At 65.6% G+C, this 56,603-nt stretch carries 58 protein-coding genes (2 of these 58 running past the window's edge); 31 read left to right on the top strand and 27 right to left on the bottom strand.

What is annotated here, in order from left to right; all coding sequences use genetic code 11:
• The 4 genes from L1080_RS29090 to L1080_RS29075 form a co-directional block, all read left to right on the top strand.
• On the top strand, positions 1–199 hold the end of the coding sequence (locus L1080_RS29090; RefSeq protein WP_250767677.1) for a flavin reductase family protein. 374 nt of this gene lie to the left of the window's left edge; only the last 199 of its 573 coding nucleotides appear in the window; its start codon lies off the left edge, out of view; the stop codon is at positions 197–199.
• 20 nt (positions 200–219) lie between these two features.
• Positions 220–1,836, top strand: coding sequence for a 4-hydroxyphenylacetate 3-hydroxylase family protein (locus L1080_RS29085; RefSeq protein WP_250767674.1), 1,617 nt, complete (start codon positions 220–222; stop codon positions 1,834–1,836).
• A gap of 21 nt (positions 1,837–1,857) precedes the next feature.
• Positions 1,858–2,706 carry a catechol 1,2-dioxygenase gene (gene catA / locus L1080_RS29080; RefSeq protein WP_159923322.1) on the top strand — a complete coding sequence of 283 codons (849 nt, stop codon included), beginning with the start codon at positions 1,858–1,860 and terminating at the stop codon, positions 2,704–2,706.
• Positions 2,707–2,784: 78 nt separating this feature from the next.
• Complete coding sequence (locus tag L1080_RS29075; protein ID WP_250767671.1) at positions 2,785–3,567, top strand: alpha/beta fold hydrolase; 783 nt, start codon at positions 2,785–2,787, stop codon at positions 3,565–3,567.
• Between the two features lie 4 nt (positions 3,568–3,571).
• On the opposite strand, the gene L1080_RS29070 is transcribed toward L1080_RS29075, so the two are convergent.
• From L1080_RS29070 to L1080_RS29045, 6 genes are all read right to left on the bottom strand, one after another.
• Positions 3,572–4,807, bottom strand: coding sequence for an acetyl-CoA C-acetyltransferase (locus tag L1080_RS29070; RefSeq protein ID WP_250767668.1), 1,236 nt, complete (start codon positions 4,805–4,807; stop codon positions 3,572–3,574).
• A complete protein-coding gene (locus L1080_RS29065; protein ID WP_250767665.1) occupies positions 4,800–6,506 on the bottom strand; it encodes an AMP-binding protein in 1,707 nt (568 codons plus the stop codon). Before L1080_RS29065 ends, L1080_RS29070 begins: the two co-directional genes overlap by 8 nt.
• Entirely contained in the window at positions 6,503–7,348 is an 846-nt protein-coding gene (locus L1080_RS29060; RefSeq protein WP_250767662.1) for an alpha/beta fold hydrolase, read from the bottom strand. The genes L1080_RS29065 and L1080_RS29060 overlap by 4 nt, the downstream gene beginning before the upstream one ends.
• On the bottom strand, positions 7,345–8,172 hold the full coding sequence (locus tag L1080_RS29055; RefSeq protein WP_250767660.1) for a hypothetical protein: 828 nt from the start codon (positions 8,170–8,172) through the stop codon (positions 7,345–7,347). The genes L1080_RS29060 and L1080_RS29055 overlap by 4 nt, the downstream gene beginning before the upstream one ends.
• Positions 8,169–9,362, bottom strand: coding sequence for an acyl-CoA dehydrogenase family protein (locus L1080_RS29050; RefSeq protein WP_109333985.1), 1,194 nt, complete (start codon positions 9,360–9,362; stop codon positions 8,169–8,171). The genes L1080_RS29055 and L1080_RS29050 overlap by 4 nt, the downstream gene beginning before the upstream one ends.
• 139 nt (positions 9,363–9,501) lie before the next feature.
• Complete coding sequence (locus tag L1080_RS29045; RefSeq protein ID WP_250767657.1) at positions 9,502–10,107, bottom strand: TetR/AcrR family transcriptional regulator; 606 nt, start codon at positions 10,105–10,107, stop codon at positions 9,502–9,504.
• 145 nt (positions 10,108–10,252) lie between these two features.
• On the opposite strand from L1080_RS29045, the gene L1080_RS29040 reads away from it, so the two are divergent.
• The 3 genes from L1080_RS29040 to L1080_RS29030 are packed head-to-tail and all read left to right on the top strand — an operon-like array spanning position 10,253 to position 12,677.
• The gene (locus L1080_RS29040) at positions 10,253–10,732 is read left to right on the top strand and encodes a nuclear transport factor 2 family protein (protein WP_250767653.1); all 480 of its coding nucleotides are present in this window, start codon (positions 10,253–10,255) and stop codon (positions 10,730–10,732) included.
• Positions 10,729–11,082 carry a DUF485 domain-containing protein gene (locus tag L1080_RS29035; protein ID WP_250767650.1) on the top strand — a complete coding sequence of 118 codons (354 nt, stop codon included), beginning with the start codon at positions 10,729–10,731 and terminating at the stop codon, positions 11,080–11,082. The genes L1080_RS29040 and L1080_RS29035 overlap by 4 nt, the downstream gene beginning before the upstream one ends.
• The gene (locus L1080_RS29030; RefSeq protein WP_250767647.1) at positions 11,079–12,677 is read left to right on the top strand and encodes a solute symporter family protein; all 1,599 of its coding nucleotides are present in this window, start codon (positions 11,079–11,081) and stop codon (positions 12,675–12,677) included. Before L1080_RS29035 ends, L1080_RS29030 begins: the two co-directional genes overlap by 4 nt.
• Positions 12,678–12,730: 53 nt before the next feature.
• On the opposite strand, the gene L1080_RS29025 is transcribed toward L1080_RS29030, so the two are convergent.
• From L1080_RS29025 to L1080_RS29000, 6 genes are all read right to left on the bottom strand, one after another.
• Complete coding sequence (locus tag L1080_RS29025) at positions 12,731–13,825, bottom strand: NAD(P)H-dependent amine dehydrogenase family protein (RefSeq protein ID WP_250767644.1); 1,095 nt, start codon at positions 13,823–13,825, stop codon at positions 12,731–12,733.
• Positions 13,822–14,628: an SDR family oxidoreductase gene (locus L1080_RS29020; protein ID WP_250767642.1), complete on the bottom strand. Its 807-nt coding sequence runs from the start codon at positions 14,626–14,628 to the stop codon at positions 13,822–13,824. The genes L1080_RS29025 and L1080_RS29020 overlap by 4 nt, the downstream gene beginning before the upstream one ends.
• A gap of 355 nt (positions 14,629–14,983) precedes the next feature.
• Entirely contained in the window at positions 14,984–15,229 is a 246-nt protein-coding gene (locus L1080_RS29015) for a HepT-like ribonuclease domain-containing protein (protein WP_250767637.1), read from the bottom strand.
• Positions 15,226–15,546 carry a nucleotidyltransferase family protein gene (locus L1080_RS29010; RefSeq protein WP_250767634.1) on the bottom strand — a complete coding sequence of 107 codons (321 nt, stop codon included), beginning with the start codon at positions 15,544–15,546 and terminating at the stop codon, positions 15,226–15,228. The genes L1080_RS29015 and L1080_RS29010 overlap by 4 nt, the downstream gene beginning before the upstream one ends.
• Before the next feature lie 204 nt (positions 15,547–15,750).
• Positions 15,751–16,932, bottom strand: a complete 1,182-nt coding sequence (locus L1080_RS29005; RefSeq protein WP_250767631.1) for a 4-hydroxybenzoate 3-monooxygenase — start codon at positions 16,930–16,932, stop codon at positions 15,751–15,753.
• A gap of 90 nt (positions 16,933–17,022) precedes the next feature.
• A complete protein-coding gene (locus L1080_RS29000) occupies positions 17,023–17,763 on the bottom strand; it encodes an IclR family transcriptional regulator (protein ID WP_159923290.1) in 741 nt (246 codons plus the stop codon).
• A gap of 128 nt (positions 17,764–17,891) precedes the next feature.
• On the opposite strand from L1080_RS29000, the gene L1080_RS28995 reads away from it, so the two are divergent.
• From L1080_RS28995 to L1080_RS28985, 3 genes are all read left to right on the top strand, one after another.
• On the top strand, positions 17,892–19,169 hold the full coding sequence (locus L1080_RS28995) for an MFS transporter (protein ID WP_250767614.1): 1,278 nt from the start codon (positions 17,892–17,894) through the stop codon (positions 19,167–19,169).
• A gap of 88 nt (positions 19,170–19,257) precedes the next feature.
• Positions 19,258–19,734, top strand: coding sequence for a VOC family protein (locus L1080_RS28990; protein WP_109334005.1), 477 nt, complete (start codon positions 19,258–19,260; stop codon positions 19,732–19,734).
• 38 nt (positions 19,735–19,772) lie between these two features.
• Entirely contained in the window at positions 19,773–20,174 is a 402-nt protein-coding gene (locus L1080_RS28985; RefSeq protein WP_250767611.1) for a VOC family protein, read from the top strand.
• A 32-nt stretch (positions 20,175–20,206) separates the two neighbouring features.
• Here L1080_RS28985 and aztA read toward each other — a convergent pair whose 3' ends face one another.
• Positions 20,207–20,872, bottom strand: a complete 666-nt coding sequence (aztA, locus tag L1080_RS28980) for a zinc ABC transporter ATP-binding protein AztA (protein ID WP_159923284.1) — start codon at positions 20,870–20,872, stop codon at positions 20,207–20,209.
• A 19-nt stretch (positions 20,873–20,891) separates the two neighbouring features.
• On the opposite strand from aztA, the gene aztB reads away from it, so the two are divergent.
• From aztB to aztD, 4 genes are all read left to right on the top strand, one after another.
• Positions 20,892–21,746 carry a zinc ABC transporter permease AztB gene (gene aztB / locus L1080_RS28975; RefSeq protein ID WP_250767608.1) on the top strand — a complete coding sequence of 285 codons (855 nt, stop codon included), beginning with the start codon at positions 20,892–20,894 and terminating at the stop codon, positions 21,744–21,746.
• Between the two features lie 42 nt (positions 21,747–21,788).
• Positions 21,789–23,051: an ABC transporter gene (locus tag L1080_RS28970; RefSeq protein WP_250767604.1), complete on the top strand. Its 1,263-nt coding sequence runs from the start codon at positions 21,789–21,791 to the stop codon at positions 23,049–23,051.
• The gene (gene aztC, locus L1080_RS28965) at positions 23,048–23,974 is read left to right on the top strand and encodes a zinc ABC transporter substrate-binding protein AztC (protein ID WP_250767600.1); all 927 of its coding nucleotides are present in this window, start codon (positions 23,048–23,050) and stop codon (positions 23,972–23,974) included. The genes L1080_RS28970 and aztC overlap by 4 nt, the downstream gene beginning before the upstream one ends.
• Positions 23,975–24,037: 63 nt before the next feature.
• On the top strand, positions 24,038–25,246 hold the full coding sequence (aztD, locus tag L1080_RS28960) for a zinc metallochaperone AztD (protein ID WP_250767583.1): 1,209 nt from the start codon (positions 24,038–24,040) through the stop codon (positions 25,244–25,246).
• A 57-nt stretch (positions 25,247–25,303) separates the two neighbouring features.
• Here aztD and L1080_RS28955 read toward each other — a convergent pair whose 3' ends face one another.
• Complete coding sequence (locus L1080_RS28955; RefSeq protein WP_250767580.1) at positions 25,304–25,738, bottom strand: carboxymuconolactone decarboxylase family protein; 435 nt, start codon at positions 25,736–25,738, stop codon at positions 25,304–25,306.
• A gap of 141 nt (positions 25,739–25,879) precedes the next feature.
• Between L1080_RS28955 and L1080_RS28950 the strand changes: the two genes are divergently transcribed.
• The gene (locus tag L1080_RS28950) at positions 25,880–26,248 is read left to right on the top strand and encodes an MmcQ/YjbR family DNA-binding protein (RefSeq protein ID WP_109334021.1); all 369 of its coding nucleotides are present in this window, start codon (positions 25,880–25,882) and stop codon (positions 26,246–26,248) included.
• On the opposite strand, the gene L1080_RS28945 is transcribed toward L1080_RS28950, so the two are convergent.
• Positions 26,232–27,581: a TIGR01777 family oxidoreductase gene (locus L1080_RS28945; protein WP_250767578.1), complete on the bottom strand. Its 1,350-nt coding sequence runs from the start codon at positions 27,579–27,581 to the stop codon at positions 26,232–26,234. The two genes, L1080_RS28950 and L1080_RS28945, sit on opposite strands and share 17 nt — an antisense overlap.
• A gap of 57 nt (positions 27,582–27,638) precedes the next feature.
• Between L1080_RS28945 and L1080_RS28940 the strand changes: the two genes are divergently transcribed.
• On the top strand, positions 27,639–29,126 hold the full coding sequence (locus tag L1080_RS28940) for an SDR family oxidoreductase (protein WP_250767576.1): 1,488 nt from the start codon (positions 27,639–27,641) through the stop codon (positions 29,124–29,126).
• Here L1080_RS28940 and L1080_RS28935 read toward each other — a convergent pair.
• Positions 29,105–29,728 (bottom strand): lipocalin family protein, encoded by a 624-nt coding sequence (locus L1080_RS28935; protein WP_159927318.1) that lies wholly within the window; start codon positions 29,726–29,728, stop codon positions 29,105–29,107. The two genes, L1080_RS28940 and L1080_RS28935, sit on opposite strands and share 22 nt — an antisense overlap.
• Positions 29,729–29,938: 210 nt before the next feature.
• On the opposite strand from L1080_RS28935, the gene L1080_RS28930 reads away from it, so the two are divergent.
• The 5 genes from L1080_RS28930 (at position 29,939) to L1080_RS28910 (ending at position 34,094) form a co-directional block, all read left to right on the top strand.
• Positions 29,939–30,607 carry a fasciclin domain-containing protein gene (locus L1080_RS28930; RefSeq protein ID WP_159923268.1) on the top strand — a complete coding sequence of 223 codons (669 nt, stop codon included), beginning with the start codon at positions 29,939–29,941 and terminating at the stop codon, positions 30,605–30,607.
• Between the two features lie 372 nt (positions 30,608–30,979).
• Positions 30,980–31,558 carry a sigma-70 family RNA polymerase sigma factor gene (locus L1080_RS28925; RefSeq protein WP_159923266.1) on the top strand — a complete coding sequence of 193 codons (579 nt, stop codon included), beginning with the start codon at positions 30,980–30,982 and terminating at the stop codon, positions 31,556–31,558.
• Entirely contained in the window at positions 31,551–32,276 is a 726-nt protein-coding gene (locus L1080_RS28920) for an anti-sigma factor (protein WP_250767574.1), read from the top strand. Before L1080_RS28925 ends, L1080_RS28920 begins: the two co-directional genes overlap by 8 nt.
• Before the next feature lies 1 nt (position 32,277).
• Positions 32,278–32,787: a Clp protease N-terminal domain-containing protein gene (locus L1080_RS28915; RefSeq protein ID WP_250767572.1), complete on the top strand. Its 510-nt coding sequence runs from the start codon at positions 32,278–32,280 to the stop codon at positions 32,785–32,787.
• A gap of 77 nt (positions 32,788–32,864) precedes the next feature.
• Positions 32,865–34,094 carry a helix-turn-helix transcriptional regulator gene (locus L1080_RS28910; protein WP_250767878.1) on the top strand — a complete coding sequence of 410 codons (1,230 nt, stop codon included), beginning with the start codon at positions 32,865–32,867 and terminating at the stop codon, positions 34,092–34,094.
• On the opposite strand, the gene fdhD is transcribed toward L1080_RS28910, so the two are convergent.
• From fdhD to L1080_RS28870, 8 genes are all read right to left on the bottom strand, one after another.
• Entirely contained in the window at positions 34,087–34,908 is an 822-nt protein-coding gene (gene fdhD, locus L1080_RS28905) for a formate dehydrogenase accessory sulfurtransferase FdhD (RefSeq protein ID WP_159923260.1), read from the bottom strand. The genes L1080_RS28910 and fdhD overlap by 8 nt on opposite strands.
• Positions 34,908–37,214, bottom strand: coding sequence for an FdhF/YdeP family oxidoreductase (locus L1080_RS28900; RefSeq protein WP_250767561.1), 2,307 nt, complete (start codon positions 37,212–37,214; stop codon positions 34,908–34,910). Before L1080_RS28900 ends, fdhD begins: the two co-directional genes overlap by 1 nt.
• Before the next feature lie 4 nt (positions 37,215–37,218).
• The gene (locus L1080_RS28895) at positions 37,219–37,851 is read right to left on the bottom strand and encodes an MBL fold metallo-hydrolase (protein ID WP_213576083.1); all 633 of its coding nucleotides are present in this window, start codon (positions 37,849–37,851) and stop codon (positions 37,219–37,221) included.
• Positions 37,848–38,933 (bottom strand): S-(hydroxymethyl)mycothiol dehydrogenase, encoded by a 1,086-nt coding sequence (locus tag L1080_RS28890; RefSeq protein ID WP_159923254.1) that lies wholly within the window; start codon positions 38,931–38,933, stop codon positions 37,848–37,850. Before L1080_RS28890 ends, L1080_RS28895 begins: the two co-directional genes overlap by 4 nt.
• Positions 38,934–39,114: 181 nt before the next feature.
• Positions 39,115–40,254, bottom strand: coding sequence for a serine hydrolase domain-containing protein (locus L1080_RS28885; protein ID WP_250767558.1), 1,140 nt, complete (start codon positions 40,252–40,254; stop codon positions 39,115–39,117).
• A gap of 136 nt (positions 40,255–40,390) precedes the next feature.
• Positions 40,391–41,416, bottom strand: coding sequence for a magnesium transporter CorA family protein (locus L1080_RS28880; protein WP_250767555.1), 1,026 nt, complete (start codon positions 41,414–41,416; stop codon positions 40,391–40,393).
• 20 nt (positions 41,417–41,436) lie between these two features.
• Entirely contained in the window at positions 41,437–41,955 is a 519-nt protein-coding gene (gene msrA / locus L1080_RS28875; protein WP_250767552.1) for a peptide-methionine (S)-S-oxide reductase MsrA, read from the bottom strand.
• A 99-nt stretch (positions 41,956–42,054) separates the two neighbouring features.
• The gene (locus L1080_RS28870) at positions 42,055–42,528 is read right to left on the bottom strand and encodes an NUDIX domain-containing protein (RefSeq protein WP_159923248.1); all 474 of its coding nucleotides are present in this window, start codon (positions 42,526–42,528) and stop codon (positions 42,055–42,057) included.
• Between the two features lie 146 nt (positions 42,529–42,674).
• Here L1080_RS28870 and L1080_RS28865 point away from each other — a divergent pair, with 146 nt between their 5' ends.
• The 5 genes from L1080_RS28865 (at position 42,675) to L1080_RS28845 (ending at position 46,703) form a co-directional block, all read left to right on the top strand.
• On the top strand, positions 42,675–42,914 hold the full coding sequence (locus tag L1080_RS28865; RefSeq protein WP_109335416.1) for a hypothetical protein: 240 nt from the start codon (positions 42,675–42,677) through the stop codon (positions 42,912–42,914).
• Positions 42,915–43,125: 211 nt separating this feature from the next.
• Positions 43,126–44,451 (top strand): lipase family protein, encoded by a 1,326-nt coding sequence (locus tag L1080_RS28860; RefSeq protein ID WP_250767547.1) that lies wholly within the window; start codon positions 43,126–43,128, stop codon positions 44,449–44,451.
• 122 nt (positions 44,452–44,573) lie between these two features.
• The gene (locus tag L1080_RS28855) at positions 44,574–45,260 is read left to right on the top strand and encodes a GAF and ANTAR domain-containing protein (protein ID WP_159923244.1); all 687 of its coding nucleotides are present in this window, start codon (positions 44,574–44,576) and stop codon (positions 45,258–45,260) included.
• Between the two features lie 297 nt (positions 45,261–45,557).
• The gene (locus L1080_RS28850; protein ID WP_250767543.1) at positions 45,558–46,046 is read left to right on the top strand and encodes a hypothetical protein; all 489 of its coding nucleotides are present in this window, start codon (positions 45,558–45,560) and stop codon (positions 46,044–46,046) included.
• A gap of 282 nt (positions 46,047–46,328) precedes the next feature.
• Positions 46,329–46,703, top strand: coding sequence for a hypothetical protein (locus L1080_RS28845; protein ID WP_236603189.1), 375 nt, complete (start codon positions 46,329–46,331; stop codon positions 46,701–46,703).
• Between the two features lie 65 nt (positions 46,704–46,768).
• Here L1080_RS28845 and L1080_RS28840 read toward each other — a convergent pair whose 3' ends face one another.
• Positions 46,769–48,346, bottom strand: a complete 1,578-nt coding sequence (locus L1080_RS28840) for an alkaline phosphatase D family protein (RefSeq protein ID WP_250767540.1) — start codon at positions 48,344–48,346, stop codon at positions 46,769–46,771.
• A gap of 113 nt (positions 48,347–48,459) precedes the next feature.
• On the opposite strand from L1080_RS28840, the gene L1080_RS28835 reads away from it, so the two are divergent.
• Positions 48,460–48,720 (top strand): hypothetical protein, encoded by a 261-nt coding sequence (locus L1080_RS28835; RefSeq protein ID WP_159923238.1) that lies wholly within the window; start codon positions 48,460–48,462, stop codon positions 48,718–48,720.
• 57 nt (positions 48,721–48,777) lie between these two features.
• Here L1080_RS28835 and L1080_RS28830 read toward each other — a convergent pair whose 3' ends face one another.
• Positions 48,778–49,248, bottom strand: coding sequence for a DUF6069 family protein (locus L1080_RS28830; RefSeq protein WP_109334055.1), 471 nt, complete (start codon positions 49,246–49,248; stop codon positions 48,778–48,780).
• A 184-nt stretch (positions 49,249–49,432) separates the two neighbouring features.
• Between L1080_RS28830 and L1080_RS28825 the strand changes: the two genes are divergently transcribed.
• The 4 genes from L1080_RS28825 to L1080_RS28810 all read left to right on the top strand — a co-directional run bounded on the left by L1080_RS28825 (position 49,433) and on the right by L1080_RS28810 (position 55,606).
• On the top strand, positions 49,433–49,945 hold the full coding sequence (locus L1080_RS28825) for a nitroreductase family deazaflavin-dependent oxidoreductase (protein ID WP_159923236.1): 513 nt from the start codon (positions 49,433–49,435) through the stop codon (positions 49,943–49,945).
• Between the two features lie 72 nt (positions 49,946–50,017).
• On the top strand, positions 50,018–50,644 hold the full coding sequence (locus tag L1080_RS28820; RefSeq protein ID WP_250767537.1) for a TetR/AcrR family transcriptional regulator: 627 nt from the start codon (positions 50,018–50,020) through the stop codon (positions 50,642–50,644).
• A gap of 34 nt (positions 50,645–50,678) precedes the next feature.
• Positions 50,679–52,391 carry an AMP-binding protein gene (locus tag L1080_RS28815; protein ID WP_250767534.1) on the top strand — a complete coding sequence of 571 codons (1,713 nt, stop codon included), beginning with the start codon at positions 50,679–50,681 and terminating at the stop codon, positions 52,389–52,391.
• On the top strand, positions 52,388–55,606 hold the full coding sequence (locus L1080_RS28810; protein ID WP_250767518.1) for an acetyl-CoA carboxylase family protein: 3,219 nt from the start codon (positions 52,388–52,390) through the stop codon (positions 55,604–55,606). The genes L1080_RS28815 and L1080_RS28810 overlap by 4 nt, the downstream gene beginning before the upstream one ends.
• A gap of 21 nt (positions 55,607–55,627) precedes the next feature.
• On the opposite strand, the gene L1080_RS28805 is transcribed toward L1080_RS28810, so the two are convergent.
• A protein-coding gene (locus L1080_RS28805; RefSeq protein WP_250767516.1) for an MDR family oxidoreductase crosses the window boundary here: on the bottom strand, positions 55,628–56,603 show its 3' portion. It continues 26 nt past the right edge of the window; only the last 976 of its 1,002 coding nucleotides appear in the window; its start codon lies beyond the right edge, outside the window; its stop codon occupies positions 55,628–55,630.

The following is a 56,603-nucleotide window of genomic DNA, read 5'->3' as shown; positions in this document are numbered from 1 at the left end:
CATCGGTGAGATCGTCGACGCGTCCGTCGACTCGACCAAAGACCCGCTGCTGTTCTACCGCAGCACTTTCCACGACCTGGGCACCACTTCGGGCACCACGGCGTGGAACGGCTGCCTCGACGACCCCCACAGCGGATGGTTCGACGCCGCCGCCTCGTTCACTCCGCTCCACCTGCAACTCGCCCAGGCTGCCTCGTAATTCTGATCGAAGGGAACACCATGACCACCATCGAATCCGCCCCCGAGACCGCCGTCGACCGCACCAAGGTCAACGTGGCTGCCGACAGCGAGGCCAACCGCACGAAGAACTTCGCGTCGCGGCCGATGACCGGCGACGAATACATCGAATCGTTGCGTGATGACCGAGAGATCTGGTTGCACGGGGATCGCGTCAAGGACGTGACCACTCACCCCGCGTTCCGCAACCCGATCCGCATGACTGCGCGACTTTACGACGCGATGCATACCGGCGAGCACGTCGACACGTTGACGACACCCACCGACACCGGAAACGGCGGCGTCACCATGCCGTTCTTCCGGGCGTCGAAGACTTCGGACGACCTGCTGAAGGACCGCGACGCGATCGCCACGTGGGCACGGATGACGTACGGCTGGATGGGCCGGTCCCCCGACTACAAGGCCTCCTTCCTCGGAACCCTGCACGCGAACAAGGAGCTGTACTCACCGTTCGAGGACAACGCCGAACGCTGGTACAAGGAGTCGCAGGAGAAGGTCCTGTATTGGAACCACGCGATCATCAACCCGCCGGTCGACCGGCAGCTGCCGCCGGACGAGGTCGGTGACGTGTTCATGAAGGTGGAGAAGGAAACCGACGCGGGCATCGTCGTCTCCGGCGCCAAGGTCGTGGCCACGGGTTCGGCTATCACCAACTACAACTTCATCGCCCACTACGGCCTGCCGATCAAGAAGAAGGAATTCGCGCTCATCTGCACGGTGCCGATGGACGCCCCGGGCGTGAAGCTGATTTGCCGCACGTCCTACACGCAACAGGCGGCGGTGATGGGAAGTCCGTTCGACTACCCCCTGTCGAGCCGGATGGACGAGAACGACACGATCTTCGTCTTCGACAAGGTCCTCGTGCCGTGGGAGAACGTTTTCATGTACGGCGACGTGGAGAAGATCAACGCTTTCTTCCCGCAGTCGGGCTTCCTGCCCCGCTTCACCCTGCAGGGGTGCACGCGACTCGCCGTGAAGCTCGACTTCATCGCCGGACTTCTGATGAAGGCGCTCGACGCCACCGGAGCGGGCGGCTTCAGAGGCGTGCAGACCCGCGTGGGTGAAGTGATCGGCTGGCGCAACCTGTTCTGGTCCCTCACCGAATCGATGGTCCGCGACCCGGAGCCGTGGGTGGGCGACACGGTCATCCCCAAGCTCGAGTACGGGCTCACCTACCGCATGTTCATGCAGCAGGGTTACCCCCGCATCAAGGAGATCATCGAGCAGGATGTGGCATCCGGGCTCATCTACCTGCCGTCGTCGGCCGCCGACTTCAAGAGTCCCGACGTGCGGCCGTACCTCGACAAGTACGTCCGCGGGTCGGAGGGCATGACCGCGGTCGACCGCGTGAAAATCATGAAGGCGCTGTGGGATTCGATCGGCAGCGAGTTCGGTGGCCGCCACGAACTGTACGAACGCAACTATGCCGGCAACCACGAGGGCGTCAAGGCGGAACTGCTCATGTTCGCGGAGAACCGGGGAACCGTCAGCTCCATGAAGGGTCTGGCCGAGCAGTGCCTGGCCGAGTACGACCTCGACGGCTGGACAGTGCCGGACCTGATCGGCAACGACGACGTGTCCTACTTCGGCCGCAGCTAGCCCCTCAGACCAGGAGTGAATATGACCACCACCGAAAGCCCCACCGCGGTCGGCTCCGGCAACGCCGCGACGGACAAATTCAAGGGCGCCAGATTCACGGCCGATACCTCGCCGGAGCGTCTGTCCGCCATCGCTACCGAGGCGCTCGCCGGATTGAGCGCGCTGATCAAGAAGCATGCCGTCACCTATTCGGAGTACCGCGTCCTCAAGCAGTGGCTCATCGATGTGGGCGAGGGCGGTGAGTGGCCGCTACTTCTCGACGTGTTCGTCGAGCACGACATCGAAGAGGTGAACTCGCGGAACTTCAAGGGCACCAAAGGAAGCATCGAGGGTCCGTACTACGTTCCCGGAGCCCCACAGCTCCCGGCCCGGTGCACGCTTCCGATGCGTGACGAAGATCGGGCGCACCCGGCGCTGGTCCTCCGGGGTCAGGTGACCGACCTGGACGGCGCAGGACTCAGCGGGGCAACCATCGAGTTGTGGCATGCCGACGACGAAGGCTATTACTCCCAGTTCGCCCCGCACCTCCCCGAGTGGAATCTGCGCGGAACCATCGTGACCGACTCGGAGGGAAGATACGAGATCACGACGATCCAGCCTGCGCCGTACCAGATCCCGACCGACGGACCCACCGGCCAGTTCATCGAGGCTGCCGGGTGGCACCCGTGGCGTCCGGCGCACCTCCACCTACGGGTGACCTCTCCCGGCAAGCAGCCGATCATCACGCAGCTGTACTTTGCCGGTGGGGACTGGGTCGACGACGATGTCGCCACCGCGACCAAACCCGAACTGCTGCTCGATCCAGTGATCGACGATGCGGGACGTAAGGTGGTCGACTACGACTTCGCGCTCGATCCCGCCACGGACTGATACCCACCCACCATTTCCCCGGGTGAGACGATTCGCATCGCCTCACCCGGGGCATTGCTGTACAGGACAGGAAGCATGATGACAGGCAGAACGACCGAGTTCGTGCACACGAGCGACGCGGTGATCGAGGTCGTCGTCGAGGGTGACGGTCCGTCGGTAATTCTGCTGCCCTCACTGGGCCGCGAATCGTACGACTATGACGACGTCGCAGAGGGTTTGGCGCGGAACGGGTACCGCGTCTCCCGCCCGCAGCCCCGCGGAATCGGCCGGAGCAAAGGACCGCTCGACAACATCACCTTGCATGACCTCGCCGCCGACGTGGCAGCAGTGATCGAGGCGCAGGACAACGGCGCGGCAGTGGTGGTCGGCCATGCCTTCGGGCATTACGTCGCCCGGATGCTGGCCGCCGACCGGCCCGAGCTGGTGCGCGGCGTCGTGGTCGCGGCCGGTGGGGCGCGGCACTATCCTGCCGAGTTGACCACCCTGGCGGTGCAGTGCGCCGACTCGTCCCTGCCCGAATCCGAGCGGCTCCGCCATCTGCAGACCGGGTTCTTCGCACCCGGCAACGACCCCGCCGAGTGGCTCACCGGCTGGTACCCGGACGTGTCGAGGCGGCAGCTCGCAGCCTCGGCCGCTACACCCAAAGACGAGTGGTGGGCCGTGGCGCATCAGCCGATCCTCGACCTTCAGGCAGCTCTGGACCCGTTTCGACCCCGCGAGACGGCGAACGAACTGCGGGACCAGTTGGGCGAAGTGGTCACCGTGTCCGTCATCCCGAACGCCAGTCACGCACTACTGCCGGAAGCGCCCGCACAGGTTGTGCGGGCGCTCACCGACTGGATCCGGACTCTCGACAGCTGAGTGGCTACACCCGCTCGAAGATGGCCGTCAAACCCTGGCCGCCGCCGATGCACATCGTTTCGAGTCCGTAGCGGGCGCCGCGCCGGTCCATCTCGCGCAACAGGGTGGCGAGGATCCGCACTCCCGTCGCACCGACGGGATGGCCGAGCGAGATGCCCGACCCGTTGACGTTGGTGCGGTCGAAATCCTGTGTACCGAAATTCCATTCCCGCGTGACGGCCAGCGCCTGTGCCGCAAATGCCTCGTTCAGTTCGATCAGGTCGATGTCTGCCAGCGTCAGCCCCGCACGCTTCAGTGCCCGCTCGGTGGACGGCACCGGTCCGATACCCATTTCGGACGGCTCGACCCCGGCCACCGCCCAGGTGACCAGTCGCGCGAGTGGCCGAAGGCCGAGACGCTCCGCATGGGCACGCGTGGTGACGAGACAGGCTGCGGCGCCGTCGTTTTGCCCACTTGCGTTGCCTGCGGTGACGGTCGCATCGGGGTCGCTGTGACCCATGATCGGGCGCAACCGGGCGAGTGACTCGACCGTCGTGTCCGCCCGGGGGTGCTCGTCCCGATCGACACGCTGCGGGTCACCCTTGCGGCGGGGAACCTCCACCGGAACGATCTCCTCGCCGAACTTCCCCGACTCGATCGCTGCGACTGCCCTCTGATGGGATTTCACCGCAAGTTCGTCCTGCTCGCTGCGGCTGATGGCGTACTTGCGACGCAGGTTCTCTGCCGTCTCGAGCATGCCGCCGGGAACCGGGTAGTTCCGGCCGCCCGCGGTCACCCGCCCGCGAGCCAGACGGTCGTGGAGTGCTGCCGGCGCTCCGCCCGCTCCCCAGCGCATCGACTCGGTGTAGTACTCGGCACGACTCATCGACTCCACGCCGCCGGCGATGACCAACTCCGCCACCCCCGTCTGCACACGCATCGCTGCATCGAGCACTGCCTGCAGGCCTGACCCGCAACGGCGATCGAGTTGCTGTCCGGGAACGGTCACCGGCAGGCCGGCGTCCAGTGCCACCACCCTGCCGATGGCGGGTGCTTCCCCGTTGGGGTAGCACTGCCCGAAGATGACGTCGTCGACACCGTCCGGTTCGATCTTCGTGCGGGCCAGTAGCTCAGACACCACGCGGGCACCGAGGTCCGCGGCCGGAACGTCCTTGAACTGCCCACCATAACGTCCGACCGGGGTACGCAGGGGCTCACAGACGACGACATCGTTCGCCTGGGCATTCGAGTTTTCAGGCACTGCGGAAATCCCTTTCGTCATCGGTCCACTGCTGCGCCCATTCGCGCAGCTCGACCGCTCGGATCTTGGTTCCGTTTCCACCCACCGTGGTGGGCATTCGTTCGATGATGTGCACGGCGCTCGGAACCTTGAACGCCGCCAACGACTCTGCGCACCAATTCTTGAGCTCGGCAGCGCCGGTTTCTGCCCCCTCGGTGGGGACGACGAAGGCGATTGCCTGGGTGTATCCGCCGGCGCCGGTGATCCCGACGACCTTCGCCAGGTGCACGGACTCGTGTTCGGCCAACCGGTGCTCGATCTCCGCCGGATCCACCAGAAATCCGCGCAACCGCAGTACGTCACCCATCCGGCATACGTACGTATAGCCCCCGTCGCCCGTTGCGACGGCAAGATCGCCGCTGCGAAACCACCCGTCCGCTGTGAATGCTCGCGCCGCTGCATCCGGATTACCGAGATACGCGTCGACGACGTTCGGTCCGCGGACCTGAAGTTCACCCTGCTGACCGACCGGCAGTACCGAGTCGTCGAGAGGGTCGGCTATCCGAACCTCGATCTCCGGTGACACCGGGCGTCCACCACCGTTCCACCGCAACGACTCCGGGTCCTCATCCGTCCAGAGCAGCATCAGGGCGAACACCTCGGACGACCCGAAGACACCGGTGGTGACGGCACCGAATTTTTCGCGCACCCACGCTGCCACCTCATGAGATCGGCCGAGGAAATCGGCGATGCCGATCCTCTTCAGCGAGGACAGGTCGGCGCGTTCCCCGCCGTGCCAGGTGTCGTACAGACGGGTGAAGAGGTCGTCGCCGCCCACGACGTGCGTGACCTTCTCCGACTGCATACGACGCAAGGTCGCGGAGGCGTCGAACACCGGTTCCATCAGCAGCGCACCACCGCCCGCGAGCGTGGCCATCGCGGTGCTGAATCCGAAGACGCCGGACACCGGTAGCACACACAGGGTCACATCACCGGGCTCGATGCCGAGAAGGCGGGCGTCCGCGCGTGCGTGGCGAACGATTGCACTTTCCCGATGTGCGGCCAGTTTAGGTACCCCGGTGGATCCCGAAGTCGTAAATGCCACTGCAAGAGGGTCGGCGGCGTCCGCGTGGGCGCCGGTCACGGTCGTGGTCGCCATGTCGGGCGTCTGCGGAACCCGCACAGAACCGTCGATCCCGCGACCCACGTTCCAGGCGCCACTGCCGAGGTCGAACGCGGCGCGCTCGAGCTCGGACGCGCCCTCTTCCGGCCCTCGCACGACGGCGATCACCGGAGCCGGGATGTCGAGGGACTGCTGCGCATCCCGTAGGCGTCCGTACAGATCGAGTCCGTGGAACCGGGCGGCCACCGCGACTACCGCCGGCCTGGCCGAGGTGAGAATGTGGGCAATTTCCTGGGTGTTGTAGCGGGTGTTCACGCCGATGACGTGTGCCCCGACCGCCGACGCCGCCCATTGCCAGAGCACCGCATCCGACCAGTTCGGCAGCAGCACAGCCACACACTGGCCACGCCGAATACCGGCCTGTCGCAGTTCCGACGCCACACCGGAGGCGCGTGCAGCGAACTCCGCGCGGCTTATGGGTACCCGCCTGTCACCCACGACGTCGATCGTCATGACGGCATCCGGGTCGGCCGTCACCAGTTCGTCGAGCAGCGAAGCGAGCGTGTCATGGCGGGTGGCCGTGTCGTGTGCCGTCACGAGAGCACCTCCGCCGAACGTAGCTCGGTCAGCCACTGGTCCGCCAACGACGCGAAGTCGTCGACCTCCTCCATGGGGTAGTGGCCGATTCCGTCGAGCATCGTGTAGCGCGCGTAGCCCGGTCGCGCCGAATTGATCAGCGCTGCCAGCTTCTCGACCGCACCGGTCTGGATCCAGGGGTCCTGCTCTCCGGCGACGACGTGGAGCGGGCACGTGGTGTGGGCCAGACGGTTTCGGACGTCATGCATTCCCCAGGCGATGAGATCCGACGACGAAATCTCCGGGTCTTCACGCTTGTGCATCGTGGCGATCAGCTGGGCTGCCTCCGCGGGCACGGAGTGTCCCACCGAGGCCAAGGTGCCGAGGTAGGTGCGGTCACCGCGACTCGGACCGGCGACATCCTCTAGTTCGCGCCGCAGTCCGCCGACGTTGACCCGTCCGGGCCCCGCCTCGGCTGCCATCGCGATCGCGCCGGCCAGTGGGCGCTCGGGGCGCGTCGCCAACTCGAGAGTCAGCTTCCCGCCGATCGAGCAGCCTATGACATAAGGCCGCTCGACTCCGAGCAGGTCGAGCACTTTCCACAGCCAGTTCCCATAGACGACGAGATCGGTGACGGGTCCGCCGACCGCAGGCTCGGAGCGGCCGTGACCGGGAAGGTCGGGCACGATCACCCGATAACCCCTCCTCGACAGTGCCGATGCCACGTGCCGCCATTGCACCCCGCTCTGTCCCGCGGTGTGCAGGCACAGCACCGTGGGTGTGCCGTCCGTGGACGTGTCGGGTGTGACGATCTCGACGAACCCGAGAGCTCCATCGATGTTCAGGTAGCGGGCCTCGATCATGAGCGGGCCTCCATTCCCCCGGCGAGTGGCGAAGCGTCGTTCTGCGCGCGTCGTCGGTCATTCGCGGCGGCTCGGGCGTGGATGACGAGGATGTCGAGTGGTTTGGTGAGACGCAGGTATTCGTAACCGTCTCCCGCTGAGGAGAATTCACCTCGGATTGCACGCCGCATGAAGTCGTGATGTTCACCGAACACCAAGTCCACCCATGTCGACGCCGGCGCGCGAAGCGTGAACGTCGCACCCCCGGGAACTCGCCGACTGATGTCGATGATGCGTCCACGGTAGATCCTCAGATGCACCTCACGGCTGTGCCCTGAACCGTCGAGGCAACACAGGCCTATCGTCCCGTCCCAGGTGGCCAACGACGAGGTGAAGTTCCGGTCGTCGGCGAGTGCTTCGCGGAGAAGCTCCGCCCACGCGACGGTGCAGAAATCCGTGGCCGGATCAGTTCCGACGGCAGACCCCTCAGGCAGCCGCCAGGTTTCGATTCCTTGCTCCCGAACGTTTCCGTCCTCGTCGATCAACCGCAGATGCCGGTCGACCTCCACCGTGTCCTCGGTCCGCTGAACGCGGGTAATCACCGACTCGGCCCGAACGACGTCGTCGGCCTCTACCGCCGACACGGTGTTCCATTGCAGACCCGTTCGGGCTGCGCTGTCCAGGTTCGATGCGTCGAGCACTCCGGCGACCACGACTCCCGTGAGTGACGCACCCGATCCGGGGAAGGTAGCGCCCGACGCGGCAATGACGTCGGACACCCGGCGCTCGGCGCTGACGGCCCGATCGCCGACAGCCAGGCGCTGCTGTTGCGTGAGGACACTCATTCCGACACTCTCCCCAGTAACTCGTCCGAGATGATCCGCATTTGAATCTCACTGGTACCTTCGAAGATCTTCGTCAATCGGGCGTCGCGCCAATGTCTTTCCACTTGGAAGTCGGTGGTGTAACCCGCGCCCCCATGGATCTGCACGGCCTCACTGGTGACGCGTTCGGCCATCTCGGTCGCGACGAGTTTGCACATCGACGCTTCGAGAGAGCACCTGCGTCCGGTGTCGATATCGGTGGCCACCGAGTACATGAGCTGGCGGGCAGCTTCGATGTCGGCCGCCATCGTCGCGACCTTGAAGCGCAGATGCTGAAAATCTGCCAGTTCGTGACCGAACTGACGACGGGTGTGGAGGTAGGCGATCGAGTCCTCGAGCGCGGCCCGGGCGAGGCCGATGGCCCGCGCAGCAGTGTGCGCACGACCCACCTCCAGACCACTCACTGCCAGGTAGAACCCCTTGCCTTCCTCACCCAGCATCGCGCTGGCCGGCACCCGGTAGTTGTCGAACGACAACTCCCACGTGTTCCAGCCGAAATAGCCGATCTTGCGAATCTTGGTACCGCTGATGCCCTGAGGGAACTCGCCGCGCTCCTTCTCGATGAGAAACGCGCTGATGCCGCGGTGCGGCTTGGCCGGATCCTTCTGCGGGTCCGTCCGGGCGAAGAGAACGAGGTAGTCGGCCTCGTCGGCATAGGTGCACCACATCTTGGTGCCGCTCACCACCCAGTCGTCGCCGTCCCGGACCGCGCGGCACGAGATGTTGGCGACGTCGGAACCGGCCTCCGCCTCGGACAACGCGTAAGCACCCAGGTACTCACCGCGCGCCACCTTGGGCAGCAGATCGGCTTCCTGCTCGGGCGTGAAGCCGCCCCCCATCCCGTTACCACGCGCCAGAAGTCCCGACACGCTCATCCACGCACGGGAGAGTTCCTCGGCCACAAGGCAGTACTCGAATACACCGAGACCGAGACCGCCGTGCTCCTCGGGGATCATGATGCCGAAGAACCCGACGTCCGCCATGGCCTTCTTGAGGGTGTCGGGGATGGTCCCCTGGACCGGATCGAGTTCGTTGGCGACGGGCAGCACCTGGCTCATCGCGAAGTCGCGTGCCAGGTCACGGATCGCCAGTCGGTCCTCGGTGAGATATCGCGGCGAATCGGTTCGCGGCTGTGACGGCCGGTGAGTCATGGACACTCCTCATCCATTCGAGATTCGGTGCGCGAGACGGGGGAACTCAGGTTCCACACCCGAATCACATTAACGCTTGTTCACCCAGTACAGCACGGGTGCGCCGCCGGCGTCAACGGTGACCTCGGACAGCGCCGACTCAGGGTGCGCGGTATCCCACGAGGTTGAGCGCATAGACGCCGTACGAATCGGCAACCGCTTGCGCCGAGAGAGGGCCCTCGGTCCGGTACCAGAGAGCGATGCCGGCGCACATGGTCAAGACCGCGGTGACAGCCTGGTGAACGTGGGGAACAGCGAAGTCTCCGCTGTTCACACCCTCTTCCGCAATGGTGACGAAGAGATGTTCCTGCGCGTCCCGGGACCCCACCACCCGCTTGCGATCGACTTCTTCGAGGTACCGCAATTCCGTGTTGGCGACCAGGCAGGCGCGCTGGTGTCGCGCGGTGTACAGCGAGTGCGCCACCACGGCAGCACGCCACCGGTCCGCCGGCGCAGGGCCCACTTTCCGCAGGGCGTTCCGGGTAGCGGTGAACTGCTCGTCACTGGCGGAACGCAGAATGTCGACGAGCAGCTCGGCCTTGTTCTCGAAGTGGTTGTACACGTTCGCCGCACTACAACCGGCATTTTTCGCGATGTTCCGCATCGTCGCCGCGTGAAACCCCGAGAAGTAGAACTCGTCGAGCGCAGTGTCCAGAATGCGCTGCCGAACGGTCGGCTGAGCGGCGACGATTGACCGAGTGTTCATCCCTCGGAGGGTAGAGCGACCAGGACGGATGGGCAACAACCGTCGTCTTGACTACCCTCCCAGCCTCGATTATGGTCCCCATCACATGAACGGCCGTTAATGACCGTGTCTTCTCACCCGCTCTGCACCGTGGAGGTACGCCGCCTTGAGCACCCTCGAAGAACGAATCCGCCGACTGGAAGACCTCGAGTCCATCCGGACACTCGACGCGCAGTACTGCCGTCTGCTCGACGACGGCGACTGGGACGCTCTGATGGACTTGTTCACCGACGACGGAGAGTTCGACGGCTTGTCGAACCCCCGCGGTAAGGCCGAGATGAAGGAGTTTTTCTCCGGGCTCGCCGCCGGTGGCCTCACTGCGTTCTGGCACTTCATCACCAACCTCGAGATCGACCTCGACGGTGACCGCGCGACCGTGCGCTCGTTTCTGTGGCAACCGTGCGTGTCGGGTGGCACGTCGTCGATCGCGGCGGGCCGATACACCGACGAGGTGGTCCGTGTCGGCGACCGCTGGCTGTACCGTCGCAAGCAGGTCCGCTTCCACTACTTCGGGCCGCTGACCGACGGCTGGGACGAGAACCGGTTCGCGCTCGACTCCGCGCGCCGTGCGGCGGTGCACGCATGACCACCGACGCCTCCCTCACCGAATCCGGCGCCGCGATCTGGTCACCGATCCTCGCGTTGCCGGAGTTCGTCGAACTCCGACGACGCCGCCGCACCGTGACGGCAAGCCTCGGTGCCGTCGCGGTCGGATTGTTCACCAGCTTCCTCGTCGGGTTCGCCTTCTTCCCCGAAGTGCTCGGCAGGACTGCACTATTGGGCATACCGCTCTCACTGTGGGTGGTGTTCTCCCAGTTCGCCGGCACCTGGCTTCTGGTGTACGCCTACTTCCGGCTATCCCGGACCTACATTCAGCCGGCCGCCGATGCGGCCGTTCTGGCCATCGAACTACGCCATCAGGAGCGTGCCGCATGACGGGCGAAGCCGATTACCTTGCCATTGCCATTTGCTCTGCGGTCATCTCCCTGACCCTCTGGGTCACCTTTGCCGCGTCCCGGCGCAGTCGCAGCGCCACCGGCTTCTTTGCGGCCGGTCGCTCGATCACCGGCTGGCAGAACGGTTTCGCGATTGCTGGCGAGTTCATCTCCGCGGGTAGCTTCCTGGGTACCACCGGACTGATCTTCTACAAGGGCGTCGACGGGGCGGTGATTTTGTGTACCTCCGTCGTCTCCTTCCTGCCGGTGCTGTTCCTCCTCGCCGAGAAGATGCGCAACGTCGGAAAGTACACTCTTGCTGACGTTCTCGTGTTCCGGACAGGTGCCCGGCAGGTCCGGGTGGTGGTCGCGCTCAGCACGATCGTCACCGGCACATTCGTGCTGTTGGCCCAGCTCGTCGCGGCGGGCGTCCTGCTCGAGTCGGTGTCGGGCATTCCCTTCGGGCTGTCCGTCGTCGTCGCCGGAAGTTTGATGGGCATTTATGTGTTTGTCGGCGGCATGCTTGCCACCACCTGGGTTCAGGTGATCAAGTCGTCTATCTTGTCCGTCCTGGCCATCATCGTCTGCTTGGGAATTCTGGCGAAGTTCGGGTTCAGTCTCCCGTCCGTCTTGTCCGACGCCACCGACAACGCCGCCGCAGGAGACGCGATCCTGACGCCCGGACTCATCTTCGGACAGACCGGCGCAATCAATCTCATCTCCTACTCACTGGCCTTCGCCCTCGGCACCGCGGGCATGGCGCACATCCTCATTCGCTTCTTCACGGTCCCGGAGGCCGCGACGGCACGGAAGTCTCTCGGCTGGACTGTCGCGCTGTGCAGCGCCTTCTACCTGATCGTCATCGTGATGGGATTCGGCACCGCTGCACTCCTCGGACCCGACGGAGCAGATCGCGTCGGTGCCGGCGGCAACCTTGCGGCACCCACCCTGGTCACCGAACTCGGCGGTGGCGTCGGCACCGTAGGCGGATCGATCGCCTTGGCCATGGTGGCGGCCGTGGCATTCGCCAGCATCGTCGCCGTGGTCGCCGGTGTGGTGATCTCGGCGGCGGGCACTTTCGCACACGATGTCTGGCCCACCGTCACCCGCACGAAAGCCACCGACACGGAATCCACGGACATCCGCGAAGCGAAGATCGCGCGGTACGCCGCGGTTGCGTTCAGCATCATCGCCATCGGGCTGACCATGGCCATTGGCGACAGCACGAATATCACCTACTTCATGGGAATGGCGTTCATGGTGGCGGGAAGCGCTCACCTGCCCAGCCTGCTCCTCAGTCTCAACTGGCGACGGTTCAACAGCACAGGAGCCGTGTGGGGAATCTCGGTGGGGCTGGCGTCGACCGTGATCAGCCTGATGTTCACAGAGGCGCTCTGGTTGGGTAGCGGACCGGCACCACTCACCATCCAATTGCCCGTCATCATCACAATGCCTCTGGGTTTGGCTGCAGCAGTGATCGGCTCGCTCGTCGCGGAACGGCGGAACGGCATCAAGTCCGACCGAGACGAGAAGTTCGCCGAAATGCTGGTGCGCGCCGAGACCGGCATCGGAGCGGAGCTCGCCGAGGCGCACTGACGGCTTCACCCGTGAGGGCTTCGCCCCTGTGAGTACTTCTTAACCGCCCGATGTTAATAAGTACTCACGGGGCGCGGAGCGCACAACCCGCGACCGGTGACGAGCGGCAGATCCAGTGCGGTGACGAGTCCGGGCTCGGCCTCGACGACGGCGTGCACCGAATTCACCAGTCGCATCGCGGTGACGATCATGCCCGACACGTTGTGGTCACCGTTTTCGCCGTTGTGGTTGAACTCGACGGACATCATGGGCTCACCCGCGATGTCGATGCGATAGCAGCCGTCACCACGGTTCGGCTTCGGCCACTCGGGCATTTGGTCCGGATGCGTTCGCGTGATGTGCTCGAGTGCCACGCGCGGCACGCCGTCGACGGTGCCGATGACCTCGAACCGCACGGCAGCCGTCGTGCCCGCGGGGATGTGACAGGACACGACGTCGAGGTCGTGGTCTGCCGGAATCCGTGCGACCTTCTCCACAAGCGGCTCGTCGAGTGTGATGTCGAGGCCTGCCGCGATCTGGCGGACGACGCTTCCCCACGCCAGCGACAGCACTCCGGGCTGAAACAGCATCGGCGTCTCGTCGAGAGGTTTCCCGAATCCGAAGATGTCCCGCATCACCACGGGCTGGAAGTACGTGGAGTAGTCGGCGATCTCGTAACAGCGGACCTCGTCGATGCGCTGCGACAAACTTGTCATGGCTAGCGGCAGAACGTCATTGGCGAACCCTGGGTCGATGCCGTTGACGTGCAGACTGGCGCCACCCTGCTCGCCGGCACGGCGGATGCGGTCGACGAGTTCGGCCGGGACGACGCCGATCGGATATTGCAGCAGCACCGGACCCGAGGACACGACGTTGACGCCCGCTTCGAGGAAGGAGATCAGCTCCTCGACGGCCTCGAAGATGCGGTCGTCCGTCATCGCGGTATGCACGATGCAATCCGGTTTCAACGCGAGCAGGGCCGCCTTGTCGTCGGTGGCCCTCACCCCGAGTTCACGGTCTAGGCCGGCCAGTTCACCGGCGTCCTTCCCGACCTTGTCCGGATTCGACACCCAGACGCCGACCAGTTCGAGGTCGTCGCGGGCATCGATCCCTGCGATGGCATGTCGCCCGACTGTGCCGGTGGACCATTCGACGACGCGGTAGCTCATGGCTTCTCTCCGAGTTTCAGATCAGGAAGGCCGAGGTCGAGGTTCGGCTGGTCGAGGCCTCCGTCGACCTCGAGTATCTTGCCGGTGATGTACGAACCCGCCTTCGAGGACAGGTAGAGCACGGCCGCCGCGATGTCTTCGGGGTCGCCGATCCGGCCGAGCGGGGTGACACTTTCCATCGACGCTTTCACCGCCTCGTCGGAGGCGACGAATTCAAGCGCGGACGTCAACACCGACCCCACGGCGATCGCATTGACGCGGATGTTCGGGCTCAGATCGCGGGCCGCCAGCCGGGTGTAGTGCGCCAGTGCGGCTTTCGCGGTTCCGTAGGCCAGATAGCCGCGGCCGGACAGCCTGCCCATCACCGACGAAATGTTCACCACCGACCCGCCGTCGTGCGCGAGCATGTGCGGTACCGCTGCCCGCACCAGTGCATGCGCGGTGCTCACATTGAAATGGAATGCCTCCTCGAGATAGTCCGAGTCGGTGTCGAGGAGGGCGTTGGGGATGGTGCCGCCGACGTTGTTGACGACGATGTCGAGCCTTCCGAACTCTTCCTGCGCGGCGTCCGCGAGCGCGGCGACGGCGTGCAGATCCATGAGATCGGCGGGCACGACCAACGCGCGTCGCCCGGCCTCCTCGATTTGCGCCGCCACCTTCTGCAGCTGATCGGCATGGCGGGCGGAGATGACGACGTGTGCGCCCGCCTCCGCAAGCCCCACCGCGGTGGCCGCGCCGATGCCGCGGCCGGCGCCCGTGACGACGGCGACCCGGCCGTCCACTCTGAACCGATCGAGGATCATGGCGGCTCCTGTTGTCGTTCCCCCTCCGGCGAATGTAACAGGTTCTAGTTTGCGAGTGCAGTCGTTTCCCGGCAGAAGTACTTCACCAGCGGTAGCCGAGCACTCCGAGAATGAACTCGAGCCAGTCCGGAAGTTCGATTCACCCGCTGCCCGATGTCCGCCGATACGGGATACGGCTGAGGTTGGCGACGAGCCAAAGCACCCAATCGTGTCCACGAGCAACCGGACGACCGGACGTGGCGGCGGGTTCGAGGAGTCGACGGGGTTTCGTCAGTTTCGATTGTCGACAATTCGCTCGACTGCCTCGCGCAGCGGTGGTAATCAATACTGACAATGCCTTCGACAATCGACTGATTTACGCGGAAGTACTCGTGGATCGCGATGTTCCGAAATCCGCGATCTTGTGCCACTCGATCTCCGGCGCCTTCATCTTCGTTTCTGGATCGAGTCGATTGGCGGCCTCCCCAATAATCTCGAGCTGGCGCACGATGGCGTCGTGCGCCATGTCGCGGTCGTCACCCGACAGCTTCGGGTAGTACCGCATCACTGCGTCGATGGCGCCGAGGATGTCCTGACGTCGATCTCGATCTGACCTGCTCACACGTCGACCGTGTCGGCCCGCGCAGTATCGGAAACCGCGCCCTTTGCGACTCCACGCGCAACGACGTCCACCTTGATGCCAAGTAAATGAGTCAGCTCGTCTGCCAGCCCCAACATCGAAACGACCTGCTCGTAGTCCGGGGCATCGATACTCACCATCAAGTCGATGTCGCTGTCAGCACCTGCGTCACCTCGCGCTACGGACCCGAACAACTTGACGTCGAATGCACCGTACTTCGCGAGGACTCGCCGCACCTCCTCGCGATGGTCAGTCAGGACCGCTCGCAGCCGCTCACTGTCTGGAGTCGGTGCAGCCATGTCGAGGTCCTTCCGCTGCCGGCGCTTGCCTCCACCGCACCTTTCATCCGCGCGAGGAACACGAACCACATCACTCGCCGCCCTCCTGGGTCTCGACATATCACAGCATCCCGAGCGCCCACTTCACCTCAGCAGCACGAGGATTCACGTGGAGCGGCTCCGCCGCCTGTGAGTACTTACAAACCGCCCGCGGTTAATAAGTACTCACAGCTCGAGCGGGGTACCCACATAGTTCTCGGCGATGAGGGTGCGTCCGGCGACGGATCGGGTGACCATGTCGAGTTCGGCGATCTGCCGCTTGTGGCCGAATCCGGTGTCGTCGGGGAGCCGGTGCAGCATCGAGGACATCCACCAGGAGAAGTGCTGGGTGCGCCAGACGCGCGGCATCACCATGTCGGTGTAGCTGTCGAGCCCGGCCCGACCGCGGGTGGTGAAGTACTCGGACATCGCCTTGGACAGGAAGTAGACGTCGGCGATCGCGAGGTTCATGCCCTTCGCGCCGGTGGGCGGCACGGTGTGGGCGGCGTCGCCGGCCAGGAAGAGGTTGCCGTGCTGCATGGGCTCGCACACGAAGCTGCGGAACTGCAGGATCGATTTCTGAAAGATCTTGCCGTCCTTGATTTCTGCGCCCTCGCCGTCGACGCGGGCGTGCAGTTCGGACCAAATACGGTCGTCGGACCAGTTGTCCACCGAATCGTCGGGGTCGACCTGCAGGTAGTGCCGCTGCACCTGCGGGGTGCGGGTGCTGATCAGCGCGAAGCCGCGCGGGTGGTTGGCGTAGATCAGCTCTTCCGACGACGGCGGGGCCTCGGCGAGGATGCCGAACCAGGCGAACGGGTACTGACGGAAGTGGTCCGTCCGCACGGTGGCCGCAGGGATCAGGGCGCGGGTGCTGGTCCGCGACCCGTCGCATCCGCCGACGAGGGCGCATGTGAGGGTCTGTTCGTTGCCGTCGGTGTCGCGATAGGTGATCTTGGGGGATTCGGACGTGTGGTCGTGCACGTGCACGTCCGATACGCCGAAGCGGAGGTCACCGCCGTCCGCGAGCCTGCGGGCGATGAGGTCCTTCAGCACCTCATGCTGCGGGTACACCGTGACCGCGCGGCCGCCGGTGAGTTCGTCGAACGCGATGCGGTGCCCCTTGCCGCCGAACCGCAGTTCGATGCCCTGATGGGTGTGCCCCTCACGCTTGATGCGGTCGCCGAGCCCGGTGTCGACCATCAGATCCACCGTGTTCTGCTCGAGCACACCGGCGCGGATCGTGCCCTCGACCTCCTCGCGGGTGCGGGTTTCGAGTACCACCGACTCGATGCCCTGCAGGTGCAGAAGGTGGGACAGCATCAGTCCTGCGGGGCCTCCGCCGACGATCCCGACCTGTGTGTTCATGCGCAGACTCCTCGCGTAGTTCGTGACACCAGTCACTGTTGCGCCCGAACTGCACTCCCGACACCCCCACTTTCACTGAGTGAAAGACGACTAGGCGACGCCGCGGGAAATGCCCCGTGCCGCCGCCCGCACGGCAGGAATCAGCGGTGCCGGATCCTTCTCCGCAGGCACCACGACCGAGACGGCGGCCACGACCTCGCCCGTCGACCGCGACACCGGCGCAGCCACGGCCAGTGTCCCGACATTGAGATGTTCACGGCAGGTGACCCATCCGGTTCGGCGAATGTCGTCGAGGGTGCTCCGAAGCCGGTGTTCGGTGGTGATGGTCGCCGGGGTGAAGCGCTCGAGGCCGGCTGCGAGCACGGCGTCGAGCAGCTCGCCGCCGCCGAACGCCAGCAGAACCAGACCACCACTCGACGCGTGCAGCGGCAGCCGTCCCCCGGCACGCCCGACCACGGTCACGGCACCCCGCGCGGACAGTCGCTCGATGTACAGCGCTTCGAGTCCCTCCCGGACCACCAGCTGGACGTTTTCGCGGGTGGCCTCGTAGAGGTCCTCGAGATACGGCAGCGCCACCTGCCGCAGTCCGTGGGCGCGCGGCGCGAGAGCCCCCAATTCCCACAGCTGGACCCCGATTTCGTAGGTTCCGTCGTCGGCCCGCTCAAGCGCGCCGTGTTCCACCAACTGCCGGCACAGCCGATGCACGGTGGGCAGGGGTAGACCGGTACGCCTGCTCAACTCCGACTGGGACAGACGCGGCCGTTCCGACGTGAACGCACCGAGAACGAGAAATGCCCGGCCCAACATGCTGCGTTCGTCGGCTCCGGCCATGCCGCCAGTATTCCGCGTGTGGTGCGGCGCACCGACGCCGTTTGACACGGATATATGACTCACCCCACAATCGGTGCGCAATATGAACTTGTGTTCAACTAACGAACACTGCTGAAGCCGAGGATCTGATGACCACTTCCGAAAGGAGCGCGATGCGCTCCTCCACTGCCCTCTGGGTCGCACCCCTCTGCTGGGTGGCGGTGTTACTCGACGGGTTCGATCTCGTGGTGCTCGGCGCCGTGATCCCCTCGCTGCGGGACGACGCCGACTGGAGTCTGTCTACAGGCACGATCACGTTCATCTCGACGTTCGGCCTGGTAGGCATGACGATCGGGGCGCTCGTCATCGGCACACTCACCGACGTGATCGGCCGCAGGCGCGCGCTGCTGTACGCGGTCGCGGCCTTCTCGCTCTTGACGCTGCTGTGCGCGGTAGCGCCCAACCCGTTCTTCTTCGGACTGTTCCGGTTCCTCGCCGGCGTGGGCCTCGGTGGCGCACTCCCGACGGCGCTTGCTCTGGTCAACGAATTCTCGAAGAAGCAAGGCGGCGGTTCGGCATCAACCCTGCTGATGACTGGGTATCACGTGGGTGCGGTCGCGACGGCCGCGCTGGCCATCGTGCTGATCGAGCCGTTCGGCTGGCGGTCGATGTTCGTTGCAGGTGCGCTGCCCGCGATCGTGCTGATTCCCCTGATGTTGCGTTACCTCCCCGAATCGCCGTCGTACCTCCTCGCGCAGGGCAAGCGTTCCGAGGCCGAGGCCATCGCGAAGCAGTACGGACTGGAACTGGAACCCGCGCCGGCCGCTGACGCACCCGTCGCGTCCGCCACCAATCCGGTGCGCGCCCTGTTCTCACCTCCCTTCCTGCGCAACAGCATCGCTATCTGGGTCACGTCCTTCATGGGACTTCTGCTTGTCTACGGACTCAACACCTGGTTGCCGACCATCATGCGCGAAGCCGGATACAACCTCGGGGCCTCGCTCACCTTCCTGCTCATCCTCAATGCCGGCGCGGTGGTCGGACTTCTGATCGCGGGCGGCGTGGCGAACAGGATCGGCCCGCGTCCTGCGGCGATCATCTGGTTCGCCGGCGCCGCGGTGTTCCTGGCGCTGCTCAGTGTCAAGGTGTCCTTCGGGATTTACGTGCTGGTGTTTCTCGCCGGGTGCTTCGTGTTCAGTGCGCAGGTGCTGGTCTACGCATTCACGTCGGCCAACCATCCGCCGCAGATCCGTGCGACCGCGCTGGGCTGGTCTGCAGGCGTGGGCCGCGTCGGCGCGATCTGCGGGCCCATCCTCGGTGGGGTGATGCTCGGAGCCGGTTACGCCGTCCCGTGGGGCTTCTATGCGTTTGCCCTGGTGGGGCTGCTCGGTGCGATTGCTGTGGCCACGACTCGGACCGTCCGCTGAGATTCGTGGCCGCCGGGCGATGAGTTTCGGGCATGTGCGTGGTCCATATCGGTGAGGATTGATCGAGAACACCCGAGAGGACTACGCCATGAAACCCATCACCCCTTGCCTCTGGTTCGACGACCGCGGTGAAGAGGCAGCAAAGTTCTACACCTCCCTCTTCCCGGACTCACGAATCACCGACGTGACCTATTACGCGCCCGGCACACCCGGCCCCGAGGGCAAGGTGATGACGGTGTCCTTCGACATCAACGGGCAGCCGTTCACCGCACTCAACGGCGGCCCGCAATTCACGTTCAGCGAAGCCATCTCGTTCGAAGTGCGGTGTAAGGATCAGGACGAGGTAGACCGATACTGGGCGGCTTTCACGTCAGACGGTGGCGAGGAGAGCCAGTGCGGGTGGGTGAAGGACCGCTTCGGAGTCTCCTGGCAGGTGGTCCCCGAACGCCTGTACGAGTTGATGAGCGACCCCGACACCGCCGCGGCCCAGCGCGCAGTCCAGGCGATGCTCCAGATGCGCAAGTTGGACATCGCCGCACTCGAGAAGGCGTTCGCGCAGCCGTGAGCTCGGGCGAGGAGGGGTGACGAGAAGGGGATGACACCGTGACCACACAGCGCAAGACACACATCACCGGGGTGCATACGGTGGCCGTGCCTGTCACCGATCAGGACAGGGCCCTCGAATTCTACGTCAGCACACTCGGTTTCGAACGCCGCATGGATGCCGAGTTCGGCGAGGGACAGCGCTGGGTCGAGGTGGCACCCCCGGGATCAGTCACGTCCATTGCCCTGGTTCCGGAACGTGAGGGCGCACCGGCCGGCGTCGAGACCGGCATTCGGCTGTCCACTGCGGACGCCGACGCCGATCATGCGACTCTCGCGGCGCACGGTGTCGATGTGGACGCGGAGGTCACGCGCCTCGGCGACTACGTACCGCCCATGTTCTATTTCCGAGATCCCGACGGCAACCGGCTCGTACTCGTCGAATTGCCACGAGAGAGCTAGGCGGATACAGAGAGCTAGGCCGACACAGAAAACTAAGCAGATACAGAGAACTTCCCGGACACAGTGGCATCCGTCGGCACCTGAAGAGACCCGGCCGTCAACGTCAGCGTGCGACCGGCGCGCTCGGCATCGAGCAGTTCGTGGGTGGCCACGACGACGATGGCACCTCGTGCGGCTTCTTCGTCGATCACGTCGTTGATCACGGCGCGGGCCTGCGCATCGAGTCCGGTGGTCGGCTCGTCGAGGAGCAGTAGGTCACCGCGTTGCACGAGCGCCTGAGCGAGCAACGCGCGTTGCCGTTGACCGCCCGACAGCGTACCTACTTGCCGCGCAGCGATATCCGTGATGCCGAGCCTCGTCAACGCGGCCTCCACAGCTTGGCGGTCGTCGGGGGTGAGGCGGCGAAACAGTCCGCGGCGCTGCCACGCGCCCATGCCGACGAGCTCGCGCACCGTGAGGGGCAGGTTGTCCCCGACCGCCGTGCGTTGTGGCACGTAGGCGACGCGCCGCCCGCGGAGTCCGTCGATGCTTCCGGACGTGGGGCGCAGGATGCCGGCCAGTGCGTGGAGCAGCGTCGACTTGCCGGACCCGTTGTGCCCCATGAGCGCGGTCACCGTCCGCTCGGTGAACGATGCGCTGACACGGCTCAGCGCCATGGCGGTCCCGTATCGCACGGTGAGTTCGCTTACGACAATCATTATCGCTTAGGTTAGCACCATGCAGTGGCTACTCGATCCGTTCATGGTGTCTTTCGTTCGCCGGGCGTTGTTCGCCGGAATGCTGGTCTCCGTTCTGTGCGGGTTGGTGGGCACCTGGGTGGTGGTACGCGGAATGGCGTTCATGAGTGAAGCCATCTCCCACGGGATGTTGCCCGGCGTGGCGGTCGCGTACCTCGCGAGCGCCAACCTCGTCCTCGGCGCAGCCGCGAGCGCGGTGGTGATGATTCTCGGCGTTTCGTGGGTGTCGAAGAATTCCCGGCTGTCCGAGGACACGGGCATCGGTCTGCTGTTCGTCGGAATGCTCGCACTCGGTGTGGTCATCGTCTCGCGGGCACGATCGTTCGCGGTCGATCTCACGGCGTTCCTGTTCGGGGATGTGCTGTCGGCAACGTGGAACGATCTGATCTGGCTGACCGCAGCCGTTGTCGTCGCAGCCCTGATCTCCGTGGTGGCCTATCGGCCGTTCGTTGCTCTGGTCTTCGACGAACGCAAAGCACACACACTGGGACTGCGCCCGCGGTTGGCGCACCTGGCGCTGCTCGCCCTGGTGGTCCTCGCCGTCGTAGCGTCGTTCCGCATCGTCGGAACATTGCTCGTCTTCGGACTCCTGGTTGCGCCGTCCGCCACCGCGGCACTCTTCGGCCGCTCGCTTGTCGCAACCATGAGCCTGGCCGTGTTGCTCGGATGGTCGGCCACAGCCCTCGGACTGATCGTGTCATGGAACGCCGACACCGCCGCGGGCTCCACCATTGCCGGACTGGCCGTGCTGCAATTCTTCGTCGCCGTACTCATTCGAACTGCAGTGATGCGCCTTCGTGCACCGAGTTCGCCCGCGCCTGTGCCGATTGGCTAGCCTATCGGCAATGATTATCATTAGTAATAGATGGAGTGCATAGTGCAGAACACGACACTGGTGCGCGCAGCGATCGCCACGTCGATCGCCGCGCTGATATCGACCGGGTGCGGCTCGGACGCGACGGGCGAGACCGCGCCCACCGGCCAGAGCAGGCCGGGCAGCGACCTCGCGGCCGAAGCAGGAGCCACCGAGGTAGAGGGACCCGAGCCACGACTGGTCGTCGCAGACGCGCTGTCCGGCCGTGTCGACGTCCTCGATCTCACGACCGCCGATAAGGTCCATTCCTTCCAATTCGACCATCCGACGGTCCTCACCACAGTCAAGGACCGCTACGCGTTCGCAGTCGATGCATCGGGCGGCACCGTGCATGTGGTCGACGCCGGATCATGGACCATCGACCACGGCGACCACAACCACTCCTACACCAAGGCGCCCATGGAGATCGGCAAGCTGACCGGCGAACAGCCGGGAGCCGTCGTGATCGGTGACGACAAGGTCGCCACATTTTTCGATGCCGACGGCCGCGCCGACGTGATCGACTTCGCGCAGCTGCGCAAGGACAGCGCCGAGGTCGGCGAGGTCGTGCCGTCCGCATCTGCGCACACCGGAATGGTGATACCCGTCGCCGATCGCTACCTCGTATCCCGATCGGGCACCGGCGCAGGGGCTTTCGCACCGGCTTCGTTCGAGCTCCGCAACGCGGACGGCCGGGTGGAGACGGCATTCGATGTCGCGTGCCCGGCGGCGAACGGACACGCCGTCTTCGACTCCTACGCGCTCGCGGCGTGCGACGACGGAGTCTTCCTCGCACGCGTCACCGGCGGACAGTGGACGGCGGAGAAGATTCCGTACCCGGAAGGCATCGGACCGAGCAACCGCCCCACCGCGTTCCGGGGGACCGACGAAACCCCCCTCCTGGCCGCGACAGCGGGATCAACTACCGCCAATGACGGTGTGCTGCTGCTTGATCCACTGACCTGCCACTGGAACCGCGTTCGGACGCCGGCCGCGGCGCTCGACGTGCACCTGTCCGGCGACGGCCGCTCGCTCTTCGCCGTCCTCGCCGACGGCACCTTCCGGGTGTTCGACGCAGCGTCCGGGGCGGAGACGGCATCCGCCCCGGCCTTGACCGGCGACAAGCTGCACGAGTCCGCAGCGATCACCGTCGGCGGCAATCGCGCCTACGTCACCGACCCGGAAGCGAAAGCCGTGATAGAGATCGACTATCGAGACAACGCACGAATAGCACGCAGGCTTGATGTCGGAATTTCCGCCTCCTCGGTCAGCGTCGTGGGTTCATGACCGCGAGCTTGCGGCGCCTGGTGCCGCTCGGCCTTCTGCTCGCGCTCGCCGCCTCGGCCGTCACCGCGTGTACCTCCTCCGCCTCCGATGGCCCGTTGGTGGTGGTGACGACAAACATTCTGGGTGACGTGGTGGAGAACGTCGTCGGGGATCAGGCCGACGTCATGGTGCTGATGCCGAGGAATGCCGACCCGCACTCGTTCGAGATCTCGGCGCCGGAAGCCGCACGGGTGGAGAGCGCCGATCTCGTCGTATCCAACGGACTCGGACTCGAAGAGGGACTGGGAAGCACCGTCGAAGCTGCCCGGGCCGAGTCGATCCCGATTCTCGAGGTCGGTGAGCGTGTGCGGCCCATCGCATACGGCACCGGGCAGTCCTCGGGCTTACTGGACCCACATATCTGGACCGATCCGGACCGCATGCGCGAAGCTGTCGCCCTTGTTCGCGACGCGGTCATCGAGCACGTGACCGGTGTGGACGCACAGGTGATTCGAGATCGATCCGATGACTACTCGGGTCAACTCGAGGAGCTGACCGAGCGGATGACGTCTCGGTTCGCAGGCATTCCGGAAGAGCGCCGCACACTGGTCACCAACCATCATGTATTCGGCTATCTCGCAGAGCGATTCGATTTCGAGGTGGTCGGCGCGGTCATTCCGAGTGGGACCACGCTGGCGTCACCCAGCGCTTCCGACCTGTCGCAACTCGCCGCCACCATCACTTCCGCGAAGGCACCGGCAATCTTCGTGGATTCGTCACAACCGAATCGGCTCGCCGAAGTGCTGGCTTCGGAGGCGAGGTTGCCCGTCGCCGTCGTTTCCCTGTTCACCGAGTCACTCGGGGACGCGGGGTCGGACGCCGGGACCTACATACAGATGATGGACTCCAATTCCCTCACGATCAGCCGGAGCCTGGCGTCGTGACACATCGCCACATGCACATTCATGGCTTTGACAATCATTTGCGATAAGGAGTACTTCTCATGGGTGACCCTTTTGCGTAAATCTCCCCTGCCCGCGGCCGTTGTTGCTCTAGGACTCTCGGCTGCGCTCTTGACTTCCTGCTCTTCCGACTCGGCAGACGCTGCCACCGACAACGCAACGCGCACCGATTCGGCGACGCCCCGCCTCGCGTTGAGCTACGACGGAGGTGTTCTCGTGCTCGACGCGAAGACACTCGATGTCGTCGGAACCGCCGAGATGGACGGGTTCAACCGCCTCAACCCGGCGGGTGACGGCCGGCATGTACTGATCAGCACGGGCAGCAGTTTCACCGCGTTCGACACCGGAACCTGGACAGACGGCGACAGCCATTTCGTCAGTGATCCGGCTGTCACGGACATCTCGTTCGACGCGACGACGCCTGGGCACGTGGTCCGGCACGACGGCAAAACGGTGCTGTTCGACGACGGCACCGGCCTGGTGCGCGTCTTCGACCCGGCAAAGCTCGCCGATGGTCTGCCCGAGACCACCGACTACACGACACCGGAAGCGCACCATGGTGTGGCGGTGGAACTGTCGGACGGCAGCATGCTCACCACGGTGGGCAACGAAGACGAGCGGACCGGCATCGTCGTACTCGACCGCGACCGCAAGGAGATCGCGCGCAACGAGGAGTGCCCCGGTGTACACGGCGAAGCCGTGGCGGCGGACGAAACCGTGGTTGTCGGTTGCCAGAACGGCCTGCTGATCTACCGTGACGGCGTCATCACCAAGGTGACCAGTCCCGATCCGTACGGACGCATCGGCAACCAGGCCGGGGACGAGAATTCCCCGATCATCCTGGGCGACTACAAGACCGACCCGGACGCCGAGCTCGAGCGTCCTCAGCGGATCAGCCTGACCGACACCACCACCGGACAGCTGACCCTCGTCGACCTCGGCACCAGCTACACGTTCCGTTCCCTCGGCCGCGGTGTGCACGGTGAAGCGCTCGTCCTGGGTACCGACGGTGCACTGCACGTGATCGATCCCGCGTCCAAGACGGTGACCCGTACGGTGCCGCTGATCGACCCCTGGACCGAGCCGGAGCAGTGGCAGTCGCCCCGGCCCGCCCTGTTCGTGCAGGATGGCACGGCCTACGTGACCGATCCGGCGAAGAACAGGATCCACGCGGTCGACCTCGAGTCCTGGACCGTGTCCGATTCGGCAGATCTTCCGCAGACGCCGAACGAGATCACCGGCGTCACCGGCTGACGCAGTGAAGGCGTATCGGATTCGGACCCGCAGGGGGTGGGTCCGAATCCGATACCGTCACGACGCGTCGGTTGTGCCCGCGAGCGGACCGAGTTCCTCGTCGAGGGCTTCCTGCACCACAGCCATCGCCGACAATCCGGCAGGGGCACCGCAGTAGGCGCTGGCGTGAATGACCGCCTCCACGATCTCCGTGCGGGTCAGACCGTTTCGAAGAGCTCCGCGCACATGCCCTTTCAGCTCACCGTGCGCCCGCAGTGCAATCAGCATCCCGAGGTTGAGCAGGCTACGGCTGCGCCGATCCAACCCGGGCCGGTTCCATACAGCACCCCAGACGTGTTCGCTGACGAATTCCTGCAGAGCTTCACTGTCGGTACCGGCAGTGCGGGTGAGTGCCCGCTCGACGAAATCGGCGCCCATCACCTCGCGGCGCACTGCCAGCCCCGCCTCGACTGCCGGACTTCGACCACCACCGGTCGGTTCTTCTTCGGTCATCGGTTCACTCCCGTTCCGGTGCCTCGATCGTCACCATCGTCACTCTACGAACTCCCACCTACCGTGCTTCCAACACCCGAGCTATGTCGGTGTGGCCGGATATAACGGAACCCGACAACACGAGGAAGTGTGGGAGCTGTGATGCCGACCGAGCACGAGGTGCGCACGATGATGCTGGCTCTGCCAGAGGCACACGAGGTGGTGGTTGCCAACTGGGGTGACCAGCCGACCTTCCGGGTGCGCAACAAGATGTTCGGTCTGGTCGGGTACGGCGCGCCCACGGTGTGTCTGAAAGCCACCCTCGAAACCCAGACCGCCCTCGTCCAGGAAGATCCCGAGGTGTTTCTCGTGGCGCCGTTCTTCGGGCGCTGGGGGTGGATCGACGTGGTTCTGGAGGCGGTGACGTCGACCGAACTGGCGGAGCTGGTCGAGGAGGCGTGGCGCCTCACCGCCCCCAAACGCGTCGTCGCCGCGTACGACAAGGAACGGGGTGCTACTCCCCTGTCGTGAATCGCCCGAGCTGATGCCGCAGGGCACTTTCGAGATCGGGGCGCCGGAACCGGTGCTCGCGCGTGAGAAGCCGTCCCGGAACAACTCGCTGATTCGCGAGGGCCAGTTCTCGGGCCCCTTGCTCACCCAGGAGTATTTTGGGTCCGAAGTCGGGCACCGGTAGGAACGCCGGCCGGTGCAGCACCGACGCAAGTACCGCCGTGTACTCCTCGTTGCGCACGGGGTTCGGCGCGACGGCATTCACCGGACCAGTCAAGCGCGTGTCGACGACGGCCCGATGGTAGATGTCCACAAGGTCGTCGAGGTCGATCCACGACAACCATTGCGTACCCGCACCGAGCCGGCCACCGAGGCCCACTTCGAAGAGTGGCCTCTGTAGCCGCAGGACACCACCTTTCGGCGATTGGACGATACCGGTCCGCACGGCCACCACCCGCGCGCCCGCATCGGAGGCGGAAGCGGTCGCACCTTCCCACTCTGCCACCGTGTCGGCGAGGAAGCCGTCACCACGCTCGTCGTCTTCGTGCAGGAGCTCGTCGCCGCGGTCCGGACCGTAGTAGCCGATCGCCGACGCAGTGACGAAGACATTGGGTCCGTCGGGAGTGGAAGCGATCAGCTCAGCCAGTCGCCGAGTGGGTTCGATGCGGCTGTCCCGAACGGCACGGCGGTGGCTGTCGGTGAAGCGGCCCGCAATGGACGCGCCGGCGAGGTGGATCACCGCGTCGACACCCGCAAGGAGATCGGTGGCTGGAGCGGCCGGGTTCCAACGCCGCTCGTCCGGGGTCTGCGGCGTGCGGCGCACCAAGCGGACGACCCGGTGCCCTCCCGTGGCGAGAAACGCGGTGAGAGCCGAACCCACCAAGCCCGAACTACCGGTCACCGCGATCGTGCGGGAACCCGGCGCCAGGGTCGATGCCCACTGGTGGCGGGCCATGTCGTCGGCGACCTGGCGATGCCGGTAGAGGAACGTCGAGGTCAGGAAGCGGCCCGGGACGGCGGTGTCGACGCGGTCGGTCATCCGGGTCTCGTCTTCGGATACGACCTCGAACGTATGCGTGTGCCGCCACGGCACCAGCAGCCGCATCGGGAGCGCCGCCGAATAGTCGACGAACTGCCGCGGCGGGTCGTACCCCGCTGGGTCGTGTCGGGCTGTCCACCGCAGGCCGCCCGGCAAGCGCAGCACCGCCCGCCCCGCCTTCAGGGAATCCGCTTCCTCGTCGAGCGACAGCGGCTGCCACGGCGGCGACAGCCGAGTGAAGGCCCCGGGTCTCGTATGCCACGCGAACAGCTCGTCCCGCGCGGATCGGATCACGCTCGAATGCACGATGCCCATCACTCGACCCTAGCGTTGATCGAGCGAGGCGGCACCCATGACGGGTAGCGTATGGGAATGACACAGTTACGCGTACTGGTCACGGGTGCTACGGGATACATCGGTGGGCGCCTCGCACCCCGACTGTTGGAAGCCGGATATCACGTGCGGGTGCTGGCACGGTCCCCCGAGAAGCTGACCGATGTCCCGTGGGCGTCGGACGTCGACATTGCTCGCGGCGACCTGAGCGATCCCGAATCCCTTTCTGCCGCTTTCGCGGACGTGGACGTCGTCTACTACCTCGTCCATTCCATGGGCGGCCCGGACGAGTTCGAGGAGGCCGAACGTGTCAGCGCGGAGAACGTCGCTCGAGCCGCCCACACCGCCGGGGTAGGACGCATCGTCTATCTGGGCGGGCTCCACCCCGAATCCGCGGACCTGTCTCCGCACCTCCGTTCTCGGACGGAAGTCGGGAAGATCCTCACCGAGTCCGGCGTCCCCACAATGGTTCTGCAGGCCGGGGTTGTCATCGGATCCGGTTCGGCCTCTTTCGAAATGATCCGTCACCTCACCAACAGACTCCCCGTGATGACGACGCCGCGGTGGGTGAACAACAAGATCCAGCCCATCGCCGTCCGCGACGTCCTGCACTACCTCGTCGCGGCAGCGGAGGCCCCGTTACCGCGAAGCCGCGCCTACGACATCGGCGGCCCCGACGTGATCCGGTACGGCGAGATGATGCAAATCTATGCGGAGATCGCCGGACTGCGGCAACGCAGAATTCTCGTCCTGCCCGTGCTCACACCGAAACTCGCCGGTTTGTGGATAGGACTGGTCACCCCCATACCGCGTTCGCTGGGCCGGGCACTGATCGAATCACTGCACAACGATGCCGTCGTCGGCGAGCACGACATCGACGACGTGGTTCCACCACCGGCAGCAGGGCTGACGTCGTACCGTGACGCCGTTCGATTGGCGTTGCGGCGCATCGACAACGGTGAGGTCGAGACCACCTGGGCAAGTGCGTCCCCCGTGGGTGCCCCGTCCGATCCGCTCCCCTCCGACCCCGACTGGGCCGGTGAGGTTGTCTACACCGACAAGCGCAGCAAGGAGTGCGCTGCGGATGCGCACACCCTGTGGAGCGTCGTCGAAAGTATCGGCGGGGAAAACGGATGGTACTCGTTTCCGCTGGCCTGGTCCGTGCGTGGCTGGCTCGATCGGATCGCCGGTGGTGTCGGGCTCACTCGCGGTCGTAGAAATCCGAAGCAGCTCAATACCGGTGATCCACTGGATTTCTGGCGTGTCGAGCATATCGAGCGCGGTTCGCTGCTGCGGCTGCGCGCGGAGATGCGGGCTCCCGGCGGAGCTTGGCTCGAATGGCGTGTCCGCCCCGTCGATCAGGACTCGTCGCGGTTGGAGCAGCGCGCCATCTTTTTCCCGAAAGGACTGGCGGGCCGGCTGTATTGGTACTCCATCCTTCCGTTCCACGGAATCATCTTCCGGGGAATGATGGAGAACATCACCGGCGCCGCCGCCCGCCTGGGTCACACGGTGCAGAGGGGTTGAATGTTGTCTCGACCTCCGGTGGTCGGCGACGTCAGCAGCAGGCAGGAATTGTAACCCCGCGATTCCACCACCTGGCGGATCTGCGTCCAGCCGGAATCGTCGACCGCAGGAGTCCGCGACAGGACGAAACCCGACGTGCGCGCCGGATCGCCGACCAGTGCCCACGAATAGTCGTCGGCGATGTAGGTCACCACATAGTTGGTGGGACCCTCGGGTCCGCTCTGAAACGGTACCGAGGGGAAACTCACGTGCAACTGTGCGTTGGTGACGGGATCGTTGACGCGCGCGTTCCCTTCGATGCCGCTCGTTCCTCCCGCCCACGTCGTGCAGGAGTTGGACACACTCACATTCGCGGAATCGCGCACTCCGTAGGTGGCTCTCGTGTCGCGCGCGCAATCGAGGTTGAACGGTTGCGGTACCGCGGCCAGTTGGTACCAGGTACCGGCATACCGCTCCACGTCGAGGCCGGCGACAGGGGCCAGCGCCCCAGGGAACTCCGCCTGCCCCATCGGTTCTGCCTGCGCCGGACCCGCTGCAAGCAACACAGCGGCGGCGGCGGTCGCAAGTCCGACGGCACATCCACGCATTGTCGAAACGCCCATGTCGAGCCCTCTTCCGGTGATCGAGTTCGCGGTGACACGCACACCCCGAAGAGAGGGCTGCGCGGCACCCTTGCGGAAGGAATTCGACGCCGCCTCGCCACCGGATGGGTTGGATACCGAAATAAAAAGCGGACCCATCCGCTTCGCGAACCGCTCCGAATGGCTGTCGATGGTGCGCAACCGCACCCACATCGGAGAGAGGCAATTTCCATGAACATCACCACACGGGTACTGGCAGTCGCAGCGAGCACGTCCTTGGTGTTGCTGGGTGCAGCATGCTCCTCGGACGACAGTGACTCGTCGAGCACTGCCGGCGCCGCAGACACCATGACTTCCGAGTCGAACTCCGGCTCCGGAGCCACTACTTCTTCCGCGATGGCCGACCCGGCCGCCAACCTGGTGGGCCCCGGTTGCGCCGAGTACGCCAAGACCGTGCCCGAGGGCGCAGGGTCGGTCAACGGAATGGCGCAGGATCCGGTGGCCACCGCCGCTTCGAACAATCCCATGCTCACCACGCTCACCGCGGCGGTCTCGGGACAACTCAATCCGCAGGTCAACCTGGTGGACACCCTCAACAGTGGACAGTTCACCGTCTTCGCGCCTGTGGATGCCGCATTCGCCAAAGTTGATCCCGCCACCATCGAAACGCTGAAGACCGATTCTGCTCTGCTCACCAAGGTGCTCACCTACCACGTGGTGCCCGGGCAGATCGCACCGAACGACATCGATGGCGAGCACGCCACCGTCGAGGGCGGTTCCGTCACCGTCACCGGTTCGGGTGACGACCTGAAGGTCAATGACGCCGGCGTGATCTGCGGTGGCGTGCAGACCGCCAACGCGACGGTGTACCTGATCGACTCCGTCCTGATGCCGCAGTAATTCCCGGCTCACCCATCACACACAGATCCCGGTGGTACCGAATCTCGGTGCCGCCGGGTTTTGCGCGTTGAAGGAAGGGGCAGAGGACAGGCCCCAACGATGTATTCCTCTGAGCCCGAGTCGATCCGGCAATCCACGGCCACTTCAGCTTCGAATCACTGATATGGAATTCGGTTTCGCCACAACGACGAGGCACGTGCGCAAGCGCTCATCCGCGTGCCCACCGTCGGCGGCAATCCGATGAACGATTCGGCCACCGACGTCCGGGCGTTCGACGCGGCAACCCGATTGCTGGAGAGGTCGATGTCCCCGACCTGGTCGCACCGGCCGCAGGCTGCGATTAGGCTGAAGTTCGATGAACGGACAAGGCCGATGACCGGCGTCGACAGGGCCACGGAGAACGTGACGCTGACGGCTTTGCTCGCGCAGATTGCCGCGGGCGAAACCGAAGCGTTCACCCTCTTCTACGAACGCACGAGCGCGCGCGTGTACGGCATGGTGTTGCGCGTTCTCCGCGACCCCGGCTACAGCGAGGAAACCACCCAAGAGGTGTACCTGCAGGTCTGGAAGTCCGCAGCAAGCTTCGACCCCCGCCAGGGCTCACCGCTGTCGTGGCTGATCACCTTGGCGCACCGGCGTGCGGTCGATCGGGTGCGGTCCGAGCAGTCGGGCACCGACCGGGAATCGACCTACGGCGCGGCGAGCTACTACGGCCCGTTCGACGCCGTGTCCGAAGAGGTTGCCCGCCGTGGCGACAAGAATGACGTCATCGACTGCCTGGGCACTCTCACCGAAATCCAGCAGGAGACCGTTGTCCTGGCCTATTACGGCGGACTCACCTACCGCGAGGTGGCAGAGCGGTTGTCCGTGGCCCTACCCACCGTGAAATCGCGGATCCGAGACGGATTGAGAAGGCTCGGGCAGTGTTTGGGGGTGCAGGTCGATGGATGAGTCCACCAACCCTCTGCTCGATCTCGCCCCGGTATACGCCCTCGACGCGGTCGACGACGTGCAACGGCGCCAGATCGACGCCGCGGTGCGGGACGCCACGCCCCAGGTTCGCGTCGAGTTCGCCGACGCGGTACGAGGTGTCCGGGAAACGATGGCCGCACAGTCCGCCTCTACCGCAGTGGAACCACCCGCCCATCTGATCGGCCGCATCCTCGGGTCGCTGCCCGCCGCGACCACCCTGGTGTCGCTCGACGGCGCGCGCAGTCGACGCCGCAACCGGCTGATCGCCGCGCTGACAGCGGCGGCCGCGGTGGTCGTTCTCGCGGTCGGCGGCGTGACCGTGGTGCAGCAGTTCCGCGATGATTCCACCGAGCCCGTTCCCGCCCAGATTCTGGCGGCCGACGACGTCCGCACGGCGGTAGCGCCCATTGCCGGTGGTGGTTCGGCCACGGTCGTCTTCTCCAAGGACGTCGACGCGGGCGTCCTGGTGATGAATGATGTCGCTCCGCCTGCTCCGGGCTCGGTGTACCAGATGTGGCTCCTCGGTCCCTCCCACGAACCGGTGTCGGCGGGGATCATGGACGCTGACGCCGTGTCTCCGTCCACGACGGCCGTCGTCACGGGCATCGACGAGTCGACGGCCCTCGCGTTCAGTGTGGAGCCGCCCGGTGGTTCGCCTCGGCCGACCACAATCTTCGCGACGATCAACCTCGCCTGAGGTGACAGAAAGGCGCCCGATGATGCTGACCCGCGGATGGCGCGACATGCGGTCGATGAAACGGCTGTTCGCCGAGACCGAAGCCGAAGCCGACCGGCTCGGTGACCGGGAGCCCGGTGCGGAACATCTCTTATTGGCGTCGTTTTCGTTGCCGGACGGCACTGCTCGTCGAGTGTTCGAGCGTCTGGGGTCCGACCGGGACGCTCTGCGCGAGGCCATTACCCGGGTGCACCGTGACGCACTCGCTGCAGCAGGCATCGGTGACACCACCTCCGTCGACACGGCACTGCGCCGGCCCCGTTCCGGCCCCCTGCATCTGTCGGCACCGGCGCGCGAGGCCTTCCGCGAGGCGACAGCGGTGGCGAAGGCGGCACGTCGACCGTTCACCGGGGCGGACATCGTCCGCGCGGTAGCGGGAGTCGAACACGGCACGGCGGCCCGCGCCCTGGAAATTCTGGGTCTCGAGCGGTCCGACGTCATCGATGCCGCCCGGGCAGAGGCTCGGGCCTGACCAGCACCGCGCGATACCCTCGTAAGGTGGTTCTCTCCAGCTCGACCTCGGTGTCACCTGCGGATCTCCTCGGCTCGATGCGCGACGTCATCGACGGCTCGCTCCCCGACATCGCCGTCCGGTTCTCGAAATTTCTCGCCGACATCTGGCCGCACACCGCACTCGTGATCTTCACCCGTGAATGCACGGGACGTCCCCGGAAGGTCAGCGGAGATCCGTCGATCGTCGAGCGGGTCACCATCACCGAACTCGATGCACTGCGCACCCAGCTGGCCGTGGACGAGGTCTTCGACGATCACGCCGTGATCGCCGGCTCGAAGCGAAAGGTCTGGGCACTGCTGGACGCCACCGGCACCTTGCTGCTCGTCGTACCGAAAACCCGTCAGCGCATCCGCGACGTCGACCTCGTCGGGGCCGCATTCGGTGTCGTGGCCGTGTCCATTCGACTGCAGGTAGCGCAGGCCAGTCCGGCCTATCTGGCGGAGTCGCGGGCGGCGTCGAGCGAGAGGGCCAGGACCATCGTCGAATTGACGGATCTGCATGCCGCCACCCTCGAGTCGATCCTCGCCACCCTCCGGTCCAAGGATCTCGACGATCATCGGTCGCGCATCACGGCGAGTGAGACCGCGTCCACGGCCCTCGTGGCGCTGCGCTCGGCCGGTGAGTCCGACCGTCTCCTCACGGAGGAAGCCGTCACCACCGCATTCGCCCGACTACAGGGTGAACTCCGGCCCCTTCTGCAGCACCGGCCACTCGCCGTCGATTACGTCGATCCGCCCGCGGACGGACGGGCCCTTCCCGGTGAAGTCGCGCATGCCGCACGCGCAGTGGTGCGCAGCGCTGTTCTCGCCTTCGCCGCACAGGCGACGCTCGAACGGATTCGCATCGCCTGGGACTGCGACGGATCCAATCTTCTGGTCGAAGTCCGCGACGACGGCGCCGGCGGCCTGGACACCGACGCACTCGTTCGGCAACTGTCGGGCCGCGTCCACACCCTCGGTGGGCGGATCGCCGTCGAGTCCGTCGACGGGTGGGGCTCCCGCGTGGCCGTCGCCATTCCGCTCGATCCTCCGGCGGTGAGGCCCGACGAACAACAGCTCGGCGACCTCAACCCCCGCGAACTCGAGGTGCTGGGCCATCTCGCCACGGGCAAGCGGAACAAGGCGATCGCCGACAGCCTCGGCATCAGCGAGAGCACCGTCAAGTTCCACGTTGCCGGGGTGTTGAAGAAGCTCGGGGTGGGGTCGCGCGGAGAAGCAGGGGCGATTGCGCTCGAGGCAGGGATCCGCGCCGACAGCCTCAGGTGATGCGGTCGGGGTGGGTGTAAATGTTCATGGTGGTGCCGCGGAGGAATCCGATGAGGGTCAGTCCGGTGTCGTGGGCGAGGTCGATCGCCAGCGAGGAGGGGGCGGACACAGCGGCGAGGACGGGGATCCCGGCCATCACCGCTTTCTGGGCGAGTTCGAACGACGCCCGACCCGACACCAGCAGGATGCTGCCCCGCAGTGGGATGCGACCCTGTTCGGTGGCCCAGCCGATCAGCTTGTCGACCGCGTTGTGCCGGCCGACGTCCTCCTTGACCGTGAGCAGGTCCCCGGTGGCGGTGAACAACCCGGCCGCGTGCAACCCACCGGTGCTGTCGAACACCTTCTGCGCCGCCCGCAGCCGGTCCGGCAGCTCCGCGATCGTCGCGGACGGCACCCGCACCGGGTCGGTGGCCGGGGAATGCTTCGTGCGTTGCCGGATCGCGTCGAGGGACGCCTTCCCACACACTCCGCAGGAGGAGGTGGTGTAGAAGTTGCGTTCGATGCCGGTGTCGGGCAGGAAGATCCCCGGGGCGAGGTCGACGTCGAGAACGTTGTAGGTATTCACCCCGTGCTCGTCGACACTGTTGCAGTACCGGATCGACGCAATATCCGCCCGGTCGGCGATGATCCCCTCGGTCAGCAGGAACCCCTGCGCCAGTTCCACATCCGAACCCGGGGTCCGCATCGTCACCGCCAGCGGGGTCCCGTTCACCCGGATCTCGAGCGGCTCCTCGACCACCACCGTGTCCGGGCGGGTCGACTGCCGGGTGTCGGTGATCCGGGTGACCGGGGTCCGGAGCGTCACCCGCCCCATCAGGGCCGCCGCTCGAGCCGGATCAGCACGGCCTTCGACACCGGAGTATTCGACACCGCCGCCACGTGATCGAGCGGAATCAGCGGATTCGTCTCCGGATAGTAGGCGGCCACATTCCCGACGGGCGTCGGATACGGCACCAGCCGGAAATCGGCGGCCCGCCGTTCCTGCACGGTGCCGTCCGGGGTGGTCCACTCCGACACCAGGTCCACCCGATCCCCGTCGGTGAAGCCCAGTTCGGCAAGGTCGTCGGTGTTGATGAACAGCACCCGCCGGCCGCCCTTGACGCCGCGGTAGCGGTCGTCGAGACCGTAGATGGTGGTGTTGTACTGATCGTGCGACCGCATCGTCTGCAGGATCAGCTTCCCCGCCGGCACCGGCAACCAGGACAGTACGTTGACGGTGAAGTTCGCCTTCCCCGTGCTGGTGTCGAATCGGCGCTCATCCCGGGGTGGATGCGGCAGGGCGAACCCGTCGGGCGCACGCACCTTGCGGTTGAAGTCCGCGAACCCGGGAACCACCCGGGCAATGGAATCGCGGATCCGGTCGTAGTCGGCGGCGAACTCCTGCCAGGGCACCGGATGCTCGGGCCCGAACAAGGCCTGGGCGATCCCGCACACGATCGCGACCTCACTGCGCAACTGGTCACTCGCCGGGGGCAGGCTGCCGCGGGACAGATGCACCACCGACATCGAGTCCTCCACCGACACCTGCTGCTTGCGCCCGGACTGCACATCCTTGTCGGTGCGGCCCAGCGAGGGCAGGATCAACCCGGTTCGCCCGGTCACCAGGTGGGAGCGGTTCAGTTTCGTCGACACCTGCACCGTCAACGCACAGTTACGCAGGGCGGCCTCGGTGGTGTCGGTGTCCGGGGTGGCGGAGACGAAGTTGCCGCCCATCCCGACGAACACCGACGCCTTCCCGTCCCGCATCGCCCGAATCGAGTCGACCGCATCCCACCCATGTGTGCGCGGTGACCGGATCCCGAACTCGGTGTCCAACGCGGTCAGGAAGGGCTCGGGCATCTTCTCCCAGATCCCCATCGTCCGATCGCCCTGGACGTTGGAGTGCCCGCGGACCGGGCACACCCCGGCCCCGGGTTTGCCGATCATCCCCTGCAGCAGCAGCAGATTTACCGCGTCCTGAATGGTCGCGACCCCGTGCGTGTGCTGGGTCAACCCCATCGCCCAGCAGATGATCGTCTTCTTCGAGGCGATCAGTGCCTGCGCCGTCTGCTGGATCTGTTCGAGGGTCAGCCCAGTAGCTTGGACCACGGTGTCCAGATCGACCCGCCGGATGGCGGCGGCGTAGTCGTCGAATCCTGCGGTGTGGCGGTCGATGAAGTCGCGGTCGATCACCGTGCCCGGGTTGCGGTCCTCTTCCTCGAGCAGGAGCCGGCCCAATCCTTGGAACAGGGCCTGGTCGCCGCCGATCCGGATCTGTAGGAACTCATCCGCGATCTGCACCCCGTTCCCGACCACCCCGTGCACCTTCTGGGGGTCCTTGAACCGCAGCAGTCCCGCCTCCGGCAACGGGTTGATCGCGATCACTTTCGCCCCATTGCCTTTGGCTTTTTCCAAAGTGGAGAGCATGCGGGGGTGGTTGGTGCCCGGGTTCTGCCCGGCGATCAGGATCAGGTCGGCGTTCTCGATATCGGGGACGGTCACCGAGCCCTTCCCGATCCCGATCGTCTCCACCAGAGCCGACCCGGACGATTCGTGGCACATGTTCGAGCAGTCCGGCAGGTTGTTCGTCCCGAACGCCCGAATCATCAACTGGTACACGAACGCCGCCTCATTACTGGTGCGCCCGGACGTGTAGAACACCGCCTCGTCCGGCGATCCCAGCGCGCGTAGCTCCCCGGCGATCATCGCGAACGCGGCGTCCCAGCCGATCGGCTCGTAATGCGTTCCCCCGGGCAGCAACACCATCGGATGCGTCAGCCGGCCCTGCTGCCCCAACCAGAACTCGGTCTTGCCGAGCAGCTCCGCCACCGAATGCTCGGCGAAGAAGGGCGGCCCTATCTTCCGGGTGGTCGCCTCCTCCGCCACCGCCTTCGCCCCGTTCTCACAGAACTCGGCGTGTTTGCGGTGCCCCGGTGTTTCCGGCCACGCACACCCCGGGCAGTCGAACCCGTCCCGCTGATTCAGCTTGAACAACGTGCGGGCCGTGCGCACCGGACCCATCTGCTCCAACCCGCGGCGCAACGACACCAACACCGCAGGAACACCCGCCGCATAGGACTTCTCGTGCGTGACGACGACATCATCCTCGTCGAAGGTGTACCTGTCGGTGGTGTCGGTCATGAACTCAGTTCCCTCGTGCAATCCACTCGGCGAGGTGCGGGGCCTCGGTGCCGATCGTCGTTCCGTCTCCGTGCCCGGTGTGCACCGTCGTCTCCTCGGGGAGGGCGAACAGCCGATCGCGGATCGATCCGATGATCGTCGGGAAATCGGAGTACGACCGTCCCGTCGCCCCGGGACCACCCGAGAACAGGGTGTCGCCGGAGAACAGAGCACCCACCTCGGGCAGGTACAGGCACGACGAACCCGGCGAGTGACCCGGAGTATGGATCACCTGAATGTCGGTGCCGGCGATGGCAATACGTTGTTCATCCTCGAGCCGCCAGTACTTCGCGTCGGGGTGTGTCATCTTCCAGAGGATGTCGTCACCCGGGTGCAACAGCACCGGAGCGTGCAAGCGCTCCGCGAGCTCCGGTGCGACGGTGACGTGGTCGTTGTGACCGTGCGTGCAGATCACGGCGTTCACGTGCCGGCCGTCGACCGCGTCGATGATGGGCTGCGCCTGATGGGCAGCGTCGACGATCACCACGTCGGTGTCGTCACCGATCAGCCAGATGTTGTTGTCGACGTTCCACTCTCCGCCGTCGAGAGCGAAAGTGCCCTCGGTGACGACCCGCTCGATCCGCAGCTTCCCACTCACAGGACCACCACCGAACGGAGCACCTCACCGGCATGCATGGTGTGGAAGGCCTGTTCGACCTCGTCGATCTTGATGCGCTCGCTGACGAACTTCTCGAGGGGAAGCCGGCCCTGCTGGTACAGATCGACGAGCATCGGGAAGTCACGCTCGGGCAGGCAGTCGCCGTACCACGACGACTTCAACGAACCACCGCGCGAGAAGAAGTCGATCAGCGGCATCTCGAGCTTCATATCCGGGGTCGGCACACCGACCAGGACGACGGTGCCTGCGAGGTCGCGGGCGTAGAAGGCCTGCTTCCAGGTCTCGGGTCGGCCGACCGCGTCGATCACCACGTCGGCACCGAAACCGCCGGTGAGCTCCTGCACCGCCTCCACCGCATCCACGTTCGAACCGTTGATCGTGTGGGTGGCACCGAGCTCCTTCGCCCACTCGAGCTTCTTGTCGTCCCGATCGATCGCGATGATCTTCGACGCGCCGGCAAGCCGGGCCCCCATGATCGCCGCATCACCGACGCCGCCGCAGCCGATGACGGCCACCGAATCGCCGCGGCTGACGTTGCCGGTGTTCACCGCGGCACCCAGACCGGCCATCACACCGCAGCCGAGCAGGCCGACGACAGCAGGGTCAGCCGACGGGTCCACCTTGGTGCACTGACCGGCGTGCACCAGAGTCTTGTCGGCGAACGCCCCGATACCCAGCGCAGGCGTGAGTTCGGTGCCGTCCTCGAGAGTCATTTTCTGCGTCGCGTTGAACGTGTCGAAGCAGTACTGCGGACGGCCACGCTTACACGCGCGACACTGACCGCACACAGCACGCCAGTTCAGGACCACGAAGTCGCCGACCTCGACCGAATCGACACCCTCGCCGACGCTTTCCACGATGCCTGCGGCCTCGTGACCCAACAGGAACGGGAACTCGTCGTTGATCCCACCCTCACGGTAGGTGAGGTCGGTGTGGCAGACCCCGCACGCCGCGATGTCGACGACTACTTCTCCGGGTCCGGGGTCGGGAATGGTGATGGTCGCGATCTCAACGGGGGCACCCTTCGAGCGGGCGATGACACCTCGTACCTGCTGCGGCATGGGACTCGTTCCTTCGGTCGATCAGTGTGGCGGATCGATGCATCGCTATATATGCACCTCTCCCCGGAACACTACGGACCGCAGCACCGAGGGGGGACTGATCAAAGGGACAGGCCGACCTGGTCGGATTGCCAGCCCGGCCAGGTCGCAGCCTGTCGGCCGCTCGTGTTGGAATCCGCGCTCAGCCCACCGCCGCGAAAGCGGCAGACACGTATTGGGCACTCCGGTCTGAGCCGAGGAGCCCCGGACCCATCTTGTTCATCACGTAGGTCACCGTCATTCGCCGCTCGGTGTCGATGACGACCTGGGATCCACCCCAGCCACCCCAGAAGCAGATGCGCCCCTCGGGCACGAAGGGAACTGACACCGGCGTCGGCAGTCCGTAGCCGATTCCGAACCGGATGGGCTGTCCGAGAGCAAGATCCACGCCGTTCGACTGCTCTTCGAAGATAAGCGCGATGGTGTCGGGCGAGAGCAGACGGACACCGTCGATCTCGCCACCGCACGCCACCACCGATTGGATGCGGGCAAGGGATCGCGCATTACCGTGCCCGCCCGCCGCACCGTTCTCGGCCTGTCGCCACTCCGGGGTCCATGCCGCGGAGGCATCGGGGCCCGGCCCGGTGAACGTCTTGACGATGACACTCTCGGGGTCGAGTGAAGCCAAATCAATCGGCAGCGGCGGCGGTGGAACGACATTCGACACGCGTCCGAACTCCGAGGGATTCAACCCGATGTGGAAGTCGGCACCGAGCGGTCCGGCGATCTCCTCGGCGACGAACCGCCCGAGGGTGCGTCCGTCGACCCGGCGGATCACCTCACCGATCAGATGACCGTAGTTGAGGGCGTGATACCCGGACATGGTGCCCGGCTTCCACCACGGAGCCTGGGCTGCAAGCTGTTTGGTCGACTCCGCGAAGTCGAACATATCCTCGACCGTGAACGGCTTGTCCCAGCCGGAGACGCCGGAGGTGTGCGAGAGCAGGTGCCGGACCTCGACGTCGCCCTTGCCGTTCGCAGCGAACTCCGGCCAGTACCGGGCGACAGGCGCGTACACGTCGAGCAGCCCTCGATCGACGAGCACGAGCGCGGCCAGCGCGGTCACAGTCTTGGTGCACGACCACACGTTGGTGATCGTGTCCCGACCCCACTCTGTGCTGTGCGTGGCGTCGGACCATCCGCCCCAGATGTCGACCACCGGGGCACCGTCGAGGGTGACGACGATGGATGCGCCGAGATCCTCCCCGGAGTCGAGGTTGTCTTTCAACGCTTCCTGCAACGCGGAGAAGCGGCTGTCGCACACACCACCGATTTTGGTCACGCGGGTTCCTTTCACGGACGGCTACACCCTGATCTTGACTTCGGATTCAAGTCGAACGTCAGTGTGGTCCCGGTCCGCTGTGATGTCAATCACTCGATTGCCGTTGACCAGCTCGCGAGCACCGTGTGCGCCGCCGTCACAACCAGCCGCGGCGTTTGAACACCACATAGAGCAGGGCGGCGGCGCCCACGATCACGACCGCGCTCGACACGACTCCGCCGTTGTGACCGAACCCAGGGTAGGGAACGTTCTGCCCATACCAGCCGGTGACCGCAGTCGGTACCGCGATGATCGCCGCCCACCCGGTGAGCTTCTTCATCACCGTGTTCAGTCGAGCGTCCTGCAGGGACAGATTGGTTTCGAACACGGTAGTCACCATGTCCCGCAAAGATTCCGTCCATTCGGTGGCACGGATGACGTGGTCGTAGAGGTCGGCATACCAGCCGTCCAAGGCAACGCTGTTGCCGTGCTCCTCACGGTGCCGCATCACCGCGGTGACCACTTCGCGCATCGGCAGCACCACGCGCCGTAGTTCCACCAGTTCCTTCCGCGCCCGGTACGTGTGCCGCTGGATGACGCGAGTCTGTGCCCGGTCGTCGAACAGTCCCTCTTCGAGGTCCTCGATGGTGTCGTCGAGCGACTGGATGGCGTCGAACTGTCCATCGACGATGACGTCGAGCAGACCGTGGAGCAGGGCGGCCGTTCCGTGCTGCAGCAGGTCGGAATTGTCGTCCCAGCGCCGCAGCACCTCCTCCATGTCGAATCCCGCCGAGCCGGCGTCCGCACGCCGCACCGTGACGATCCCACGGGGAAGGACGAACACCGACACCCTGCTGGTATGCAGACGCGACCCCAGACTGTCCGGCGGCGCGTCCACCGTCAGCCGGGTGGCGTACACAGTGAGGAAGGTGTGGTGCGCGTACCTCGTCGCCTTCGTCCGCTCGGCATGCGCGAGAACGTCTTCGACTGCGTGCTGATCGAGCGTGAGCTCCTCGGCGAGCTCGCACAGTTGCGCGTGGTCGGGGTCGCAGAGGTCCAGCCAGACGAGGGCACCGTCCTCCTCGAGGTAATCCGAGACCTCAGCGAGAGGAAAATCCGTGGCGGCGAGCCGGCCCTGCCGCCACAGACGCGTCCTGACAGGTTCCTGCGTACCGGTGGTCACACCTTGCAGTGTGCCCGCGCTCAGCCGACCTCGGCGTCGCGACGCGGAAGTTTCCACCCCGGCCGCACGAAGTGGCAGGTGTATCCGTCCGGCAGCCGCTGCAGGTAGTCCTGATGTTCGGGCTCCGCCTCCCAGAAGTCGCTTGCCGCGGTCACCTCGGTGACCACCTTGCCGGGCCAGAGTCCGGAGGCATCCACGTCGGCGATCGTGTCCTCGGCGACGCGTCGCTGCTCGTCGCTCGTATAGAAGATGGCCGAGCGGTAGCTGGCTCCGATGTCGTTACCCTGCCGGTTCTTCGTCGACGGGTCGTGGATCTGAAAGAAGAACTCGAGAAGGTCGCGGTATGACGTCTTCGACGGATCGAACACGATCTCGATCGCTTCCGCGTGCGAGCCGTGGTTTCGGTACGTCGCGCTCGGTACGTCCCCACCGGTGTATCCCACGCGTGTGGAGATCACGCCCGGCTGCTTACGCACGAGTTCCTGCACACCCCAGAAGCAGCCTCCGGCCAGGACGGCGGTCTCGGTGACGTTCGACATTGTCCGTTCCCTTCATCGGGGCGCGAGTACACCCCGGGTCGTTTCTCCCCCTCCACAACACCGGCCGTCCGCATCTATTCCGCAACGAGGTGCAGCCTGCTACCGCCCGGCGCCCTCCACAGCGCTTTCCAGCTCGTCCAGGAAAGCCACCTGCGCGGCGATCAGTCTGGTCCGCGCCACTGCGACGGAACACCACTCGACCCGGTCGATCTCGGGGAACGATTTCTGCCGGCCCGACCTCGGAGGCCACTCCATCTCGAATTCGTTGCTCACGGCGTCGGTGACGTCGAGGTCGCCTCGCACAGCGAACGCGCTGACCACCTTTCCCGCCCGTTGCCGGACCGGAGCAAGAGGAACTACCGCACCCTGCGGCGGATCGAGACCGACCTCCTCCCGAAATTCCCGCTGCGCCGCAGCCCACGGGTCTTCGTCGACGGCATACTCCCCCTTCACGATCGACCACGCTCCTGCGTCCCGACGCGCCCACAACGGACCACCCGGATGGCAGATCAACACCTCGAGCACACCGTCCCGGATGCGGTACGGAAGCAACCCCGCACTCTGCTTCGCCACCACACCAGCATGTCACGGACGTGTGACGGCGCTGCGAACGTTCGGCCACACCCACGAGCTTCTTCTTCCGTTCCGCCGTAGCCGGCAGCCGGGGTGGGGTACGTATTGGGAGAACAGGGGGCCTGGCGATCGAGGAGGAGTTACAGATGAGCGATCAGGAAACCGGTGCGGTGACGGGAACGAAAGACAAGGACTACAACTTGATCTGGTTCGTCGAAGCGTCGCTGAGTAACGCTCTGCGCCTGGACGGCTACATCCGGGACGCCGAACGCGCCGGAGATACCGAGCTCATCGACTTCTTTCAGCGAGCGAAGGCCGTGAGCCTCAAAGGTGGCGAACTCGGAAAAGGACTCCTCGCTGCCCGGCTCGCTCCCAAGGACAGCTGACTCCGGCCTCGGAGACGGACATCGTCGCCGATTCGGGATGAGAAGTCGGTTCGAGGAAGGTGCGACCCAGGACGGACAGGACTCCCGCACCCAGTGACCGGGGTCACCGCGTGCGAGCGCCCGTCGGCGCTGTGAGAGTCTGTCACTCGTCGTACCGGATAACCGACCGAGCTTCCGTCTCCGCGGGGTTCTGTCCTGGAAAGGTCGCACAATGAGTGTGAACGCCGAAATTACCGAGGGGCCGCTGTCGGGACCGATCCTTCCGGAACCGATCGGGCGAAGCCGGCCGATCTTGCCGGGTGACGACCCCTTCTACGTCCCACCCGCCGGTTTCGCCGCCGCGGCGCCGGGTGCCGTGCTCCGCAGTCGCGAAGTCGAACTGGCCCTCCTCGGCGTCATCCCACAGAAAGTGTCGGCCTGGCAGCTGCTGTACCGCAGCTGCGACCTGCACCAGGCTCCCGAGGTGGCGGTCACCACCGTGCTGCTGCCGTTCGGCGCCGACCCGGACGAGGAGCGGCCGCTACTGGCGTATCAGTGTGCGATCGACGCCATCGCCGACAAGTGCTTCCCGTCGTATGCACTGCAGCGGGGTGCGTTCTCGCCCGGCAGCCTCCCGCCCCTCGAGATGCTGATCATCGCCAATGCGCTCGAGCGGGGCTGGGCCGTGACGCTGGCCGACCACGAGGGCATGGGCGGTTACTTCGGCGCACCCCGCGAACCCGGCTACCGGGTCCTCGACGGGATCCGTGCGGCGCTCAGCTTTCCGCCCCTCGGACTCGACGCCGCGACCAGAGTCGGCGTGTGGGGATATTCCGGTGGCGGCATGGCCTCGTCCTGGGTAGCCGAAATGGCCCCGGAATACGCACCCGAAATCGACATCGTCGGTGCAGCGCTCGGCGCCCCGGTCGGTGACCCGGGCGAAACCTACATCCGGCTCAACGGCACCCTCCACGCCGGCCTCCCCGCGCTCGTCGTCGCCGGACTGCGCCACCTCTATCCCGGCCTCGGACGAGTGATCCGCGACCATGCCGACGACGAAGGAATTCGGCGACTCGACAAGATCGAGACGATGTCGACGGTGGAAGCTGTCGCACGTTTCGCCCGTGACGACTTCGACGACTACACCGACATCCCCCTCGCCGACATCCTGGCCACACCCGAGGTGCTGGAGGTGTTCGACGACATCCGGCTCGGCGGACGCATTCCCGAGTGCCCGTTACTGGTGGTGCACCCGGTCCACGACCAAATCATCCACATCGAGGACGTCGACGGGCAGGTCGAGCGGTATGTCGAGGGCGGCACCCACGTCACCTACGTGCGGGACCGATTGAGTGAGCACCTGTCACTGATGGTGATCTCCGCGCCCGCCATGCTCGAGTGGCTGGCGGACCGATTCGCCGGCACGCCACTCCCACCGTCCGGGACCACAACCGTGTGGTCGATCGCGTCCTCTGCGTTGTCCCCACTCCAGGGGTTACTCACCGTCGGACGCACCGCGCTGCGGGTGCTGTTCGCACGACCGCTGGGCCCGAACTGACCACAGACACCGGCAGCAATCCCCGGTGCCCCGACGTCGGAGCGCACGGCCGCCTAGGGTGGACGAAGGGAGACGGTTGCACGTCCGTCTCGTGACGGCGTCGACGGACAGAGGAGGCTGTGATGAACGGTTCGGGGAGCGGTGACATCGTCCGCACCATGGCTGACCTCGCACGCAGTTTCTCCACCCCGCGGTCGATCGAAGACAGTCTGTCCACCGTGACTGCCGCTGCTGTCGACTTGATGCCGACGGAAGCGTGCGCGGGCATCTTGATGGTCTCCGGGGGCGGGAAAAAGTTCGAGTCGGTTGCCCCGACCTCGGACCTCCTGCCCAAGCTGGACCACGTGCAAGAGGAACTCGGTGAGGGCCCCTGCGTCGCGGCGGCTGTGGCGAACCTGGTGGTCCGCTGTGACGACTTCCGCTCGGACGATCGGTGGCCGAGATTCGCCGCTGCCGCCGTCGACGTGGGCATCTACAGTTCCATCTCCTTCCAGCTCTACACCTCCGAGGGCAAGATGGGTGCGCTCAACCTGTTCGCCTTCGAACCCCACGCCTTCGGTCTCCAGGAAGAGTCGATGGCCGAGGTTCTCGCGGCCCACGCCGCGTTGGCCCTGATGGCCGCGCGTACCAAGGAACAACTGCAGTCCGCGCTGGTCTCCCGGGACGTCATCGGCCAGGCCAAGGGCATGATCATGGAACGGTTCGACGTCGACGCCATCCGCGCCTTCGAGATGCTCACGCACCTCTCACAGGAGACGAACACCCGCCTCCACGCCGTCGCGGAGCAAATCGTCGAACGCGGAAAATAGGGCACTCCCCCGGGAATATCCGGGTTACCGCCCTCGTTGAGACTGTCGACGGTGTCCGACCCAATGCCCCGGGTACCACATTAAATATGTCGCTGCGAGCGACCACTTGCCGAGAGGCGCACTGGCGGGCACCGTCACCTTCCGCCGGATCAGACCTACAGTGCGTAGCGTGCCCGACGGGAATGCGAAGCCGCTGACACCCACAGGTGCCGGCGGCTTCTCACGTTCCGAAGCCCTTCAGTCTGATCGAAAAAGAGACAGTGGCCTGGGTGCGGCGGCGATGGCACTATCGGTTCTATGCGCAGACACCGGTGGCCGGCGCAGCCGCCACCCGCCACCGGCGGGACCCAGGTGCATGGTCCGACAGTCCTCGCCGCCCATCAAGGCCTGACGCTGCAATTGAACGACATCACCGCCTATCCGAGTGGGATGCAATTGCGCCTCGTCCTGACGGCCACGGGGAGATGCGCCGAACTCGCCCATCACGAGACGCGCTCGCTGACCGACCCCGAGGACTACTCCGGACACTGGTCTTATCTGTCCGTGTTCGTCACTGTCGGCGACATCGAAGGGGAAGCAGATCCGTACCACCCGGTGACCAGATCGATCCGCGCGCGTCCTCCGACCGAATATCGGACGCTGCCGCACTACTGGGTGGGGACCTGCCAGGATTCGGGTGCCCTCACCCTGACCGCCGGGTGGGAAGAGATCGGCCTTCCGCCCACCACCACGACCATCGAGCTGGGACCCAACCCATACCTACCCTCGACCAGCCGCTCCGAGTGAGGGCCGTCATTCGACGCATCGAGAACCAAAAGAAACTGGATCAGTTCGGGAAACGGCACACGGTCGAACAAACTGCAGGTCACGTGCCTCGACCGAGGCGACACTTGCTTCCGGGAACGTGGATATCACCGTAAAAGCAAGCCCGACGGGTGCACGCCGGCCGCATCGATACCGTATTGTTAGGAACTTCAAGCCGAGACACCAGCTGTGTAGCAGAGCGCAGACTTGTGTGGCCGGTCGTGAGGCAGTCGCTTCACGATCTTTCACAGAGACGAGACGCCCGTGCCCCTCGCCCATGCTTTCACCAATCGCTACGCAGATGAGCTCATGATGCTCGCTGCGGCCACCCATCGTCCCGCCAGCATCGTCAATATCGGTTGCGGCTACGCCATTCGCATCGATTTCGAATACCAGCACTATCTCCTCGCCGTCAACGCCGAGGGCGTCCTCGCTGATCACCCCGATGCGGCCGCCCTCTGGCGGGTTGCTCTCTTCAAGGAGAGCGACTCGGCCGAGGCCCCCGACCAACTCATCGTCACCGCCGAGTCCAGTTGGCTCGTGGACGCCTTCGACCTGGCCTTCGCCGAGGTGACAGCCACCGGTCAATGGCCATCGGCCGACCTGGCGTTCGGCTCCTTCAACCCTGCGGTGACCTGACCGCGCGGATGTCGGCGCGGCGAACCACACGAGCCTGCGCACCAGTCGAGCGCCGAGATACGGCGTCACAACTCGGCGACATTGGGTATCTGGTCCTGGACCACGAAGCTCGCGCGGGTATGGACAGGCGCGCCCGGACGACGGATGTAGGGCACGACGCGGAAGTCGTTGCGCCACAATTGATGGTCCAGCTCGACGCGCACATATCCCCGCTGAGCGTTGAAGAATTTCATGTCGGGATTGGCCGCCAGCAGGCGGCGCCCCGTGTCATTCATGTCGGCGCCGTCGCCACCTGAGGTGATCGACGTGCCCGAGAATTCCGACGCGACGACAGGTGATTCCGGGTCGGCATAGTCCCGGCGCAGGTCGGCCACGATGTTCTGGTGACGATCGCCGGTGATCACTACGAGATTGCGTACTCCGCGATCCGCTGCGCCGCCGAGAACGGCGTTGCGATCGGCGACGTAGCCGTCCCACGAGTCGGTGGAGAGCACCGCGTCCGAGCCGGGGTCGTTGTCGGTTTCACCCATCGCCACCTGGTTACCGATGATCTGCCAACGCGCCGGTGACCCGGTGAATCCGTCGAGCAGCCAGTCCCGTTGCTGCGCACCCAGTATTGTGCGGTCGGTGTCGAGCCGGTCGGTGCAATTCGCGGTCACGTTGCCTCCGCACGCCTGCCGGTCCCGGTATTGCCGGGTATCGAGCATCGTGATCTGCGCGAGATCGCCGAAGCGGTAGCGGCGGTGTAGCCGCATCCCCGGCCCGGAGGGTCGCTGAGCGAGCCGCAGCGGCTGGTGCTCGTAGAACGCCTGGAAGGCGGCGGCCCGACGCCGACGGAACAGTGCGGAGATTCGATAGATGTCTATACCCAGTCCCGGCGACTCCGCGGCCCAGTTGTTGTCGACCTCGTGATCGTCCATGGTCACGATCCAGGGGAACGCAGCATGTGCGTCGCGCAATGGCTGCTCGGCTTTGTACTGTGCGTAGCGCAGCCGGTAGCCGGGCAGATCGACGGCTTCATCGCGGTCGACTCCCATCGACATGCCCTCGCGGCCGCGCCTCCACCCGCGTTCGTAGATGTAGTCGCCCAGGTGGACCACCACATCGAGGTCTTCGTCGCTCAGGTGCTCGTATGCGGTGTAGAAGCCGGAACTCCACGACTGACACGAGGCGAACGCGAACCGCATCCGCGCGGTGGGCTGTCCCGAAGCCGGGGCCGTGCGGGTCCGGCCGACCGGGGAGATCGCCGAGCCGGCACGGAATCGGTAGAAGTACCAGCGGGAGGGCTCCAAGCCGTGGATCTCCGGATGCACGCTATGGGCGAGTTCACGCGTCGCAACAGCCGTCCCGCGCGTCACCGGGTGCCGGAAGTTCTCGTCGTGCGCGACCTCGTATTCGACGGTCACCGGATCCCAACCCATGCCACCGCGACCACCCGGGGCAAGGGGATCGGGTGCCAAGCGTGTCCACAGGACGACACCGTCCTCTGTCGGATCTCCCGATGCCACGCCGAGTCCGAAGGGGTCATCGCCTCGCCACCGCGGCGCAGGTAACCGCTCGCTGCTCACCGCTGACGTGCCCACCAGCACCGCAGCCGATCCGGCCATACCTACTCGCAGCAACTGCCGACGGGAGAGGCGCATACACCACGGTATATCCGGCGGGGGCGCGGTCGGGCCCCGATCAGTCACCCGGCCTGCGCCCGCCGATATCGCTACGCTGACACGGTCGGTGCAGTAGACCTTGGGAGGAAGCGGTGGTAGCCGTACAGATACAGGTGGGTGATCTGGTGCAGGCATCCGGTCACGCAGGACCGTGGCTGGTGGTGGAAATCAGTAAGGGTCTCGCGTCACTGCAGCATCCCGACGGCCACCGCCTGTCGGTCAGAACGACGGCGCTGTCGGTGGTGCACAAGGCAACCAGCCCGGCCGGCGAGGTGAAGGCCGGTGACGGTGAACGGACCGCAGCTCCCGCCGACGGCGAATCGGCGGGAGACGCACCCACACTCTTCGACTAGGCGCCGCCGGAACCCGGCGGCGCCTGATCGACCGAGGTCGGGCCACGTACCACCGGACTAGACGTTGGCGGTGCGCACGATCCGCCGACGCATCGCTTCCAACCCCACGACGATCGCGGCCGCGACCACGACGTGCATCAGTGAGAGTGAGATGGTGCTGGCGGCGTCGAAATCGGCCTGGATGGTCAGGATGATCGTCGCGAGCGCGAGAACGACCCCGATCACCTCTGCGGGACGGATGATAGCCGGCAATTTCACGGAGATGAGCGCGGCGAGTGTCATTCCGATGAGAAGGGGAACGACCGTCATGACGACGACGCCGCCGGGTGCTGCACTGGTGGTCTTCCCCGCATCCGTCATCTCGAACGACGCACCTGCGGGAAGTGCGAGCAACCACAGCACCAGGTTGGGGACGAGTGCGATCACGGCGGTCCAGAGCACGGCGGCGGGACGGCTCAGTTCGAGGGTGAGCGGATTGAACTTCGTGGCGGCGCTCGTTGCGGTGGCCGTGGTTTCGGTGCTCGACATGTTCGTTCTCCTTCGGTGAGATGCTGACTGACCTTGCTGACATGATCTTGCAACCTCAACCTTTGTCGAGGTCAAGGCGTGGGCGCCATGGTTCTTCCGTCGAATCTGAAAGGTAGACCCGAGCGCAGCAGAAAACTCATCGGCGGCGGCGCGCGCACCCTGCCGCTGGGGGATGATGGCGGACATGAATGCCGGTTCCTCGTCCTCCGCGCAGCCCCCTCGGCGCCGCAACCCTCTGGTAGCGCTCGCCCGTTGGCTCGGGACACAGGAGTGGGTCATGCGGCTGGCGCCGGTCATCATCTGGCTCGAATCGCATCTGCGCTCGTGGACGGGTAACCGGGTGAGCCTCATGGGCATCGCCGGATTGGAGTCGGTGCAGGTCACGGTTCCGGGACGCAAGAGCGGCACCCCTCGGACCACCGCGCTTCTGTGCATCCCGAACGGCGACGGGTACATCGTCACCGGTTCGAACTGGGGACGGCCCGAGCATCCGATGTGGTCGGCGAATCTGCGGGACGCCCAGGAAGCCCGCGTAAGGGCGGGGTCGCACGAGCGCCGGATGAGCGTCCGGATGGTGACGGGCGAGGAACGCGAGCAGCTGTGGACGTTCGTCACCGAGTACTGGCCGGGTTACCTCATGGAACACGCGCGGTCGGGCGGACGCGAGTTCCGGATTTTCCTCCTCCAACCACTCTGACCCCAACCCTCCCGGTAGTTTCGCTGACTACGACGCGCGATATTGACATTGACGTCAACATCAATCGATACTGTGATCGTGACCACAAGCCAGGCGCAGGAGCGGGCTCGCACTGCGCGGAAGAACAACGACGGACCGCGGCGGCGGGAGCTCATCCGCGCGGCGGGCGCGTGCTTCGCTGAACTCGGCTACGACCGCACCACCGTCGAGGTGATCACCAGTCGCGCCGATGTCTCCCGGGCGACGTTCTACGCGTACTTCTCGTCGAGGGACGAAATGTTCCATGCGGTGGCCGACGAGGTGTGTGAGGAGTTCCTCGAATCGCAGCACGTGGAAGGCCCCGCCAGCGAGGATCTGCGTGAAGTCCTGCGCACCACAACCAAGGCCTTCGTCGAGGCGGTGTACGCCAACGGACGTGTCCTCGAGCTGATCGAGCACCGCGCGCGTCTCGATCCGGAGGTCGGCCGAACATGGTCTGCCGTCCAGACGCGGCTGATTCGTCGGTACACCCGCTTCATCGAGCGGATCAACGAGAGCTGCGACGTAGTCCCGTGCGCGTCACCGGCCCGGATCGCGCAGACACTGGCCGACGCCCAACTTGCCGGTGCCGCCCGGCTCGTCGACGCCACGCCCCGGGAGCGGCGTCGCCACACCTCCGACGTGACCGCCATCTCCGAAAGACTCATCGGCTTCATCTGAGCCGGAAACATCCGCACAGAATCGGGAGTTCGGTATGCCACCTCCACCTTCGAGTGACCATGCGGTGCAGGAAGCCGCCCTCGCCGACCTTCGCGCAATCCAGGATGCCGCCTGGCCACCGCAGGTACCGAAAACCGTCGATTATCCAATCGAGGATCGAACGGTCGTCGGCTACCTACGCCATTGGGCGACGCGGCGTCCGGACACCGCCGCAATCGATTTCTACGGACGCCGAATCACATACGCGGAGTTCGACGACCTGTCCGATCGGTTCGCTGGATGGCTGCTCGAACAAGGGGCCACGGCCGGTGACCGCGTCGGCGTGCACCTCGCGAACTGCCCGCAGTTTCACATCGCAATGCTCGGCATACTCAAGATCGGTGGAGTTCATGTGCCGATCAACCCACTCTTCCGCGAACACGAACTGATCTACGAACTCAACGACGCCGGGGTCGAGATCCTGTTGACCCAAGACGCTTTCGCGCCCATGGTCGAGTCGGTCCGGCGCGACACTCCCTTGCGCCACGTTGCAGTGACATCTCTGTCCGACCTGCTGCCGCCCGTCCCGAGCGTTCCTCCCCCCTTTCCTGTCGCCGACCCCGCGACCACCGATTGGGCCGAGATTATGGAGTCGCCCCGCGCGGAACCGGTTGCGACCGACCCCGACGCCCTCGCGGTGTTGAACTACACCGGGGGCACCACCGGAATGCCCAAGGGCTGTGAGCACACTCAGTGGCACATGGTCTACACCGCGGCTACCGCGACCGTGGCAGGCGGACGACGAGTCGGTGAGACACCACCGGTCGTTCTAGGTTTCCTTCCCATCTTCTGGATTGCGGGAGAAGATTTCGGAATTCTGTACCCGCTGCTCAACGGCGGCACCGTCGTCCTCCTCACCCGTTGGGATCCCGAGGCCGCGGTGACGCTGATCGAACGATGCCGAGTGACCTCGATGGTCGGGACGGTCGACAATTATGTGGAATTGATGGATCTTTCCGGATTCGCCGACCGCGATCTATCGACACTCGACAACGCCATGGCGGTGTCGTTCGTGTTGAAACTCGATCCGGCGATTCGTGCCCGGTGGCGCGACGCCACCGGACAGGTGTTGCGAGAAGCCAGTTACGGGATGACCGAAACCCACACCGCCGACACCATCACTCTCGGCTTCCACACCGGCGACTTCGACCTTCTCAGTGAACCGGTGTTCTGCGGGCTCCCCGTACCCGGCACGGACATACTCGTCGTCGACGAGGCAGGCGTACCGGTTCCGATGGGCGAATCTGGTGAGATCATCGTGCGCAGCCCATCGCTGCTGACCGGTTACTACGGGAAGCCCGAGGCCACGGCTGAGGCACTGCGCGGCGGATGGTTGTGGACCGGTGACATCGGCAAACTCGACGACAGGGGTGCTCTGCACTTTCTGGCCCGCAACAAGGAAATGATCAAGACCAACGGTATGAGCGTGTTTCCCTCGGAGGTAGAGGCACTTCTCCTGCTGCACCCCGCCATTCAGTGCGCTGCCGTGGTGCCCAAACCCGACTCGGCGAGAGGTCAGGTTCCTTTCGCTTTCGTCCAACTACTGCCTGATCACAACGTGTCGAGTGACGAACTGCGAGAGTGGGCAGCCCAGAACATGGCCGGCTACAAGGTGCCCACCGTCGAAGTCCTCGACACTCTGCCCATGACGGCGACAGGAAAGGTCCGTAAGGCCGACCTGTTCACCCTTGCCGAGGAGTACAAGTGACACTGCTGGTCGCCAACCGTGGCGAGATCGCGCTGCGCATCATCCGCTCCGCCGCCGAGATGTCGGTCGAGACGGTGGCCGTCTACGCAGAGGACGATGCGGACTGTCCTCACGTGCGGGCCGCGACCGAGGCGGCGGCGCTGAGCGGATCGGGCCCGGCCGCCTACCTCGACCACGCGGCACTTCTCGCAGTTGCGGAGAAATTCGGTGCCACCGTGATTCATCCGGGGTACGGGTTTCTGAGCGAGAACGCAGAATTCGCCCGCAAGTGCGCACAGGTCGGCGTGAACTTCGTGGGCCCGAGCCCAGACCTGCTCGACGTCTTCGGGAACAAGTCGGCAGCCCGGGATGCAGCCGTCGCAGCGAAGGTGCCGGTGTTGCCGGCAACCAACGGCGCCACCGATCTCGACGGCGTCCGCGCCTTCTTCGCGAGCCGGCCACAGGGCATCATGATCAAGGCACTTGCCGGTGGCGGTGGCCGCGGAATACGCGCCGTGCACAGCGCCGACCACGTCGACGACGCCTACCGGCTCTGCGCGTCCGAAGCCCAGCTCGGCTTCGGCAATCCCGCCGTATTCGCGGAAGCACTGCTGACGGGCGCGCGGCACATCGAGGTTCAGGTGGTGGCGGCGCCGTCGTCCGAGGGCGTGCGCGCGCTGGCACTCGGCGATCGTGACTGCAGCGTCCAGCGTCGACATCAGAAGTTGATAGAGATCGCGCCGGCACAGGGCCTCGACCCGACGTTGCGCACCGAGCTACACGAGGCGGCCGCCCGCTTGTGCGCCAGTGTGGGGTACCGCGGACTTGCCACCGTCGAGTTCCTCGTCTCTGCCGACGGGTTCTACTTCCTGGAAGTGAACCCGCGAATCCAGGTGGAACACACCGTTACCGAAGAAGTGACCGGTGTCGACCTGGTGGCGACACAACTCGCGATCGGCGCCGGCACCGACTTCGAGTCGTTGCTCCTCCCCCACGGAATTACCGCCACCGGGCTCGACACTTCCGGTGAGCCTGCCGTATCCCGGGGTATCGCCGTGCAGGCGAGGGTCAACATGGAGACGATGCGTTCCGACGGGCAGGCCGTTCCCGCCGCCGGCACCCTCACCGTGTTCTCCCCGCCGACCGGACCCGGTGTTCGGGTCGACACCTATGGACGGCCGGGACTCTCCCCGAGTCCGCGTTACGACTCCCTCCTCGCCAAGGTGATCGTCCTCTCCCGCGGACCCGCGTTCTCTGCTGCCGTTCGGAAAGCGGAGGCGGCGCTCGCCGAGTTCGAGATCGAAGGCGTCCCCACCAACATCGCGTTCCTGCGTGCCGTCCTCACCGATCCGGATTTCGGCAGCGGGGTCGTAGGCACCGATTATCTCGGCGAGCGAATGAGCAGACTGGTCGAGGACGCGCAGGCCCAGCAGCCGCACCTTCCGTCCACCACCGTCGAATTGCGGGCCGGCGAAGAAGTGTTGCGGGCGGAGATGGCCGGAACCATCGTCGAAGTGGTCGACGAAGGCCGAAACGTCGACTCGGGCGCCGCGTTGATGGTGCTCGAGGCGATGAAGATGCAACACGCGATCGCCAGTCCCGCGGCCGCGGTGGTGGAACGACTGCTGGTCTGTTCGGGACAAACGGTGGCTACCGGGGATCCACTCGTCGTCATCCGCCGCACCGGTGCCGATTCAGCCGAGATGGCAGACATTGTCGTCGACCTGGACCGTGCACGCGAGGATCTGGCCGAGATCCGGCACCGGCACGAGGTAACCCTCGACGCCGCCCGTCCCGCCGCCATGGCCAAGCGGACGAAGCTCGGTCGCCGCAGCGCCCGGGCGAACATCGAGGACCTCGTCGACCCCGGCAGTTTCGTCGAATACGGTCCCCTCGTCCTCGCGGCGCAGCGCAGCCGTCGCTCCGAACAGGACCTGATCGACAACACTCCGGCAGACGGCCTGGTCGCGGGACTCGCGACCATCAACGGTGACGTGTTCAGCGCGGCCGCTTCCGAGGCGGTGGTGCTGTCGTACGACTACACCGTCCTCGCCGGAACGCAGGGGATGCGCAACCATGCGAAGACCGACCGGGTGATCGGATTAGCTGCCCGCAAACAGATTCCGTTGGTTCTGTTCGCCGAGGGCGGCGGTGGCCGGCCAGGCGATACCGACGCCGGTACCGCGGCCGGGCTCGACCTCGACACGTTCCGGTCGCTCGCGGCCCTGAACGGGAAGGTGCCGCTGATCTCGATAGTGTCGGGCCGGTGCTTCGCGGGCAATGCCGCGCTGGCCGGGGTCTGCGACGTCCTCATCGCCACCCCCGACGCAAATATCGGCATGGGTGGACCCGCCATGGTGGAGGGCGGCGGGCTGGGTGTGTACCGGCCGGAGGACATCGGACCCGTCGAGGTGCAACGACGCAACGGGGTGATCGACCTCCTTGCCCGGGACGAGGCTCACGCGGTGGAGCTGGCCAAACGGTATCTGTCGTATTTCCAGGGCCCCCTTGCACAGTGGTCCGCCCCGGACGAACGGATTGCCCGGCACGTCGTTCCCGAGAACCGGTTGCGCGCCTATGACGTTCGCACTGCCGTCGACGCGATCGCGGACGTCGACTCGGTACTCGAACTGCGACCCGACTACGGGGTCGGCATCGTGACGGCACTGATGCGGGTCGAAGGACACCCCTACGGAGTGGTCGCCAACAGTAGTCATCACCTGGGCGGCGCCATCGACGCCGTCGCGGCCGACAAGATGGCCGACTTCCTGCGACTGTGCGAGTCGTTCGGTCTTCCGGTGGTTTCTCTCTGCGACACACCGGGATTCATGGTGGGACCGGATTCGGAGAAGGAGGCAACCGTACGCCGGTTCGGCGCACTGTTCATCGCGGGCGCGCGGATGACCGTGCCTTACGGCACGATCATCCTGCGCAAGGGCTACGGCCTCGGAGCGATGGCCATGGCGGGCGGATCGTTCCACGCCTCACAGTTCACGGTCGCCTGGCCGACCGGCGAAATCGGGGCTATGGGATTGGAAGGTGCCGTCCGACTCGGATTCCGGAAGGAACTCGACGCGATCGACGATCCGGCCCAGCGCGACGCGGCGTTCGCTCAGCTGGTCGAGGCGGCGTACCAGCAGGGCAAGGCACTGAACGCGGCCACGATCTTCGAACTCGACGACGTGATCGACCCCGCCCAGTCCCGCGCCTGGATCGTGCGCCTCCGCCGCCCGTGAGTACTTGTTAACCGCCCAATGTTAATAAGTACTCACGGGGGCGACGCCCACGACGGCACGGCCCGAGTAGGACCCGACGCGCACCTGGTCGATCACCGACACCACCTCGGTGATCGGGACGTCGTGGGTGATCGAGTCGAGGTGCGTCGGCGCCAGATCGGTGGCGAGACGTTTCCACAGGCGACGGCGCTGCGCGATCGGGTACTGCACCGAATCGATACCGAGCAGGCTGACCCCGCGGAGGATGAACGGCAGCACCGTGGTGTCGAGGCCGGAGCCGCCGGTGAGTCCGCTGGCCGCCACCGAGCCGCCGTACTCGATGGTGCTGAGCACGTGTGCGAGGGTTGCACCGCCGACGCAATCGACCGCGGCCGCCCACTGCGCCTTGCCGAGCGGACGAGGCTTGGTGTCGGGTTCGGGTAGCCGTCCGATCACCTTGCTCGCACCCAGGCCGGTCAGCAGCTCGGCCTTCTCGGGTTTCCCGCTCGATGCCACCACCTCGAAGCCAGCAGCGGCGAGAAGATCGACGGCAACCGTGCCCACACCGCCGCTCGCGCCAGTGACCAGCACCGGACCGTCGCCCGGTTCGAGTCCGCGGGACAGCAACGCCTCGACGCTCATCGCGGCCGTGAAACCGGCTGTTCCGATCGCTGCCGCGGTCCGAGTCGACATGCCGTCCAGACGCACCACCCAGTCGGCCGGGACCCGGGCGAACTGCGCGTACCCGCCGTGGCGGGCGGTACCGATGTCGTACCCGTGCGCGACTACCTTGTCGCCGACCGCGAACTCCGACGACTCCGACTCGACGACGGTGCCGGCGAGGTCGATGCCGGGCACGATCGGGTATGCGCGTACCACTCCGCCTTTCGGGGTGAGCGCAAGAGCATCCTTGAAGTTCACGCTGGAGTACTCGACCTGAATGGTGACCTCACCCGGCGGGAGAAATGACTCGTCGACCGTGTCGGGGGCGAGTTCGATCGTGCCCTCGTTCTCGCGA

This window comes from Rhodococcus sp. MSC1_016 (assembly GCF_023667485.2).
Taxonomy (GTDB): domain Bacteria; phylum Actinomycetota; class Actinomycetes; order Mycobacteriales; family Mycobacteriaceae; genus Rhodococcus_F; species Rhodococcus_F oxybenzonivorans.
The sequence above is the reverse complement of the archived record's forward strand: the minus strand, read 5'-3'. Positions and strand labels throughout refer to the sequence as shown.

Excerpts from the sequence above, each read along its gene's own strand:
- L1080_RS29020 (WP_250767642.1), bottom strand. The coding sequence starts at position 14,628 with ATGATCCTCGATCGGTTCAGAGTGGACGGCCGGGTCGCCGTCGTCACG.
- L1080_RS29075 (WP_250767671.1), top strand. The coding sequence starts at position 2,785 with ATGACAGGCAGAACGACCGAGTTCGTGCACACGAGCGACGCGGTGATC.
- L1080_RS28840 (WP_250767540.1), bottom strand. The coding sequence starts at position 48,346 with ATGCGCCTCTCCCGTCGGCAGTTGCTGCGAGTAGGTATGGCCGGATCG.
- L1080_RS29035 (WP_250767650.1), top strand. The coding sequence starts at position 10,729 with ATGACCACCGACGCCTCCCTCACCGAATCCGGCGCCGCGATCTGGTCA.
- L1080_RS29030 (WP_250767647.1), top strand. The coding sequence starts at position 11,079 with ATGACGGGCGAAGCCGATTACCTTGCCATTGCCATTTGCTCTGCGGTC.
- L1080_RS28890 (WP_159923254.1), bottom strand. The coding sequence starts at position 38,933 with ATGCCGCAGCAGGTACGAGGTGTCATCGCCCGCTCGAAGGGTGCCCCC.
- L1080_RS28900 (WP_250767561.1), bottom strand. The coding sequence starts at position 37,214 with ATGACCGACACCACCGACAGGTACACCTTCGACGAGGATGATGTCGTC.
- L1080_RS28935 (WP_159927318.1), bottom strand. The coding sequence starts at position 29,728 with ATGGGCGTTTCGACAATGCGTGGATGTGCCGTCGGACTTGCGACCGCC.
- fdhD (WP_159923260.1), bottom strand. The coding sequence starts at position 34,908 with ATGGGGCGGGTGACGCTCCGGACCCCGGTCACCCGGATCACCGACACC.
- L1080_RS28830 (WP_109334055.1), bottom strand. The coding sequence starts at position 49,248 with ATGTCGAGCACCGAAACCACGGCCACCGCAACGAGCGCCGCCACGAAG.
- L1080_RS28940 (WP_250767576.1), top strand. The coding sequence starts at position 27,639 with ATGACACAGTTACGCGTACTGGTCACGGGTGCTACGGGATACATCGGT.
- catA (WP_159923322.1), top strand. The coding sequence starts at position 1,858 with ATGACCACCACCGAAAGCCCCACCGCGGTCGGCTCCGGCAACGCCGCG.
- L1080_RS28925 (WP_159923266.1), top strand. The coding sequence starts at position 30,980 with ATGACCGGCGTCGACAGGGCCACGGAGAACGTGACGCTGACGGCTTTG.
- L1080_RS28855 (WP_159923244.1), top strand. The coding sequence starts at position 44,574 with ATGAACGGTTCGGGGAGCGGTGACATCGTCCGCACCATGGCTGACCTC.
- msrA (WP_250767552.1), bottom strand. The coding sequence starts at position 41,955 with ATGTCGAACGTCACCGAGACCGCCGTCCTGGCCGGAGGCTGCTTCTGG.
- aztA (WP_159923284.1), bottom strand. The coding sequence starts at position 20,872 with ATGATTGTCGTAAGCGAACTCACCGTGCGATACGGGACCGCCATGGCG.
- L1080_RS28910 (WP_250767878.1), top strand. The coding sequence starts at position 32,865 with ATGCGCGACGTCATCGACGGCTCGCTCCCCGACATCGCCGTCCGGTTC.
- L1080_RS28950 (WP_109334021.1), top strand. The coding sequence starts at position 25,880 with ATGCCGACCGAGCACGAGGTGCGCACGATGATGCTGGCTCTGCCAGAG.
- L1080_RS29060 (WP_250767662.1), bottom strand. The coding sequence starts at position 7,348 with ATGATCGAGGCCCGCTACCTGAACATCGATGGAGCTCTCGGGTTCGTC.
- aztC (WP_250767600.1), top strand. The coding sequence starts at position 23,048 with ATGACCGCGAGCTTGCGGCGCCTGGTGCCGCTCGGCCTTCTGCTCGCG.
- L1080_RS28860 (WP_250767547.1), top strand. The coding sequence starts at position 43,126 with ATGAGTGTGAACGCCGAAATTACCGAGGGGCCGCTGTCGGGACCGATC.
- aztB (WP_250767608.1), top strand. The coding sequence starts at position 20,892 with ATGCAGTGGCTACTCGATCCGTTCATGGTGTCTTTCGTTCGCCGGGCG.
- L1080_RS28945 (WP_250767578.1), bottom strand. The coding sequence starts at position 27,581 with ATGGGCATCGTGCATTCGAGCGTGATCCGATCCGCGCGGGACGAGCTG.
- L1080_RS28850 (WP_250767543.1), top strand. The coding sequence starts at position 45,558 with ATGCGCAGACACCGGTGGCCGGCGCAGCCGCCACCCGCCACCGGCGGG.
- L1080_RS29025 (WP_250767644.1), bottom strand. The coding sequence starts at position 13,825 with ATGAGCTACCGCGTCGTCGAATGGTCCACCGGCACAGTCGGGCGACAT.
- L1080_RS28825 (WP_159923236.1), top strand. The coding sequence starts at position 49,433 with ATGAATGCCGGTTCCTCGTCCTCCGCGCAGCCCCCTCGGCGCCGCAAC.
- L1080_RS29005 (WP_250767631.1), bottom strand. The coding sequence starts at position 16,932 with ATGAACACACAGGTCGGGATCGTCGGCGGAGGCCCCGCAGGACTGATG.
- L1080_RS28930 (WP_159923268.1), top strand. The coding sequence starts at position 29,939 with ATGAACATCACCACACGGGTACTGGCAGTCGCAGCGAGCACGTCCTTG.
- L1080_RS29085 (WP_250767674.1), top strand. The coding sequence starts at position 220 with ATGACCACCATCGAATCCGCCCCCGAGACCGCCGTCGACCGCACCAAG.
- L1080_RS29055 (WP_250767660.1), bottom strand. The coding sequence starts at position 8,172 with ATGAGTGTCCTCACGCAACAGCAGCGCCTGGCTGTCGGCGATCGGGCC.
- L1080_RS29010 (WP_250767634.1), bottom strand. The coding sequence starts at position 15,546 with ATGGCTGCACCGACTCCAGACAGTGAGCGGCTGCGAGCGGTCCTGACT.
- L1080_RS28955 (WP_250767580.1), bottom strand. The coding sequence starts at position 25,738 with ATGACCGAAGAAGAACCGACCGGTGGTGGTCGAAGTCCGGCAGTCGAG.
- L1080_RS28995 (WP_250767614.1), top strand. The coding sequence starts at position 17,892 with ATGACCACTTCCGAAAGGAGCGCGATGCGCTCCTCCACTGCCCTCTGG.
- L1080_RS29050 (WP_109333985.1), bottom strand. The coding sequence starts at position 9,362 with ATGACTCACCGGCCGTCACAGCCGCGAACCGATTCGCCGCGATATCTC.
- L1080_RS28815 (WP_250767534.1), top strand. The coding sequence starts at position 50,679 with ATGCCACCTCCACCTTCGAGTGACCATGCGGTGCAGGAAGCCGCCCTC.
- L1080_RS28865 (WP_109335416.1), top strand. The coding sequence starts at position 42,675 with ATGAGCGATCAGGAAACCGGTGCGGTGACGGGAACGAAAGACAAGGAC.
- L1080_RS29000 (WP_159923290.1), bottom strand. The coding sequence starts at position 17,763 with ATGGCCGGAGCCGACGAACGCAGCATGTTGGGCCGGGCATTTCTCGTT.
- L1080_RS29045 (WP_250767657.1), bottom strand. The coding sequence starts at position 10,107 with ATGAACACTCGGTCAATCGTCGCCGCTCAGCCGACCGTTCGGCAGCGC.
- L1080_RS28990 (WP_109334005.1), top strand. The coding sequence starts at position 19,258 with ATGAAACCCATCACCCCTTGCCTCTGGTTCGACGACCGCGGTGAAGAG.
- L1080_RS28920 (WP_250767574.1), top strand. The coding sequence starts at position 31,551 with ATGGATGAGTCCACCAACCCTCTGCTCGATCTCGCCCCGGTATACGCC.